The organism is Halorientalis brevis (genome assembly GCF_042678165.1).
In the GTDB taxonomy this organism is placed as follows: Archaea; Halobacteriota; Halobacteria; order Halobacteriales; family Haloarculaceae; genus Halorientalis; species Halorientalis brevis.
Genome location: NZ_JBHUDJ010000014.1, coordinates 569,641 through 621,952, shown reverse-complemented (window position 1 = coordinate 621,952; position 52,312 = coordinate 569,641). Strand labels below are relative to the sequence as shown.

Sequence of the window (52,312 nt, the reverse complement as noted above, 5' to 3'; positions counted from 1 at the left end):
GCTGGACGGAAGTGATTTTTAGGGCCGGTCTCGTAGCCCTCGGCGTGCAAATCGTCGGGTACGACACCGGTGCTGGCGACGACGAGGGCGATCCCGCGCTCTTGCTCTCGACTGACGAGGGCCTCGACCGCCAGGTCCTCACGCCGGGAACTGAACTCGCCTCCACCCTGGACGAGCGTCACTGTGCCGGCTCGATCCAGGACGGCCGCCACGAGGCCTGTGCCAACGACGGGGCGCCCTACTGCGACGAACACACCAGCCGGTGGGCCTGTGCCCGGTGCGTCGGCACCTGTGATCTCCCGCTGCCGTCCTGTCGGGAGGAACACGCCGTCTACCTGGCGGCCTTCGCTCCGGCGACGTTCAAGGTGGGCGTCACGCGCTCCTGGCGACTCGAAACCCGCCTGCGCGAGCAGGGGGCCGACAGAGCGGCCCACGTTCACACCGTCAAAGACGGCCGGGTCGCCCGACAACTCGAGGCCGAGATCGCCATGGACCTCGTCGACCGGGTCCGGGTGCCGACGAAGATCGACGGGCTCCACCGCCAGGTCGACGCAGAGGCCTGGCAGGGCCTGCTGGCCGACTTCGACGTCATCGACCGGTTCGACTTCGAGTACGGACTGCGCCTCTCGGACCGCCCGGTCGAGGAGACGCTGTTGACCGGCACGGTCCGAGGCACGCAGGGTCGCGTGCTCGTGCTCGACAATGGCGGCAGCACCTACGCCGTGGACATGCGCGACCTCGTGGGCTACGAATGCACCGAGGGGAGCACTGATCGCGACCTCCAGTCCAGCCTCGGCGCGTTCGGCTAGCCGGCCGAACGTGGCAATTCTCACACAAGACACATATACGACGATTTCGTCGGTCAGGTCGTGCAACGAGAATGGCCGCTCGTCGGCGGGTTCGTCGCCGTCGTTCTGATCGCCCTGCTGGTCGCGAGCGTCGTTCCCGGCGTCATCGCCGAGCCGGAGACCGACGACCGCGACGCCCTCCAGCTCCAGGACATGGCGGTTTCCCACGGCGCGGTCAGCGGTGAGACGGTGCCGCTGTCGGTCGAAGCGCGCGTCCAGCATAGCGGCGGTCCGTCCGAGAACGTGACGGTGTTTTTCAGAGCCGTGGGCCGTCAGTCGGGACTGGTCGAGACGACTCGAACCGTCGACGTCGGTCGGCTCGCGGACGACCGCGAAGTCCCCGTCACCGCGAATCTCACCGTCGACCGCACCGGTGGCTATCGAATCGACACCGTCGTCTACCGGGACGGTGAGCGGCGCTCCTCGGGGTCGACGTCCGTCGAGGGCGTCGGCAATCTGGTCCCGCGCTACGCCGAAACGAACGTCGCGTTCCACGAGTTCGCCGGCGGCTCGAACGCCCTGCCGGTCATCGAGTACGCCATCGACTCGACGACCGACAGTGAGACGACGCTGAACGTCTCGACGTATCTCACCAACGGCGGTGATTCGCCGTCCGGTGACATGCGACTCGTCCTGAAAGCCCGGCAAGCCGACTCGAACATCCTCGCCGCGGAGAAAGTCGTCCGTGCCGGTCAGATCCCGGCGGGCTCGACGGCCACCCCCCACGCCACGCTGACTGTCCCCGCGAACTACAACTACTACCTCGACGCCGTCCTCTGGAAGGGCGACGTCATCGTCGCGACGGCGCGGTCGGCGGCCAATCTCGATCCCTCCGAGACGATCGCCGTCAATCAGACCCGGCGGGAAGTCGGGCTGGCAGTCGGGGACTTCCAGCGCAACACCGGCGGACCCGATAGCTCCCCTGACGAGTACGGCGAGACGCCGACACCCGAAAGCTCCGGCAGCGGACCTGGATTCGGTCCCGGTCTGGCGCTCGTCGGCCTCCTGGGCGGACTGTTCCTCCTCGCCCGACGAGGTGATGATCGATGACCGACGCTGACTCCGAACCCATGGCAAACTCCGATCCAGATTCGACCGACGACGACCAGTCTCAGTTCCCCGACCCCGGCGACGGTGGTCTCGTGGGCGAAGACGCGACTCGCTACCTCTACTGGGGCGCGTTCGCCACGTTGCTCCTCCTCGCGTTGACCGCGACGGTTCGGTTCTACCTCTCGGCGTCGAACGCGATCGGCATCTGGGTCGCTCCCGATTTCGTCCCCGTCTTCCAGGCCGCGTTCAACCTCGCCGTCGTCCTCGGCTGTGCGGTCGGGCTCTCTGTGCTCGTCCGTCGGATGGCGACGTGACCAGCAGACACGACAACCCTTTTCAGATGGCATCGCCAACCCGTTCCCATGGCAGACGACGACTCTCCAGACGCCGACACCGAGGCCGAAGCAGACAGCGGCAGCGAGGAATCGGAATCCGAGGGGAAGTCCTTCCGCGAGCGCGTCGAGGAAATCCGTCAGCAGCGCGCCGAAGAAGGCGAGGGCGACGACGCCGAGCGCTCCCGCGAGGAGCGCCTCGAAGAGATGATGGGCGGTGGCGGTGGCCCCGGCGGCATGGGCGGCGGCAACCCCTTCGCACAGATGATGGGCGGCATGATGGGTGGCGGTGGCGGCCCCGGCGGCATGGGTCCGGGCGGCCCCGGCGGCATGAGTCCGGGCGGTCCCGGTGGCGAAGGCCGCGGCCGCGAGGAGTCCAGCGGTAGCAGCGAAGAGATGGTCCGCGAAGTGCGCAAACTCCGCGACGAGGTCCACGACGTCCGACGGACCCTCGAACGGATCGCCGAAGCGCTCGAAAACTAACTGTTCTCCGGAGGCGTTCGCCTTCGTTACGCGAGTACCGTTATCCCCTGTAGTCACCCGTTTTCCTGGCCTGGCGCACGCTAAACTCGGCTACGTACGGCTGGCGAAGTCGGCCGGTCAGTGTGGCTTCAGTACTGAATTTCCGTGCAGCGTTCGGAGTCGTATCTGTCGCGACTCGTGTTCGCGGCGTGGGGCAGTCCCGCGACCAGGAGGACGAACGCGAGTGCGACGCTGAACCCGATTTGACGCATGGAGGGCGTTGCCATTGGCTATCTATGGTGTCGAATCAGCTACAAACAACTGTTAGGTAGCTGTCACTCACAACAGCATGTCGTACACGTCGTCGAGAACGTCGACGGCGTGTTCGACGCTGATCTGCTCGCGGCGGTCCAGGCAGTTCTCCCGGAGGGTCTCGCGTTCGGCGATCGTGCGTTCGATGACGTCGGCGAAGGCGTCGGCGTCTCCGGGCGGTGCCCGGTAGCCCGTGACGCCGGTGTCGACCGTGTCCGAGAGCGCTCCGGCGTCGACGGCGGCGATCGGCGTGCCGCAGGCGTTGGCCTCCAGCGCGACCAGTCCCTGGGTTTCGACTGGGCTCGGGAACGCGAAGGCGTCGAGCGACGAGTAGAACGCGGGCATGTCCTCGCGGTCGAGGAAGCCGAGGAACCGAACGTCGGCGTCCGAGTCGGCCGCCAACTCCTCCAGGTGGTCCCGCGCCGGGCCGTCCCCGCCGAAGACGACCGTGACGTCCATCCCGTCGGTCGCCTCGACGATGAGATCGAGTTGCTTCTCGTAGCCGTGGCGGCCGGTGTAGCCGACGAGTGGCTTGCCCGTGTTCAGGTCGTTCTCCCGCCGGAACTGCTCGGTGTCGACCGGAGCGAACGTGTCTGTGTCGACGCCGTTCGGGACGACTTCGATCGGCGTCCGGACCCCCATCTCGCGGAGGTGGTGGCGAGCGGGTTCGCTCGGGACGACGACCATCTCCGCGCGGTTCATGTACCACCGTTCGTACGCCTTCGCTGCCTTCTCGACCGGCGGCCGGAGCCATCCCTCGGCGATGTAGTCGGCGTACTCGGCGGTCGGCGTGTGATACGACGCGACCAGCGGGACGTTGTGCGTGCGGGCGTAGTGGAGGCCAGCCAGTCCCATGACGAACGGCGTGTGCGTGTGGACGAGGTCCGGGTCTGCACCGTTGATCTCCTCGGGAATCGACGGCAGCGCGGCGTGGTACCCGTCGTAGAACGGAAAGGAGACGGAGCGGACGGGAAACTCGTTGGGAGCCGGGTCGTAGTCGTCGGCGCCGGGATAGACGACCGGCATCGAGCCACCGCGGTCCTCCCACCGACCGCGCCAGGTCTTGACGGTGTACGTGACGCCGTTGACCGTCGGCAGATACGTGTCGGTGAAGACGGCAACGGTGGGCATCGTTGTCCCCCTGTTTTCGGACCGGGGCTTAATGCGTTGCGTTGTCATCACTGAGTTCCCGATAGATGTTCGCCAGTCGGTTGCCGACCCGCTCGAGCCCGTGTTCCTCAGCGGTCGCCCGTGCGTTTTTCCCGAGTCGCTCCCGCAGGTCGGGGTTCGCGGCCAGTTCTTCGAGGGCGTCCCGGAACTCGTCTCTCGTCTCGCACTTCAGGCAGTCCTCGCCGTGCGTGTAGAACTCCTCGAACACCGGAATGTCACGCAGGACGACCGCCTTCTCGCAGGCCATCGCTTCCAGGACGGCGATGCCCTGGTTTTCGGCTTTCGTCGGGAACAAGTACACGTCGCCCGCGCCGAACGCGCCCCGAATGTCGTCGACCCAGCCGGTGAACGTCACGTTCTCGGGCGGGTTCTGCGTCCACTTGCGAACGGTCTTCGAGGCGTGTGGCCCCGAGTCGTACGGACCGAACCAGGCGAACTCGTAGTCGGTCTCCTGGGCGAGCCGGCAGAACGTCGTCAGCCCCTTGCGCTCGAAGACGTTCCCGACGGCGAACACGACCATTCCCTCCAGGTCGAACCGCTCGCGGTACTCCTCGCGGAGGTCCTCGTAGCCCTCCAGTGATTCGAGGTCGACGCCGTTGCTGATGGGGCGAATCGGCGCGTCCACGGGGTAGGATTCGATCGTGCGTTTCGTGTACTCGCTGGGGCAGAGGACGAGGTCTGCCTGGGAGTAGAACCACCGGAGATAGTGCCCGAGCGGGCCGGCCAGATAGTTCGATCCCCGGAAACTCTCCGCGAAGTCCTCCTTGGTGACGTGGGAGTGGAGCACCAGCGGGACGTCGTTGCGGCGCGCGTACTGGGCAACTGCGACCGTGCCGGGACCGATCATGTTGCAGTGGGCGACGTCGAAGTCGGCCACCGGGCAGTCGCCGGCGAGCGCGGCACTGAGGCCGTCGCCGGGGCTCCCGCCGGCCCAGGGCGAGGTGAGCACCTCGATGTCGGTTTCGGCGAGTGCGGCACGTTGCTGGTCGACCGACGTGCCGATGCCGCTCCGGTCGAGTTGCGATTCGAGTTCGAGGTAGTTGAGCGCGCGCACAGGCGGGGCGAGACCCCCTCGGGGGAAAATCCTACCGGAACGCCCGAGCGCAACCTATACTGGCCTGCGCCTCGGAGCCAGATACACCCTGCCATGCCCAGCGAGGAGACCATCGCGGCCGAGCGGATCGAGCGCCTCCAGGAGCGTGCACGCGAGGCCACCATCGACGACAAACTCGACCGCTCCCGCGAGTACGTGCGCCGCGCCCGCCGGGTCGCAGAGCGCAACCGACTCTCGCTCCCCCGCGAGTTCAAGCGCTTCACCTGTGACCGCTGTGACGCGTACCTCGTCCCGGGAACGAACGCTCGGGTCCGCACGCAGGACGGCCACGTCGTGATCACCTGTGACTGTGGGGCACACACTCGGTATCCGTACTGACTGGCCGCACCTCGCGACTTGCTGCCGTGCCTCCCAAACCAGTTGGGACAGCCTTTAACGGCCCCGCCACATCACGTCTCTACAAGATGACCGATCAGAACCGCCGCCAGCGGATTCACGAACTCGACGTGACCGTCTGGGTGGGCAAGAACGGTATCGACGCAGTCGTCGACGAACTCTCCGACCAGCTCGCCGAACGGAACCTCGTGAAGGTGAAGTTCCTCCGCGCGTCCCGGGGCGGGACCACGACCGAGGAACTGGCCGAAGACCTCGCCGAGGCCGTCAACGCGGACCTCGTCAGGACCCGGGGGCACACGGCGGTGCTAGAGCGGTAATGGTCCCGCTCCAGACCGGGTCGACAGTAGTCGCCGAACTCCTCACCCGAGCTGGAGTCCCCGGCGAGTTCGCCGGCGCCATCGGGTCGGCGATCACGTTCGTCGTCTCCTTTTTCGCCCTGTACTTCGTCGGCCGGCTCACCGTCAGTCCGCTGATCAGTCGCGTCCTGAACGGCCGCGGACTCGACGCCCACGCGCGGAAACCGCTCGTCAAGATCACGCGCATCCTCATCGTCTTTGTCGCAGTGTCTGTCGCTTTCGCACTCGCCGGGTACGGCGACTTCTTGCAGTCGCTCGCGACCGTCGCGGCGGCGGCCACGCTGGCCATCGGCTTCGCCATGCAGGACGTCATCGCCAACTTCGTCGCCGGCGTGTTCATCTTCACGGACAGGCCGTTCCGCATCGGCGACTGGATCGAGTGGGACGACCAGTCCGGCGTCGTCGAGGACATCAGCCTCCGGGTCACCCGCGTGCGCACGTTCGACAACGAACTCCTGACCGTGCCGAACTCCGTGCTCACCGATGGCGTCATCAAGAACCCCGTCGCCAAGGAGCAACTCCGTCTCAAGTTCGTCTTCGGCATCGGCTACGACGACGACATCGACAGAGCCACCGAGATCATCGTCGAGGAAGCCGAGGCCCACGACGAGATCATGGAGGACCCCGCGCCGTCCGTGCGCCTGGTCGAACTCGGCGACTCCTCGGTCGGCCTGCAGTCCCGTATCTGGATCGACAACCCGTCGCGCGGTGACTTCGTCAAGACCCGCGGCGAGTACGTCCAGGCGGTCAAGGAGCGCTTCGACGCCGAAGACATCAACATGCCGTATCCCAACCGGACCATCGGCGGCGGCCTCGAACTCTCGAACGTGGACGCGCTCGCAGAGCCGGCGGCCGACGACTGATCTCTTTCACGTCCTCGGTCACTGCCCGACCTGGGCGTCACCCTGAGCAAACCCTGTTCCCACGACATTGAGAGCGCGTCAGAACTTCTCCTGCCGGCGTTTAACGGTTCTAAGCCGGATTCAACCGCACGGGTGTACTGCCTCCCGCTCGGCGCTCGGCAAACGGACGGCCGAAAAATCTGCTCAATGCGTGTGCCCACTGACCGCTATGAATTCTATCAGAGGTGAATACTGGTGTGAGCTGGTTGCTGAATACAGAGCGCGTATCCTGCAGAGAACCAATACTATAGCGTCCGTTCACCCTTCAAATTCTTCGTCCTGAGACTCGTATATCAACGTCAATCTACCGGACGTTGGCCTTCGCGCAGCATCGCGGATCGTCTCGAACTGCGCCAACATCTCCGTCGAATCGTTCGACCCCTCGCGTCGCGTCCGGGATTCCTCTCGGAGCGAATCGTACAGACGGTTCATCAGGCGCTTGACGGCGTACGCGTCCGTTTTCGAATCGATATCGAAGACGGCCGTATACTCATCCATGCTCAGAATAGGATCGCCAACTGAATAACGGTTGTCCGAAAACTCGCGGCGGCGTCCGCGAGAGTCCCTGGCCCCGTTGATATCACCCCCGGCTCGCAGTTATCGCTATTCGTCTTCGTCGTCGAAATCCTTCGCCAGTTCGACGATCTCTACTTCCCAGTCGTGTGTCGATCCTCGCGTTCGAAACTCCCAGGCACCGCGGACGTCCACGTCAGCCTTGATGGCCTTCTCGACTGCCTCGGCGAGTACAGCTTCGAACTCGGCAGCACTGGAGATCGAAACGTCATGAAATTGATCGCGTGTCATGGTGAATGGGCCACGATCCTCAACCCGAAGATATGGGGGCTAAGCCACGACCACATCAACACCACCAGGGTCACACTTCGCGCAGGGCATTCGGTCCAGTAATTTAGAGGGGTGCCACGACCATATGTCTGCCGTTCTGCATGGTACACCATGCTGCCTAGTCGGGGATGGTACACCAGGCCAGCCATATTTACCCGTCTCGGACCCGACTTTCTAGCAAGGAATGGCCGTCATCGCGCATCTTCGGATCCCAGCCAGCTCGTTCGAGCTCGGTCGGATCCTCGAATTGGAAGTCGGTGGGACGATCGAGCTCGAAAACATGGTCCCGCTGGGTGAGAAAGCCGTCCCGTTTTTCTCGGTGAGCGACGAGGTCCGCGAATCGTTCGAGGAAAACGTCGAGAATCATCCGTCGGTCGACCGCATTATCGAGATGACGCGACACGACGGCGAGCGACTGTATTCACTGGACTGGAACGTGGCCCGCGACGTCTTCTTTCAGGGCATCATCGAACTCGAAGGACAGCTTCTGAGCGCCACCGGAACGACCGACACGTGGGAATTCGAGATTCGGTTTCCAACCCACGAGACGCTCAGTGGATTTCAAGAATACTGCTCGAACGCCCACGTCCCCCTCGAAGTCGGACGCGTGTACAATCCCGTTCGGCCGGGGACTGGTATGTGGTACGGGGTGACAAAAGCCCAGCGTGAAACGCTCATACGCGCTGTCCACGGTGGCTACTACTCGATCCCGCGACGGATGTCAACGCAGGATCTGGCCGATGATCTTGACATCTCGGATCAGGCCGTGACAGAGCGACTACGCCGTGCGATCGAGACACTCACTGAAAACACGCTCATCATGATGGAAGAGGAACTCACGGAGGAGTTCGAGCCAACCCAGGAATCCTGATCGTCTCAACAGCCCGCCTCGAAAGGGGCGTGCAGATCACCGCCACGGGTGCGATTGATTAGCGACATTGTCTACCATGCACCGAAGGGAACCGGGTGGGGAACCTCTGTACGCATGTGAGAGCTAGAATGGGGTTTGATCAAGTTGCAGATGCACTCCGGGACCAAGCGCGGCGGCATATACTTGTGTTATTACTGGATCACAATCCCGTGAAACTATCAGCAGTCGTCGCGAAGAACGATCCTCGAGAGGACGAGAAACTAGAGGTTCAGCTCATCCACACCCATCTTCCAAGACTCGACGACATGGACTACATTGGGTGGAACAGGGACCACGGAACGATCGTAAAGGGGTCAAACTGGGAAGAAATCGAACCGGTGGTTCGATTACTCCGCAACAATAGGGAACAGATCCCTCCCGACACGTTCTAACGCTCTCAAAAGAGATCGCGCGTACTCTGCGGACTACACGCTCTGTCTCTCGCACGCCTTTCTTGCCAGATGAGGTGGATATTGGCGACCAGCGTTCGCAATCACCAGCCTGTACTGTGCACCGGCGTCCGCGCGACCGCAGGGAGCGCGGTCCACCGGACGTGAGGCCGCAGGCCGAGCGTCCGGGACGCTTTTGTACTACATTTTTGCAAATAGGGTATCGCAGCGAGTGTTACCGAGCGAGGATACCCCTATTGCAGTAAAATTTCAGATGAATGCGGACCCCGGGTTTGCCCGGCGTTCGGACGTGGGTAAGCCCGCGCACCTCCTCCACCCCGCGACCCTACGAGCGACGGGTGTCCAGGGATCCGTTGCTCGCTTCCGCGCCTGGCGGGTTGTCCCCGGCTAACCGCGATGGGCCGCCCCTGCAGGCGAACCATCGGGGACCGCCGCCCCCGCAGGACGAGGCTTCGAAGTTGGCTTGCGGGGCCCACGCCCGTCTGACCGGACGCCCCCGAGCTTCGGTCCCCGCTAAAGACCATAACGCGGGTTGTGAGCAGGGCCTAACTGCCCGACCTAGTCCATCCGATCATACTTCGGAGCCACTTAAGGGCCTTTCGGAACCGGGAGCGCCCCGTCCCTCACTTACAGGACCCCGAGAGCGCGACTGAACCAGGCCGCACTGGCCGGTACGGCTGCCGCAACGGCCGTGACCACCCAGCGATGGTTCGACGTGATCGCGACTGTATCGACGCGCACCGTCAGTGCCCAGGCGAGAGCGATGATCGCGATGAACGTCCCGAGCGCCAGTGCGACGCCGGCAGCGAGTTCGGGATCGGTCCGTCCCTCGCGGCCTGCGGCGAAGACGATGATCGTGATGAGTGCGAACAGTCCCGCCAGGAGCGGATTGATCGCCCCGGACGCGTAATACGCGCTCACGCCCGTGGTCGAATCGGTTAGCACGTACGGCGCACCCAACGCGATCAGGAACCCGACTGAAGCGACGACGCCGACGAGCGGCGCGACCCGAAGATCGTCCATACCTCGGTCTGTGGCCCCACCGGACTTAATCGCGGCGTTCTCGCCGACCAGCAGCCGAAACGGCCACAATCCTCCACGCAGAATGACCGGTATGGTCGGACTCGGCGACACGAAAAAGAAGATTCAGAAGATAGTCGACTCGGCGGAGAAAACGTACGCGAAACTGAACGAACTACGCGAACAGGTCGAGGACCTCCGAGCGAAGGTCGACAAGACTAGCGAGTCGGTCGACCGCATGGACCACGAACTCGACGAACAGCGCGCCCTGCTCGAAGCACTCGCAGCCGAGGAAGGGATCGACGTCGACCAGGTCCTCGCGGACGCCGCGATCGAAGAGGCCGACGCGGACGAGTCGGCGACCGAAGCGAGCGACGCCGCCGGTGGCACTGCGGCCGAACCCGAGGACTAACCTCTCGAGCGCGAACGGAGCGGCCGTTCGGCTCCTTTCAGCCCTTCAGCCGTCGGTGCTCCACCTTGAGACACTTGTCCTGGACGACGCGACGACCGGCAGCCTCGGCCCGCGCGGCCGCCTCGTCGTCGCTGATCCCGAGCTGGGTCCAGATGGCCTCGACGTCGTCCCGTTGCAGCGACTCGTCGACGATGCCGGCGACTTCCTCGCTCGGCCGAAAGACGTCGACCAGCTCGATCTCCTCGTCCACTGCGGCCAGCGAGTCGTACGCGGTCCGTCCAAGAATCTCGTCGGCGAAAGGATTCACCGGCACGATCTCGTAGCCGTGGTCCTGCATGTAGCGAGGGATCTCGTGTGCGTCCTTTCCCGGCGTTGACGAACACCCGACGACGGCGATCGGGTCCAGATCGAGTATCGCGCTGAGCTCGGCGTCGTTGTCGACGGGCATGGCTACTCGGAGTCGTCCCCGGGAGAAAAGACTACTGCCGGACTCAGGGGCCGACGGCGCTCGTGTCGACGCCGGGCAGTTGCAGTGAGACGTTCCGATCCTCGTCGGTCCGCACGACGCCGTCGTACAACTGCTTGAGCGTGTTCATCGTCTCTTCGTCGTGTGCCGTGGACTCGATGACGTGAATGCCGATGGCGTCAGCGTTCTCGATGCGGCTCGTGAACACGTGCATGAACCGGAAGACGGTCTGGAGGTTCGAGTACAGCAACAGCGTCGAGAGCGAATCCAGCATCACGCGATTCTTCGTGACGTTGCGGTCGCGGTAGAACTCCTCGACGAACTCGGAGAACTTGATCCCGATTCCCGTCATGTCCACCGGTGACGACGCGTATTTCACGACCTCGGAGTCCCGGACGGACTGCCCCTGGTGTTTCGTCACGCAGTCGACGATTCCGAGGTTCGCCGCCTCTGGATCGCTCAGAATCGACCGAAAGTCCTCCTGAATCCGTTTCGAGTTGTCTCTGGTCGTGACGATGAGTGACCCCTCTCCCGCTTTCGATCCCCGTTCGAGTGCTCGCATCGCCAGCTCGCGCTTGCCAGTCAGCGGCGGGCCAGCGACGAGGAGGTTAGTGCCGGGGTCTACCGTCGCGTCTCCGAAATCCGAACCCAATTCGTACATGGAAAGTCCTCACTGAAGGAATCCGACCCCGCGGATACCGTCCCCTCTCGCGGTCGAATTATCTCTACACTCATGTGCCTCAGCCACACATATATGCTTTCGTGTCGACCCTGCCCGTGACCGCCCCCGTTTCGGCCGCCTGCCGGGCGATTCCGGACTCCCTGCTCACGCCAGCGCTGCGGCCCGGCCCACGATGAACGCCAGTGCTGCGAGGAACATCCCGTACTTGAGGTGCGACTGGCCAGCCGTCGGATCGGAAAACCCCTCGTAGCCGGCGTACAGCATGACCGCGTCGGCCGGGAGAACTACCACGAGGTACGACAGCCCGAACGTCCCGGTTAGATACGGCACTGGACTCGCGACCGCCGCGACGGCTACCATGCCCGCGGCCAACTGGAGGGCTCGCCGTTCGCCGATCGCGATCGGGAGTGTGTTCAGCCCTTCCTCCCGGTCGCCCTCCACGTCCTCGACGTCCTTGATGATCTCCCGGGCGAGCGTCGACAGCGCAGCGAGCACGAACAGCACGATCGTCGGCTCGACGTTGTCCACTGCAGCTCCACCGAACAGGAACGTGCTCCCGCCCAGATACGCGACCAGTGCGTTCCCGACGCCGGGTAATCCTTTGAACAACTCCGTGTAGGTGATCAACGCGAGGAGATTGACCACGGCGATCGCGATCGCCAACGGTGGGAGCAACGCGAGTGCGAGTACGACCGCCGTCAGAAACAGGCCGATGCTAAACCACAGGCACGCTCGCGGTGAGACGGCGCCGCGTGGGATCGGCCGTTCAGGATTGTTGATGCGGTCGATCTCGCGGTCGAAGTAATCGTTGATGGCGTTCCCAGCCCCCGTCGCGAGGATCGTCGCCCCGACTGCGGCGACCACCGCACCGACCGGAAACCCCTGGTCTGCGGCGACGAACGAGCCGATGAACGTCAGCACGCCAGCCGCAATCGAGTTCACTGGACGGGTTAGCTCGACCAGCCCGCGACCACGCTCGACCGTCCCCATGCGTGGATACTGCCAGGTGCGTGTGATAAAGTACCCGATACGATTCACTGGCCGGGTTGGCCACCGCCACGACAGGTACCAGCATAGTTGGTGAGAACCGAGGCGTTTAACACTGCACACCGAATAGCCCGCACCGAGGGCGCTTAGCTCAGTCTGGACAGAGTACTTGGCTTCGGACCAAGCTGTCGCGGGTTCAAATCCTGCAGCGCCCATGTTTCTGCCACGAGCCGAACGGCGAGTGGCGAAACTGGGACAAAGGATTTGAATCAGGGAGCGGCTTCGCCGCGACCGTGGTTCACAATCCTGCAGCGCCCATGGTTGTTCTACCCGCACGAAGGCGGCGTATTGTATCCTCTTTCCAGAGTCCCGCCCGTTTAGCGGCTGAACGAACCCACGATCTTGGTCTCGATGCTCTACAGTGAGGACAACGGCTTAGTACATCCAATACATTGTGATACACATGCCTATCAGTGCGGATCACTTCGAGAACATCGATACCGAGGGCGATGAGCCGACACCAGGGACGAACGCGCACGAAATTCTCTCGTTTCTCGAACAGCACCCTGACCAGGCATTCACACAGAGCGAGATCGCTGACGAGACAGATGTCACCCGTGGCTCGGTCGGTCCAACCCTCGTCCGACTCCGGGAGTCTGGACGGGTTGACCACCGAGGCAAGTACTGGCGGATCAGCGATCACGCCCGGAGTCTCGACCATGCGGCTGATCACGCCGATGCTGTCGCTGCCAGCTACGAGGAGGAGTCGTTCGACTACGACGAGTGGCAGGCCCACGCGGTTGATCCACGGGAAGACCGTGAGTAGGAGCGCCTTCCAGAAGGGCGATGTCTTCTGGGCACCAGACCCGTTCAGACAGGGCTCGAATCCACGATTGTGGCTTGTGCTAGCCGCTGATTCGCTTCCGTATCAGGGGCAGGAATACATCTGTGCTGCACTGACGACGAGTGACTTGCCGGCCAATTATGCAGTCGGCTCTGAATGGATCACCGGCCGCAACCCACAGAAGACCTCGTATTGCTCACCGTGGGTAGTGGCGACGATCAAAGACCGTGCAGTCGTCAACGCGCAGGGCGAAATCACCACTGGATTCACTGACAGAATGATCACTGAATGTACGGAATATCTCGATCCGTGACTGCCGTCTGACCATCCTCATTACTGGTCTGAAACCTCCGAATTCCGCAGCTTCACGGCTGCAAGGTCGATTCGTTCGATGGTCGAACAAGAGCCTGCAGCACCCATTTCGTCCGGAACGATTCGAATCCACAGCTGCTTCTGCAGGCTCGGCGTAGAAACCACGACCTGGGCCAAACAGGTATCTGCGAAGACCGTACGACGAGGGTCCGGCTGCTGGACCCGCGTGCTCCCACCGATAACGGTGAATCGTCGACCGCGGTTCGGAATCGGACTGCCGACGCCGATTCTAGTACTGTTGGCTGTGCTGTTGTTGCTGGCCGCGCTGGCCCTGACTCTGATCGACGAACTGGCCGGTCTGTGGGTCACGGGCCTGCTGCTCGGCCTTTTCGTGCATCTGCTGGCGGAACTGCTGGGTGTGGCGTTCGTCCGCAGCGCCCTGGTCAGCGCCGCGTCCCTGTTTACCCGGCCAACCGCCGTGCATCTGCCCCTGATGCTGTTGGCCCTGCCCCTGCTGGCCCTGGAACTGGGGCTGCTGAGACTGCTGGCGGTGCTGTTGTGTCTGGACGTACTGTTGGCCTCGCTGCTGAGACTGCTGCGGTTGCTGATACTGTTGCTGGGGCTGCTGCTGGCCCTGATGCTGCTGATACTGTTGCTGGGGCTGCTGTTGCTGTCGTTGTTGGTGCTGTTGCTGGACCTGTCCACGCTGCTGTCCCTGCTGACCGTACTGTTGCTGTCGGCCGTGCTGTTGTTGCTGGCCGCGCTGGCCCTGGCTCTGATCGACGAACTGGCCGGTCTGTGGATCACGGGCCTGCTGCTCGGCCTTTTCGTGCATCTGCTGGCGGAACTGCTGGGAGTGGCGTTCGTCCGCAGCGCCCTGGTCAGCGCCGCGACCCTGTTTACTCGGCCAACCGCTGTGCATCTGCCCCTGATGCTGTTGGCCCTGCTGTTGTCCGTACTGCTGGGACTGCTGGCCGTGCTGTGCGTGCTCTTGACCCCGGTTTTGATCGTGATGTGGCATGGGAATCGCGAAACTGTGTCGTCGGGATGGTTTGCGAACGACGCGTCCGACGGCGGTCGTTGTCACTTGAGTCGGAAGCCGGCATGGCCTGCTGTTGCAAGGCTGTGACCGCCTGTTCGCGTCGCTTGAGACAATTTGCAAGCCGTTCGTGGGTTGGATTTCGTCGGCCTCCCGGTTCAGACGGTGGCTTCGTGCTCGATCGTTCGGTCGCCGCGGTCCGCCAATCGCTCCTGCCCGAACAGCGCGTCGGACGAGCCGATCTGGCGTGGTCAGCGGAGCCAGGAGAGCGGCGGAACGCGGGACGGCTGCCGTGATTCTACGTCCGCGGGCTGATCGCTCGTGAACGGTCCTGCCAGCGAGTCGCGGGCGAGGGACGGGAGTTCACAGGCGAGCGCGCCGACTTTGCAGAGGAACGGTTCGGGATCGTCCAGATCGAGATAGTCGAACTGCGGCTCCGAGACGACCGATCCCTCGATCGCGGAGTCGGGTCCGAAACAGCCGCTCGGCCAGGGGACTCCGGCAGATGTTCCCGTGGCAGAGCACGAGAACCTGGGACGAGCCAGACAGCTGCGCCAGCGCGTGTTCCGGGTCCTGGACGGTCGGCGTGCGTCCCATTCCGAGCGCGACTCGATGCAGGGCGACGCTCATCCGTTTCCGTCCCAGTCCGGCGTATCGATGGACGTCCGGGAGACTCTCGGTCAGCCGCTCGACGTTGGTGTTCATGGCTCCACTGTCGAACTAGTGCCTGTCACCGCCCGATCGCTGGGCGCTTGGCGCGTGGTACAGCCGAGTGATAGCTGAAGGTCACTGAGGTTCACCGTGGCGGTGGCTCACGGAGGATCAGCATTGTTAGCCGGTAAATTTTCGGATGAAAGCCCGTCTTAGCCGAAATAAGCGAGTGATGTCCTCCGAAACTGCGTCCGTCTGAATCCCGCTTTGCTACCGGCTCCGTTCTGGCCGGGCGGGGACGTGACGAGGTGTCGAGAGGTGGCCCCGTGGGACTTGTCTCTCGAGGCCGTATCACACGGCATGGGACGCGAACCGACCCATCAGGACGGGGTACCGATCACGGTGATCTGCGGGCCGCTGGGTGCGGGGAAGACGACGCTCGTGAACCGGCTCCTCGACGCGCCTGCGGGGCGGACCCTCGCAGTCGTCGTCAACGACATGGGCCAGGTGAACGTGGACGCGGAACGCATCGCAAACGAGGGCGGGGACGTCGTGGACCTCTCGAACGGATGCGTCTGCTGCCGGCTCCAGGACGACCTCCGCGAGCAAGTCCAGTCGCTGGCTGAGACCAGGGAACTCGACGCCATCGTCGTGGAGGCCTCCGGCATCAGCGAGCCGGTCCCCATCGCACAGACGCTCACCGGGGCCACCACAGACGAGCCGCCGGCCGGGGTCGCCCTGGACACGACGGTGTCGGTGATCGACGCCTACGGGTTCTGGAAGGCCTTCGACGAGGACGAACACCTCCCGGCGAGCGCGCCAGATCCCGCGCGGCCGCTCACCGACGTCCTCGTGGACGCGATCGAGTTCTGTGACGTCCTCCTGTTGAACAAGTGCGACATGGTTCCCGACGAGGTTCGTGACGACCTCGAAAGCGTCATTCGGACGCTTCAGCCGCGGGCGACGATCCACCGGACGACGTACTGCGACGTCGAGACGGATGCCGTCGTCGACACAGGGCTGTTCGACTACGAGGTCGGCCGTCGACAACAGGGGTGGAAGCGAGCGCTCGCGGGCGAGCACGACCACGAGAGCGCGGCCGAAACCCACGGCGTCGAGTCCATCGTCTACGAGCGGGCGCGCCCGTTCCACCCCGAGCGGCTGGACGCGTGGCTGGACGACTGGGACGGCGCCATCGTTCGGGCCAAGGGATTCGCGTGGGTCACGAGTCGCCCCGACGAAGTCATCGGTGTGAGTCAGGCGGGCCCGTCTGTCCAGGCCGGCCCGATCGGCGAGTGGGGCGACGACGATCCCGCGACGCGACTCGTGTTCATCGGCACGGACCTCGACGAAGAGCGAATCCGGTCGGAACTCGACGCGTGTCTGGTCAGCGGTGCGGACGACGAGTGGACTCGCGACCCGTTCCCGAGAGAAGCGGACTGAGTCGCGTGGGCCGACCGCTCGCTCAGTCGATGCCGACCTGTTCGCGCAGATCCGCCCAGGACTCGTGGAAGCCGTAGGTGCCCGCAGACCCGGAACTAACTGATCGTTGATACACGTCGTCGTACTGGAGCAACTGCGTCCACCCGTCGTGGAACGTGTACGAACAGTACTGGCACATGCCCGTACGTACCGCGGGAGCGGCGATAACAGTTCGGCCACCTCGCCCGGGTCGACATCTTCATATGCCTGACCTATCGAGACGTGTGCAATGCACGGACGCCACTGTGCCCGGCGGGGTCGCCAGCGAAGCGAGGGGCCGCTCACTGGCCGCTGTGAACACTGCGAGTGGTACGCGATCGAGCGCTCGCACGCCGCGATGGTCAAGTCCTACCAGGACCATCTTCGCGAGGAACACCCGGACGCCTGGGTCCGCGCCTGAAAGAAAGCGACGCCGGGGCCCGCCGAGTAGGGCCGGCTTACGGTTCGAGGAGCACCTTCACGACGCCTTCTTCGCGGTTGTCGAACCGCTCGTACATCTCGGGGGCTTCCTCGATGTCGACGCGGTGAGTCACGACGAAACTCGGGTCGGCGCGTCCCTGGACGATGAGGTCCCGCAGGTAGCGGTTGTAGTCTTTGACGTTACACTGCCCGGTGCCGAGTTTTAGCCCCTTCTCGAACAGTTTCCCGAAGTCGATGCCGAGCCGACCCTGCGCAGCCATCTCGTCCGGTGCGCCCGGGTCCGACGGGACGTACAGCCCGGGGATGCCGAGTTCGCCGGTCGGGCGAACCGTCTTGATGAGGTCGTTGAGGACGATCGCGGGATTCTCGCGGGCCGGGTCGTACGCGTCGTCTGTCGGCTTCGTGTCGGGGTCGATCGCCTGATAGCCGACCGCGTCGACGCCCTTGTCGACGCCGCCGCCGTGCTGGTCTTTGATCTGTTCGACTGGATCGGCTTCCTCGAAGTTTATCGGCGTCGCGTTGCAGTGGTCTTCGGCCATCTCGAGTCGGCTCTCGACGCGATCGACGACGTATATCTCCGACGCGCCCTTGATGTCGGCGCTGTAGGCTGCCATCAGGCCGACCGGCCCGGCGCCGTAGATCGCGATCGACTCGCCGGGCTGGAGGTTCGCCAGCTCCGTCCCGTGCCAGCCCGTCGGGAAGATGTCGGCGAGCAGTGCAAAGGAGTCCTCGTGTTCATCGCCCGGCGGGAGTTTCAGCGCGTTGAAGTCCGCGTACGGGATACGGAGCTTCTCGGCCTGGCCGCCCTTGTACGGCCCCATCGCGACGTAGCCGTACGCACCGCCCGCAAAGCCCGGATTGACGTTCGTACAGAACCCGGTGTATCCCTCTTCACAGTTCTGGCAGAACCCACACGCGACGTTGAACGGGGCGACGACGCGGTCGCCCTCCTCCAAGGTGCTGACTCCCTCACCGACCTCGCTGACGGTTCCCATGTTCTCGTGACCGAAGACGATCCCGGGCTCGGCTGCCGTCCGCCCCTCGTACATGTGCAGGTCCGAGCCACAGATCGCCGTCGTCGTGATGTCGATGACGACGTCGTTCGGGTGTTGGATCTCCGGTTCGTCTACTTCTTCGACCGCAACGTCTTTCTCGCCCTGATAGACGACTGCTTCCATTGACATATGGTATCAACCCATCTAGTCCCCTCCACGCTCGGCGGCATGTTCTTAACTGATTAATTGTTACATATAACTCGGCGAGCAGGTCGGCCGGGGCGCCGAACTGCAAGGATTCCGACCTGAGACATCCTTTTGCCTGCCAATGCAGTGAGTGTGGGTAGATGGCCCACGCCACACCGTCCCGTCTCCTGCGCGTCGACCTCGGGGCACGGACCTGCGAGAGTGAACGCGTCCCTGCGGAGTGGCGACGGCGCTTCGTCGGCGGCAAGGGACTCGGCGCGCGCTACCTCTACGAGGCGGTGAACGCGGGCACCGATCCGCTAGGGCCGACCAACGCGTTGCTGTTCATGCGCGGACCGCTGACGGGGTATCTACCGGGCGAGCAGCGGTTCGCGGCGATCACGAAGTCCCCACTGACCGGCACCTTCCTCGACTCGTACGCTGGTGGCTCGTTTCCCGGGGCACTGGCGGGCGCACTCGGCGACCACGTCGGCGTCCTGGTGACCGGCGACGCGTCGGACCCGGTGACGCTCGTCGTCGAAGACGGCCGCGCTCGCATCGAGACGGCGGGTGCGCTGTGGGGGAGCGACACCAGTGAGACCTGTGTCGCGTTCCCCGACGCGGCGGTGGCGTGTATCGGACCAGCGGGCGAACACCGGGTTCGATACGCGACCATCGCCACTGACGGCGGCGACCACCACGCGGGTCGCGGCGGAGCCGGCGCCGTGATGGGGAGCAAGAAACTGAAGGCCGTCGTCGCGCGCGGTGAGCCGCCGACGGGCCATTCGGACCGTCGCCGCGCCGCAGCCGAGCGGTTCGCCGCCGACGCCGTCGGCCGCTGGCAGGCCGCGAGCGAGACCCTCGAATCGGCCGAGTTCGCCGACGCGATCGGCGCACTCGCGACGCGTGGCTGGCAGGACGATCACTTCGAGGGAACGGCGGACATCGGCATCGAAGCCGTTCGCGAGGCGGCGACTGGCCGGGAACGCGACGACGAGCAGGTTCCCGGCGGCTTCCGGATCGAAACGGACGAGGGCGAGAGCGTGCCCCGCGGCGCGACCCAGATGACCCTCGGCGCCACGCTCGGCGTGGACGAGTTCGACGCCGTCGTGACCCTCGGCGACACCTGTGACCGACTCGGCGTCGACGTCATCAGCGCGGGGAACGCCGTGGCGTGGGCGATCCTCGCCAGCGAGGACGGACTGCTCGACCGCGACCTCTCGTTCGGTGACGCGGCGGCCGCCCGCGACCTCCTCGACGAGATCGCGACGCGCCGGACCGCCCTCGGCGACGCGCTCGCCCGCGGCGTCGACGAAGCCGCCGCCGAACTCGGGGCCACCGACAGGATTCCCACAGTGAAGGGGATGGAGGTCCCGTCGTACGATCCGCGGCGAGCGGCCAGCATGGCGCTCGCGTACGCGACGAGCGACCGCGGCGCCTGTCACCGGCGCAGTCGACCGATCGAACGCGAACCGCTCGACTCCGAGGCGTGGTCTCCCGACCGGGCCGCACAGGCCGTGATCGCCGAACAGAACACGCGGTCGGTGCTCTGGAGTCTGGTCGCCGACGACTTCCTGGGTGCCGTCCTCGACGATCTGGGCGAGGCGTGGCTCCGGGCGGTCGGCGCGCCGGTCCCCGATGACCTGTCGCTCGTCGGCGAGCGCGTCTGGAACCTCACGCGGCTGTTCAACGTTCGCGAGGGGTTCGCCCGAGCGGACGACGAACTCCCGCCGCGCTTCACTGAACCGGCCGGTACCGAGTCGAGCGACGGCCCCGTGGTCGACCCTGACGCCTTCGAGCGAATGCTCGACGCGTACTACGACGCCCGTGGCTGGGACGCAGCTGGGTTGCCGACGGCCGACACGCTGGCCCGCCTCGATCTCCTCGACGTCGTCGACGACGAGACGCCCATCGGCACTACCGCGACCGAGTCGTCGTGACCCGGCGATCGAACTCAGGCCTTCCACAGCCGCCAGAGAGCCATGTACAGCGTCCACAGGTCGCAGTCGAAGCGGTCCGCCAGGTCGCGACAGCAGTCGAGATACGTGACGTACTCCGCCGCCGTCGGGGGATCGGGATACGGGTCCGAGAGGGCACCTGCGTCCCGGAGAACCGTCCACTCGCGCTCGCCGACGACGACGTACGCCTCGGGATCGATGAACATGAGAAACCCGGTGGCGATGGGTACGTCGACCCCGGACAGATCGGTCAACCGCTCGACCTTCGCCTCCGGATCGACCGTCGAGACGGCGTCTGCGATGGCCTGGTGGATGGTCTCGTAGTCGTTCTCACCGAACTCCGCCTCGACGGCCTGTCGCTTGGCGTGGGAGAACTCGCCCAGGAACCGGCGGTAGTACCACATGACGACCCACTCGGCGTCCCGGAAGCCGAAGTCGCCCGCGGCGAACATCGACGGGAAGATGTCGATGGCTTCCTGTTCGACCGAGAAGAGCGGCTCTTCCCGACGGTACTCTTCGGCGTTGGTCTCGACGACCGAGCGGGTCAGGTCCATCCCGCGTAGCCTGTCGTCCCCCATCGCCCTGTGTTTTGCGTCGACCGCGAGGCGTCGTTGTCCGCGAGACGGATGTCCGCGCCGGAACTTCTCCCTGTGTGGTAAAAACACTCATGCAGGTGCAGCGGCTTTTGTTGCATACGTATCGCGGAATCAGTCCGCCCTCTGGGATCAACACATGTCTGAACAAGAACAAGAGCCAGTCAAGACGATCTGTCCGTACTGTGGCGTCGGCTGTGGCATCCAGGTCAAGCCCGGTGACGAGCCCGGTGACATGCGATTCATGCCGTGGGGCGATGCCCCGGTCAACGAGGGTCGCATCTGTATCAAGGGCGGTGCGGCCACGGAAGTCGTCGATCACGAGGACAGACTCACGGAACCGCTCATCAAGGAAAACGGAGAGTTCCGCGAGGCGTCGTGGGAGGAAGCCCTCTCGCGAATCGTCGACGAACTCGAACGGATTCGCGAGGAACACGGCCCGGACGCGATGGGCTTTTACGGTTCCTCGAAGGTGATGAACGAGGAGAACTACCTCCTCCAGAAGCTCGCCCGTCGCTACGGCACGAACAACGTCGACAACTGCACCCGGATGTGTCACGCTTCGACCGTGTGGGCGCTCCGCCGGAGTCTCGGTGCCGGGGCGATGACCAACAGCATGGAGGACCTGGGTGCGAAAGCCGACGTGTTCTGGATACAGGGAGCCAATCCCGCCGAACAGCACCCGATCGCCAACAGCCAGTACTTCCGACAGGCGGTCATCGACGGTGCGACCGTCATCCAGGTCGACCCCCACGCCAACAAGACCACGAAGTCGTTCGACATCGAGGGGACCGACCGCCACATGCACCTCCAGCTAGAGCCCGGGACCGACATCCCGCTGCTCAACGTCGTCCTCAAGACGATCCTGGAGAACGACTGGGTCGACGAGGAGTTCGTCCGACAGCGCACGAAAGGGTTCGGAGACCTCGAAGAGACGCTCGACGATTTCGACAAGGAAGCAGCCGCGGAAACCTGTCGCGTCCCCCTAGAAGACATCGAGGAAGCCGCCGAGAAGTACGCCACGGCCGAGAACGCGGCCATCTTCACCGGAATGGGGATGAGCCAGCACAGTTGCGGCGTCGACAACGTCCAGAACGAGATCAACCTCGCACTCGTCACCGGGAACCTCGGCCGACCGGGGACGGGCGTCAACCCGCTCCGCGGTCAGAACAACGTCCAGGGGACCTGCGACGTGGGCGCGATGCCGAACGTCCTGCCGGGCTACCAGAACGTCGACGACGACGCGGCCCGCAGCGCCGTCGAGGAGGTGTGGGGATTCGACGTCCCGCCCGAACCCGGACTGACGAACGTCGAGATCTCGATGGAAGCCGGCGAGTCCGTCCACGGGCTGTACGTCATGGGCGAGAACCCCGTGATGAGCGAGCCCGACGCGAACGAGGTCGCCGAGCGCCTGGAGCGACTGGAGTTCATGGTCGTCCAGGACATCTTCATGACCGAGACGGCCACGTTCGCCGACGTGATCTTGCCGGCGACCACCTGGGCCGAACGGGGCGGCACCGTCACCAACACCGACCGCCGCGTCCAGCGGATGCGCCCCGTCGAGAAAGTTCACGAGAACACCCGCCACGACCTCGACATCCTCGCGGAGGTCGGGACTCGACTCTTCGGGGAGGACGGCGGCTTCGACTTCTCGGACCCCGAAGACGTCTTCGAGGAACTCCGGCAGGTCTGTCCCAGCTACCACGGGATGACCTACGACCTGCTGGGCGAGGAGGGCATCCACTGGCCCTGCTACGAGCCCGGCGACGAGGGCGATCCGTTCCTCTACGAGGACGAGTTCACCACGTCAGACGGCCTGGGGTACGTCGAGGGCGTGCGCCACCAGCCGCCCGCCGAAGTGCCCGACGAGGAGTACCCGCTCATCCTGACGACGGCGCGGCTCATCGAGCACTACAACACGGGGACGATGAGCCGGCGCTCGCCGACGCTCAACCGCCAGACGCCCGAGAACTTCGTCGACATCCACCCGAACGACGCAGAGCGCTACGGCATCGAGGACGAGGACGACGTGATCATCAAGTCCCGCCGCGGCGAGATCACTGTCGTCGCGAACGTCACCGAGGACATCAAGGAGGGCGTCATCTGGACCACGCCTCACTTCGCCGCCGCCTCGGCCAACCGTCTCACCAACGACGTCCTCGACGAACGCGCGAAGATCCCGGAGTACAAAGCCGCAGCCGCGGAGATCGAGGTCAGCGTCGAATCGGCTGACTCGGCCGCCGCCGACGACGACTGACTCACTTCCCGATCACCGCACACCTTCCGTCGCTTCCGGACGATTTCTCCGGTCGCACTGACCAGTCTCAGCTGTGGGAATACAGCCGACACGACCCGTAACTAACGGAACTATAATAATCTTTCATAGTATTTATTGGCGCGTTCATGGAATCGTCTGACTTGGGCAACTTCGCCCAGGATACCAATGCCAGAAGTACACTTCGAGGTGGACGTCGACAGTCCGCCGGACGAGCAACCGGGGGCCAAGCCGTTCAATCGCTGGCATCCCGAGATCGAACCGGTCGACACCGCGGAACCCGGCGACACGGTACGACTCGAATGCCTCGATTGGACTGGCGGCCAGATTCGAGACAACGACAACGCGAACGAAGTCCGCGACGTGGACCTGAACCAGGTCCACTACCTGAGCGGGCCGATCGAGGTGTCGGGGGCCAAGCCAGGCGACCTGCTGAAGGTGACGCTGCTCGACATCGGTGCGCTGAACGACCGCTGGGAGTACGGCTTCACGGGAATCTTCTCCCAGCAGAACGGCGGTGGGTTCCTGACCGACCACTTCCCCGACGCGGCCAAGGCGATCTGGGACATCGACGGGACGTACGTCTCTTCGCGACACATCCCGGACGTCTACTACGAGGGGAAGATCCACCCCGGCCTGATCGGGACCGCCCCGTCCCAGGAACTCTTAGAAGAGTGGAACGAGCGCGAACAGAAACTGATGGACAAACACGAGGAGGACCCCTCCTCGATTCCAGACCACCCGACCGGCGAGTCCCAGCCGCCCGTCGCGAACCCACCGACGGCGGACGGTGCGCTCCCCGGCGAAGCGACGGGCGACGCCGCAGACAACATCGCCGAAGAGGGCGCACGGACCGTCCCACCGCGGGAACACGGCGGCAACTGCGACATCAAGGACCTCTCGCTCGGGTCGACGATCTACTTCCCGGTGTTCGTCGAGGGCGCGAAGTTCGGCATCGGCGACCTCCACGCCTCGCAGGGCGACGGGGAGATCACGTTCTGCGGCGCCATCGAGATGGCCGGCTACGTCGATCTGAAGTTCGAACTCGTCAAGGACGGCATGGACGAGTACGGCGTCGACCACCCGATCTTCGAGCCCGGCCACCGCGGACCGAACTTCAGCGAGTACGTCGTGTTCGAGGGCTACTCCGTCGACGAGGAGGGCGAACAGCACTACATCGACTCGCACGTGGCCTACCGCCGCGCCTGTCTCCAGGCCATCGACTACCTGGAGAAGTTCGGCTACACCCGCGAGCAGGCGTACATGATTCTGGGGACTGTGCCGGTCGAAGGTCGTCAGAGCGGCGTCGTCGACATCCCGAACGCCTGCTCCACGCTCGCGCTTCCGAAAGAGGTCTTCAATTTCGACGTCAGCCCGGACGGCTTAGAGGAGTCCGCCGACCGAGGACAGATCCCGATCACGGACGACCCGCTCTGAGCAGCGTCGGTCCCGCCGACTCGTCGCACTCGCCTCGGACTCACTCGCTCGGTTGGTCTGTCGCCCTCGCCTCGTCGGCGTCGAGCACTTCGCCGACGACGGCCGCCAGTGGGGGCACCGCTCCCGCGTCGGGCTGGTCTCCCGACGCGAGCGCGTGATAGTCGGCTGTCCCCTGCAGCGCGAGCCGGATCACGTCGTCGGTGGTGAACACCTGCTCCTCACAGTGGTCGTTGACCGCGTCGCGGACGGCCCGCAGGGACTCGCGCGTGTCCATCGACATCGTCAGTGAGACCTGGAACCGGTGTGGGATGTCGTCGTGGAAGCGAGACGCCGCGGCCGCGACGTCGGAGTTGTCGCCCGGCATCGCCAGCACTGTCCACGAACGGTGAGGTAAAGCTTCGGGACGCCCCCTTGGCTGGCGAGTGTGACCGTTTTGGCACCGGCCGTCGTATGACCGGTATGGAACTGGTCGACGCGCTCGCGGCCGACGGTCTCGTCTGCGTGGTCGGCGCAGGCGGCAAGAAAACCACGCTCTGGCGACTCGCCGCCCGTCACGACCGGGCAGTCGTCACCGCGACGGTTCGTATCCCGATCTTCGATCGACACGTGGCGAGGGTCGAAGTAACGAAAGATCCCGTCGACGCGGTCGGCGAAGCCGACGCCTGGCCGCTCGGGCTCGTCCCCGAACGCGAGGACGACCGGTATCTCGGCTACGACACCGAGACGGTCGCGGCGCTCGCCGAGACCGACGTCCCGGACGCGGTGCTCGTCAAGGCCGACGGCGCGCGGATGCGCGAGTTCAAAGCGCCCGACGACGCCGAGCCCCAGGTGCCCGCCGGCACGGACACCGTCCTGCCCGTCGCCAGCGCGCACGTCGTGGGGAAGCCGCTGACTGCCGAGCACGTACACCGGGTAGAGCGCGTGGCCGCGATCACCGACCTCTCGCCGGGCGAGGAAATCCGTCCCGAACACGTGGCCGCCGTCGTGACCAGTCCCGAAGGCGGACTGAAGGACGTGCCCCCCGGGGCGACGGTCGTCCCGGTCATCAACAAGGTCGACGACGCGACCGACGAAGCCGCTGCCCGGCGCATCGCCGCGGCGATTCTCGACGCCGGCACGGTCGATCGAGTCGCACTCACGCGCATGATCGCGGACGACCCGCTCGTGGCCGTGCTCGAACGCTGAGCTACTCGTCGCCGAACGCCGATCGTGCGGTTTCCAGTTTCTCGCGCGTGTTGACGTTCCGGAACGTGTCCTCTGTCGCGTGCTCGCGAATCTCCGCCGCGTCCACGACGACGTAGTCGAGCCTGAACAGCGGGACGACGATCTTGTGTTCGTCGTCGGCGAGCGCTTTTGCACACGCCTGAGCCATCGGCTCCGTCCGATACACCGCCTGGGTGGTCTGGAACCACTCGTCTTCGACCTGTGGGACGGCGGCATCGTGGCCGGCCGCTCGCTCGAACAGGTAGTCGAGAAACGAGGCGTCGACGAAGGGCATGTCACAGGCCACGACCGCGGCGTACTCCCCGTCTGCTTCGCGGAGGCCAGTCATGATGCCTGCCATCGGCCCCTGGTCAGGCTCGGGGTCTTCCGCGTACTGAACCGGGATTTCGACGCCGGCGAGCGCGGCCTCGAGCCGGGCGCGCTGCTCGGCGCGACAGTTGACCACGAGGTCGTCGACGACGCCTTCGAGGCGGTCGGCGACGCGCCGAATCATCGGCTCGCCCGCCAGATCGGCGGTCGCTTTGTCCTCGTCGCCGAACCGCGTCGAGTACCCGCCGGCGAGGATCACGCCGCTTCGCATCACCGGGCACTTCGGACTGGATGACACTAAACGTTTCACCGCTGGAGCGATACGATTCGGACCGAGCGCCCTGGTGGAAATATTTATTCCCGCCCCATGGTGAGGGGTGTGTATGATACCTGATATTGAATGGAGGTCGTCGTGACCGTGAGTGGAGCGGCCACCGTCGCGACGAAGGTCGTCAGCGACGATCAGGTTCGGCTGACCTTGATCGACGATCGACACCCGGACAAGCCGACCTGGTCACACTGGTTCGTCCCGAAACACCTGACCGTCGAACAGGACCAACTGACGGTCGCCCGGAGCCGCGGTGGCCGTCTGTGGCCCGACGACCTCGACGATCAGTCCCCGAGCAACGTCGAGGGGATGGCCGCCGTCCTGACCTGGCGTGACACCACGTACAGCGGCCGGGTCTCTACTGCGAACGCGTCGGTCGCCGTCATCTACCGGGACTAGGGACCGGCAACCGTCCCGAAACTACTCGTAAGAGGCGCGGCGTCGTGAGTTGGTGGTACGGAATGGCGGAGAACCACCCGCTCCTGACGCTCGAAACAGTGCTCTTGATCGCCGTGGGGGGATTTCTGGGTGCGAACTCCCGCCACCTCATCGCCGTCTCGACGCCCGGCCTCTGGGGCACCTTCGTCGCGAACGCGCTGGGGAGCTTTCTGCTCGGCTTCGTCCTCTACGAGGCCATGTACACGGGACTGTTAGCCGACGAGACGCGGCTCGTCCTCGCGACCGGCTTCCTCTCGTCGTTTACTACTTACAGCACGTTCGCGCTCGAAACCGTCCAATCGACGCCGTTGCTCGGTCTCCTGAACGTGACTGGCAACTACGCCTTCGGCTTCACCGGCGTCGTTCTCGGGGGTCGCGTCGCCGCACGCCTCGAACAGGAGTGATCCCATGGTTCCCGACCTCTGGCTCGTCGGCCTCGGCGGCGTCGTCGGTGCGTTGCTGCGACATTTCACCGCGGAACTCGTCGCTCGCGAGACGTTCCCCGTCGGCACGCTGACGGTGAACGTGGTCGGCAGTTTCGTCCTCGGCCTCGTCACCGTCCTCGATCCCGGGAACGCCGTCCTCCTGTTCGTCGGCACCGGCGCCTGTGGGTCCTACACGACGTTCTCCTCGTTTTCGTTCGACACGGTTCGGCTGTGGGAGACCGACGAGCACGCCTCGGCCGTCGCGTTCGCCGCGCTGAACCTCGTCGGCTCGATCGCGGCGATCGGCGGTGCGTGGCTCCTCGGTTCGCTGCTCCCGGTGTGACGAGACAGAGACGCGACCCGTACCGCCGACGGGTAGTTGCATCGTACAGTCACTTACGGTTATATATTCCACGAATATAAACGAAAATTACCTACTTTTGCCCGGAAAACGATGTGTACTATGTTACCACAGAACACGACGAAGCATGAGTCTGTACACAGTCCTCGGAATGGGGTTAGTATTCGTCGGCATGGTGTTGGTGGTCAACGGCGTGTGGCTGCTGGGGATCGGCTCGGACCGTGACGTCGCGGTCCTGAACTACTTCGTGGGCGGTCTCACGCTGCTGATTGCCCTCTGGTGGGCGTTCGGCGGGTCGGCTTCGGAGGGAACGCCGTTCAACGCCGCTGGAACGCTGTTGTTCTCGTTCACGTATCTCTGGGTCGGAACGAACGCGTGGCGCGGTGAAGACGATCAACGGGCGTTCGGCTGGTACTGTATCATGGTGACGATCCTCGCCATCCCGACGGGCTGGTTCGTCTGGCAACTCGGCGACGTCGGTCTCGCCAGTTTGTGGTGGATCTGGGCGATCCTCTGGGCGACGTTCTGGCTCCTGCTCGGCCTCCAGAAATCCGAGTACACCAGACCCATCGGCTGGTACACGCTCGTCGTCGGCATCGCGACCGGCGGCGCTGGCTACGTGATGGCTGCTGGCCTCTGGCCGTGGGCGTGAGTGCGCTCCCTGCCGTGTCTGCTGGCCGTTCCCCTGCAAGAACTGACAGCAAACCGTCAGTCAGCGACCCTATACGTGGCTGGTGAAACTTCGCGATACGACTTTGTGGCCGTGCATGGACTCCACTGAAGAGGTGTGTTAGCATGACGCAGTCCACGGGGGAGTGGCCCTCCACAGTACTCGCTGCAGAAACCGAACGATTTCAGGAGCGTGACGTTCGCGAGATGAACGTCACCGCGGGAACGGCCCTCGCAGACGCGATCAGAACGACCCTCGGTCCCAGGGGAATGGACAAGATGCTGGTCGGCGACGACGGGAAAGTCGTGGTGACCAACGACGGTGCCAGCATCCTCGACCGCATGGACATCGAACACCCCGCCGCCCGGGAGATCGTCCAGGTCGCCCAGAGCCAGCACGATCGAATCGGCGACGGCACGACGACGGCCGTCATCGTCGCGGGCGAACTCCTCACGGAGGCGGCGCGGCTCACGGAGCAGGGTCTCCATCCGACGACGATCGATGCGGGATACACGCGTGCCGTCGACCTCGCGCTCTCGGCGCTCGACGAGTGCACGGTTCCGGTCGATCCGGCGGACACTGAACTGCTCGAAGCTATCGCCCGGACGGCAATCACCGGCAAGTGGAGCGACCGGGAAGCGACGGCGATCGTCGAACTCGTCGTCGAGGCAGCCCAGGCGGTCGAACGAAACGGGACCGTCGAGCGCCGACGGATCACCAGAACGACGATCCCCGGCGGGTCCCCGACCGACTCAGAACTCGTCGCGGGACTCGCCATCGACGTGGACGCCTCCTCGACGACGCTCGCCTCACTGGACGTCGATCTCCCGCGGCGCATCGAGGACGCGGGCGTCGCGCTGATCGACGACCAGCTCACCGTCGAGAAGGCGGACGCGATCACGCGCGTCTCCGTCGAGAATCCCACACAGCTCGGTCAGTTCGCCGACTACGAAGCCGACGTTTACGAAGGCCAGGCGAGCGGTATCGCCGACGTGGGTGCCGACATCGTCTTCTGCCAGAAGTCGATCGACGACGACGTGCGGGCGCGGCTGGCCAGACACGGCGTCATCGCGGTCGAACGGACGCGACAGGACGAGATGCACAAACTCGCCCGAGCGACGGGTGCCGGTCTCGTCAAACGCGTCGACGAACTGACGTCCGACCACGTCGGGCGCGCGGGCGTCGTCGAGCGCCGCACGCTCGCCGACACCGAACTGGTCGTCGTCGGCGAGTGTCCCGACACCGAACAGCGGTCGCTGATCCTGCGCGGCGGGACGGCCCACGTGATAGACGAGACGAAGCGACTGATCGAGAACTGCCTCGACGACGTGACGCTCGCGATCGAACGGGGCGCGGTGGTTCCCGGCGGCGGTGCCACGGAAGTCGCCGTGGCGGCGAGGCTCCGGGAGGCAGCCGACGGGATCGCCGGCCGCGAGCAACTCGCCGTGACCGCCTTCGCCGACGCGCTGGAGTCGATTCCGCGGACGCTCGCCGAGAGTGCGGGACTCGACCCGATCGACGCGCTGGTGGCCCTTCGAAACCGCCACGCCGACGACGAGTGGCGGACTGGGCTCGACGTCGACGGCGGCGAACTTGCCGACGTGGTCGAGCGCGGCGTCGTCGAACCGGCGACGATCAAGCGCCACGCGATCACTAGCGCCGCAGAAGCGACGACGGTCCTCGTCGGCATCGACGACATGCTCGTGGCGACCGGTGAAGGCGACGGCGAGCACGATCACGGTCACGATCACGACCACGGACGCGGCGGCGTCGAAGCCACTGGCGGCTACCCGTGGGCCGTCGGTCACTGACGGTCGCCCGCGACGGGCTGACGGTGCGAAAAACGGGACTCGAACCCGCGATCAGGACGGTTTCGCGAGGTCGCCGCGGTCGTCGGTCGGAGCGGTCTCCTCGGCCAGGCCGTCGGGGTCGATGTCGAACTCGAAGACCTCCTTCGGGACCGACACGGTGACGCAGGTGTTTGGCAGGTCGACGATGCCGGCGATGCGGCTCTCGACCGGCGCGCAACTCAGGATCTGGTAGGCCTGCTCGCGGGTGTAGCCGAAGTTCGACATGTAGTCGATGGCGTCGAGACAGGCCCGGCGCATCCCGACGTTGGCGTTCTTGTAGTGCTGGGTGCCTTCCTCGTCGACGGAGTAGCCCTCGAAGACGACGTACTCGGAGAACTGCGGCTCCATGTTGCCCGGCGTGAACAGCGCGTAGTCGGTCCCCATCTTCTCCATGCCGTTCTTGACGAGGTCGACCTGCATGTCGATCCAGCCGGCCATCTCGATGGCGCCGCAGAACGTGATCTCCCCGTCGCCCTGCGAGAAGTGCAGGTCGCCGGTGATCATGTTCGCGCCCTCGACGAACACCGGGAGGTACACGCGCGACCCGCGACTCAGGTTCTTGATGTCGCAGTTGCCGGCGTTCTCCCGCGGCGGGATGGTCCGGGCGGCCTCGTCGGCGACCTCCTCGACCTCGTCGTCGTCCATGTCGCCCAGCAGGATGTCCTCGGGTTCCGGCGGGAGCGCCAGCGGCGGCTCGTCGTCGTGGGTCTCGTGGTTGATGGCCGTCTCGTCCTCCGGCCCGCGTTCGATGAGCGCTCGCTCGCGTTCGTTCCACTTCTCCAGGAGGTCATGTGACGGTGCGGTCCCGACGATACCGGGATGTGAGAGCCCGGCGAATCGAACGTCGGGGATGTGGCGGGAACTCGCGTACACGCCGTCGAGGTCCCAGATCGACTTGCGGGCCTCCGGGAAGTGATCGGTGAGGAACCCGCCCCCGTTGTCGAGTTCGAAGATGCCGTTGAAGCCCCACTCGTTGTCCGGGAACGGTCCGAGGTCGAGGATGTCGACGACGAGCATGTCGCCGGGTTCGGCGCCTTCGACGCGGATGGGACCGCTGAGGTGGTGGTTCGGCGCGAGGTCCATGTCGCGGATGTCGTTCGCGCTGTCGTCGTTGACCACCTGGTTTCCGGTCCAGTCGAGACACTCCACGCGGAATTTCTCGCCCGGTTCGACGCTCGCCGCCGCCGGCACGTCCGGATGCCACCGGTTGACGATCGGGTCTGGCTGCTCTTCGATCGAACTGTCGACGTCTACTTCGAAGACTGTCTCTGGCATGCGCAGCGATACCATACCACACGTGAAGTGGTATAGCTGTTTGACGCACTCCCGTGGAATTCCTGCGTCTCGCGTGCCCGTTCCAGTCGGTACGACACGAGAGTGGTCACGATTGCATGCGGAGTCAGGGACCCGACAGTACGTTTAACAGGCTCATCGTGGAAGTGAGGTCGGTTATCAGCATGGCTGATCCACTCTTGCCGACCATCGACGATCGCATCGACCTCTACCTGGCGCTCTGGAACGCTTTGGGCGAGGAGGCGTTCACCGTTGACAGTCTCCGGCGCGGTGACGTGGATGACCGGGACGTGCCGTGGGCGAGCCTGGCTGAGAGGGATCTCCGTGATCGCCTCGAAACGCTCGTCGCCCTCGGCTTGCTCGACTGGCAGGGAGACGACCGGTACCGGGTTCGCCTGACGCCGGCCGACTCACTCGATACGTGGCTCGAACACACGGCGACACGGACCAGCGCGCTGTACGACGCCGTCGAGGCGGCTGCCGCAGATCGTGACGACGAGGAAGCCGTCGCGGACGAGCGTGACGTCGTCCAGTTCCAGGGCGAGACATTCCTCCGAACGACCGTTTCCCCCGAGCTCACGTTCGAGGACGTGGCCGGAGACCTCACCGAACTGCTCGGACAGGCGTCCGACCACGATGCCGCCGCCCTCTGCGCACCGGCAGACGAGGCCGATCACGTCCAGCGGATCGCCGACCGATTGTGTGACGACGAGGCGATGGCGGACCGGCAGGGCCCGGACTGCTTCGAGAAGGTCACGACGCAGGTTCTGGGCAACGACCCCGACGAGCTAGAGTATCGGATGTATCTCGCTCGGTGTGACACGTAGCCGACAGCACAGGTCACTGCGCGTCGGTTTCGATCAACGCTTATCGCCGACGACGGCGAACACGAAGACTTGGACCCATGCCCGACCGACTCTCGATCGTCGAACCGGGGGAATCGGCAGACCAGGACGTGAACGCCCTCCTCCGGGAGGCCACGGAGGACTGGTACGAGGACGCGGCTTTCTTCGGCGCGATGGCCCACCAGCCGGCGATCTTCAAGCGGCTGGTCGAAACGCTCGGCTCGTTTCCCCAGTCCGACGCCGTCAGTTCGTCACTGCTGGAACTCGTCCGTCTCAGGGTCGCGACGTGTCACGAGTGTGCCTACTGCGGGACCGTCCGGACGACTGACGTTCGCGACGAAGTCGCACCGAAGGAGGCGGCCGTCCTCGGCGACGAGATAGACCAGGCGGCACTCACTCGGCGCGAGGCGCTCGCCGTCGAACTCGCGGACGCGATGTCGAGGGACCCACACCGGATCACGGACGAGTTCTTCGCGGACCTTCACGATGAGTTCGCGACGGACGAACTGGTTGAACTCCTCCTGTTCTGTAGCCTCGAAGTCGGACTCGACCGGTTCACGATCGCACTCGAACTCGACACGACCGAGGACAGCCCGTACCCGACCGGACTGGAGTATCCGCTCACGGACCCGCAGTCACGAGAGCAGTAACGACCGCGCCCAGTTGGTGGCGGTCCTGTACCGCCCGGTGAGCCGATTCGGTCGGGGACGGCAGTGGAGTCCCGTTGCCTTGCCGAAAACGGAGACGGGTGTTCTTCGACCGCAAGGACGACTCGGACGAATTACACGCAGTACACGAACGGGTAGATGAGTGCGACGCGGTCGCCGTCGTCGAGGTGCGTGTCCAGTCCGTCGAGCAACTCGTTGAACTGGCCGTTGACGCAGACGCGAGCGTAGGCACGCGTCTGCTCGCCTTCGGGATTCTTGTACCAGCTTCCGGGGACCTCCTCCTCGACTTTCGCCCAGCCGCGAGTCGTCGCCTCGGCCTCCGTCTCGGCGATGAGCATGTCAGCGACGTCGTACTCCTCGAAAAACGCGGTCAGGAACGCGCGAAGGGTGTCTCCTTCGAAGGTAAAATCGAACCGTGGCTGCCCGACCGCCGTGCGGACGTGGCCGGTGCACTTCACGGTCACCGTCGTCCGCGTTTCCCCGACGTCGTCTTCGCGGTGTGCCGCGTCGCTGTCACCCGTTGTGGTCTGCATGCCTGAATCTAGGGTCTTCACACGCTGAAACGCTTGCCCCGAACATGTTCATCGGAAGTGTGCCTGCCGATCCGCAGGTTGCCGAACGTGTTCGGCCCAGTCCTTTCGACCGCCCGCGACCAACGAACGGCAGAGATGACCGTCTCCCACGACGCGGTCGAGCCGGTGACTGAATCGGTCCACGACAACTCCTGGTCGGCGAACCTGGAGAAACCGCCCCACGCCGCGGATCAGTCGTTGGTGCTGGCACAGGCCAGGGAGGCGATCGAACACACTGCCCCGGGCAATCACGTGAACCTCGTCACCCACGGCGACCACGGTCACCCGGAAAAGAACCTGTACCCGGACCTGGACGAGGCGTTCGGTGACGACGTCGAGTACGAGTACGTCGAACAGTGTGGCTGCGGCGGCCACGTCACGCGCGTTCACGTGAAGTGAGATGCGAGGGAGCTTCGACACGGACGACCGACCGCTCGTCCTCATCTGGGAGGTGACGCAGGCCTGTGACCTGGCCTGTGAGCACTGTCGAGCGGACGCCAGACCCGGCAGACACCCGGACGAACTGACCACGGCGGAGGGCAAATCGGTTCTCGACGCGGCCGCCCGGTTCGACGAGAACCAACTGGTCGTTCTCTCCGGCGGCGATCCCTGCAAGCGCCCGGACCTGACTGACCTCGTGGCGTACGGAGACGACCTCGGCTTGCGCACGTCGCTGACGCCGAGCGGAACCAGTTCACTGACCGGCGACGCAATCGCGGCCCTCTCCGACGCGGGGCTCCGACGGATGGCGCTGAGCATCGACGGTGGCGACGCGGAGAGCCACGACGCGTTCCGCGGCGAAGCCGGCAGTTTCGAGGAGACGATGCGCGCCGCGGAGAACGCCCGAGCCGCGAACCTCCCGCTCCAGGTCAACACGACGGTCTGTGCCCAGACGGTCGCCCAACTGCCCGCCATCCGGGAAGTCGTCCGGGAAATCGGTGCGGTCCTCTGGAGCGTGTTCTTCCTCGTCCCGGTCGGTCGCGGCCAGCTGCTCGATCCTATCGGTCCGGACCGGGCCGACAGGGTGATGGAGTGGTTGGCCGAGGTCGCCGACGAGGAACCGTTCGGCGTCAAGACGACGGAAGCGCCGCAGTTCCGGCGCGTGAAACTGCAGCGACGCGATGCGGGGCCAGACGCCGGTCTCGAGCGCCGAAGTGGCGTCGTCGCCGGCGATGGCTTCGCGTTCGTGAGTCACACGGGCGAGATCTACCCGTCGGGCTTCCTCCCGAAGTCAGCGGGGACGGTCCGTGAGGACGACCTGGTGTCGGTGTACCGGGAGTCGTCGCTGTTCACCGCGCTTCGCGATCGAGACCGCCTGTCGGGGAAGTGCGGACAGTGTGAGTTCCGGCGGGTCTGTGGCGGCAGTCGGTCACGCGCGTTCGCTCACACTGGCGATCCGCTGGCGAGTGACCCGCTCTGTCCCTACGAACCCGATGGGTACCGCCCTGTCTCGGGTGATTAGTCGGCCAGCACCGAGCGATGACTCTCTTCTGGGCGGCGGCGAGGTGGTGACTGACCGTCGACGGTGACGCACCGACTCCCCTGAATTTGATGCGAGCAATCGTTTTGGGGTCGATTACGATTCCCGACGTGTTACGCCTGCTCCGTGATGAGTTCCTCGTCGAGTTCGGCGACGAACTCCTTGATGATCGTCTCCTCTGCACGGTGGAGCGTTTCGCTGACGGTCGATTTCGCCATGTCGAGCTCGTCGGCGAGCGCCGTGAGCGAACACTCGCGAGGCGTGTCGTAGTACCCCTCCGTGACGGCCGCGAGGATCAGTTCGCGCTGCCGGTCGGTCAGCAACTGCTCGGTCGCGTCGACGGTCCGACGGACGAACTCCACTTCGAAACTCATCCCGAACTGTTCGAGCTGGTTGCCGAAGGTGGACAGCCGGTCCTGTGACGCCGTCACCTCGACGGTCGCACACCCGTCGACGATGTCGATCGGCGGTTCCAGCGGGACGCCCGACTCCTGGACCGAAAACAGCAGGAGCGGTTCGCTCGTCTCGAACTGGATCAACGCCCGGTCGGGCGATCGGCCCAGGATTTCGAGCGAGAGGATCGCTTCGCGGGCTTCGATCGCTCTGACGACGTGTGCGAGGTCCGGGCCGGTGAGTTCGACCAGGCCGACACCCGTCTCCTGCGTCGGGAGTGCTGCGAGGACGCGGAACTCGACCTCCGGGTAGGCAGTGGAGACGTCACCGATCCACGCCGCCGAGGGGATTCTGACGGAGAGTTTTGCGCGTGGCATCGTTCGTTACGCGTACATCGTCTGGCCTACTTCCAATATACAACCCCGAACATGTTCGCCTTTCGGTCCGAACCCGTTCGGGGAAAGGACGAGGGAGCAGCGACTCGTGGACTCGTGCATGACGGTAGCGACCGATTACGAGACTGTCGCGGTCGAGTCGGCAGTCGTCACAGTCATTTGGCCCCCTCGGTAAACGTCCGTATATGTCGGGTAGCGAAGACGCAGACGACGACCGCGAGACCCCAGCGACCCCACGGGCAGCGATCGATCACATCGAGACGCGAGCGACGGCACTCAGAGACGAAGAACTCACGCGAGCACTCACGCGAATCGAGGAACGCGGGGAACTGACGCCGAAGAAACGCGTCGTGCTCGCTGCGTTGGCCGACCGACTCACGTCGCGACTCATCGACCCGCCGAAAGCCGGACTGCGTGCCGCTGCGGACCACGACGAGGACACGACGGTCACCGTCGCGCTCGATCTCTTCAGCGAGTGACGATTCTATTCTGAGCTCCGTGGCGCGAGGACGAGCAGCGCTTCGCAGTCTTCGACTCCCCGCGGTGAGACCTCCCGGCGCCCGTCGAACCTGATGAGGTCGCCGGCGGCCAGTTCGTGTGTCTCCTCGTCGAGGTCGAGTTCCATCCTCCCCGACAGCAGGTAGCAAACGATCTGCCGGTCGGGGTGTCGGTGGGGATCGACGCGCTCGCCTGCGTCCAGCGCCAGGCGAACGACTTTCGGCTCCTCGCCGGGGAACGGATTGGCGTGTGGCGTCGCCGTCAACGCCGACAGCGTTGCAACGTCGGCCATCACTGCTTGGGGAACTCGGCGACGAACTTCTCGACGCCCTCGCGCCTGGACGTGTAGTTGTCGGCGTCGAACGCCTCGACTTCCGCCTGCATCTCGTAGAACAGCGGCTTCGGCTCGTGGTCGTTGATCAACCGCAGCGTCTCACCGCTGTCCATCGCCGCGAACGCGTCCATGATCTTCGGATGACGCTCCTTGGGCGGGAGGTCGCGCACGTCGATTTCTGGCATACGCGTGTCCGTTCGCCCCGCCGGTACCTCCCGATTACCCCGAACACGTTCGGCAGTTCCGCCCGTCGACCATTCAGGGCTCGAAATCGCCGTTTTCCAGTCCTTTTCGGACTGGTTCGTGTTCCGCGTCCGTCGGCGGTGGTGCGGTGACGAGGACGGCTTCCAGGCGCTTGCCGTCGGCGCGCACGCCCCGATCGCGTCCGGCGGGGACGCTCACCACGGCACCCGGCTCGACGGCGTGCTCCTCGTCGCCGTCCCGGACGATGCCCCGTCCCGCCTGGACGACGACGGTCACGTCGCTGTCGGGGGCGTGGACGGTGATGAACTGGTCCGGCTCGAAGTAGCCGCAGACGACCTTCGAGCGGTCGCTCGTGAAGACGCCGCGGGCGCTGAACCTGTCGTCTCGATACGCTCGCTCGGCCTCGACGCTCGTCTTGGGCATGCGCCCGACTTCGCGCGTCGGTCGCCTCCGAGTTTTCCCGAACACGTTCGCCCACGAGACTTTTCGGCTGGGGGTCGACCGCTCGTCCGTGACGTCGAGCGCGACCGTCTCGCGGTGGACGCGGGGATTCGTCGCGGCCAGTGCCGGCTGGCTCGTGGTGTGGCAGACCGCCGCACTGGCGAGACTGCCCCGCCGCGTCACGGTCACGCTCGCTCTCTACGGGTTCGTTCTGCACGTGGTGTTCGGAAAGGCGTACTCTCTGATTCCTTCCTATTTCGACCGGGAACTGGCGTTTTCACGCGCGCCGACAGTGCACCTCCCCCTCGCGATCACGGGCGCGTTGGCGCTGGCAGTCGCCTCCCTGACCGACGTTCCGCCGATCGTGGGCACCGTCGGGGCGCTTCTCTGGGTGGCAGGGATCGCCGTCCTTCTCGGGACGCTCCTGTGGACGGTCCGGGGCAACCTCACCGGTGGCGAGACCGGGACGGGGGACCACGACGCCGGTCGTCGACCCGTCGATCGCGCGGCGAACGCCGCCGTGCCGATCGCGCTCCTGTCTCTCGCGCTGGGTGCGTACGCCACACTCGCCGCTCGCGTTCCGCTTCCGATGCTCTTGGACGGCTACGCTCCCCGTGCGTCTCATCTGTTCGCCGCCGGGACCGCCGCGCTGCTCGTGTTCGCGGTCGGATTCCGGCTGTTCCCCCGCTTTCTCGTGGCGTCACCACCCAGACCGCTCGTGTCCCTCGTCCTGCTGACGGGTGCACTCGGCCCGGCGCTGCTGGCGACCGGGGTGCCGGCTGGGCCGGTGTTGCAGGCGGGGGCTGTGGTCCAGACCGTCGCACTCGTCGGCTTCGCGGCGACGTACTGCCTGCTGTTCGCCGCGAGCGATCGTGATCGACTCCCCTTTTACGGCGTCCTCGCGGGTGCACTGGCGGGGCTGGCGGTCGCCGCGCTCGGCCTCCTTTTGGCCTTCGAGGGCAGACAGTCTGCCTGGATCGTCGCGCACTATCGGCTCGCCCTTTTGGGCTTTCTCGGGCTGACGATCGTCGGCGTCGCCTTCCAGTTCTACCCGCCGAACGTTGCACAGTTTCCGGGCGGGGGCGACCGGTTGGCGATCGCAGCGCTGGCCGGACTCGCCGGGGGGTTGCTCGTCGAGGTCGGCGGGCTGCTCGCCGAGTTCGCTCAGGGAGTCGTGGTCGGCCGCGCCCTCGCGTTCGCGGGTGCTGTTGGGTACGCGTATCAGGTGCTCGGACTGTTCGTCCAGCGAACGCGGCGGTGACTGCCCAAATCAAAGACGACAGCAGGGTCGGTGATTGGTGCACTATCGCTCTTGGGACGTCAGTCGTCGACCGATCCGGCTCGCTCGACTCCGTCGGAGTCTCGCGTCAAAACGCAGATACGTGGCTACTCCGAACTGTTCACCCGTGATCGACTCCCAACGATGACGATGGAGACAGTGACGGGCGTCGTGCTGGCCGGCGGCGACAGCGATCGGTTCGGTGACGAGAACAAGGCACTCGCCACCTACGACGGCGAGACCCTGATCGAACGCGTGGTGGCGTCGGTCACCGCCGTGACAGACCAGCCACCGCTGGTCGCGGTTCGGGACCGCGATCAGCGGACGACCCTCCAGCGACCGCTGTCCACCGGCCACGTCGAGTTCGTCACCGATGCGGACGGGTTTCAGGGACCGATCGCTGGGTTCGCCGCGGCTGCGTCGGACGCGTCCAGGCCCTGGTTGTTCGCCTGTGGCTGTGACATGCCGCTGCTCTCGGCCACTGCGATCTCGTGGCTCGGCGCGTTTCGGGAACCGGACGTCGACGCTGTCGTCGTCCAGACGGACGGTGGTCGCGAACCGCTCCACGCCTTCTATCGCCGATCGACCGTGCGACGGGCGCTGTCCTCCCTGCCGACTCGGGCCGGCCTGCAGGCACTGCTCGGCGAACTGGAGGCCGTCCGAACGGTGCGTGCCTCGCAAGCGCCGGAAGCGGTTGCGATAACCGACTCGCTGACGAACGTGAACACGAGACGAGAGCTGTCGACCATCTCTGACTGATCTTCCCGAAAGAAAAATTGCCCACTGTGCGAGTGGCGGTCCGGTGGAGCGAACAGTCAGGCGAGCGAGTGCAGCGGAACGTGCTCACTGCTCGTTGCTGTTGGGCTCGGTGTCGCCAGTGAACTGGTCGCGAAGTTCCTGCATGCGCTCCTGGACCTGTTCGACCTGCTCGGCCGCCACGTCGGTGCCGGCCTGCTCCTGGAGTTTCTCGATCTGTGCCTCGCTCTGTTCGATGAATTCGAGCGTCTGTGCTTCGAGGTCCTCGTGTGCTTCCAGCATCGCGTCGAGTTGCTCGTCGACCGAGTCGAGGTAGGACTCGGAGGCCTGTTCGACGTTCTCCAGCGAGCCTTCCGTGAACTCGACGGCGCGCTCGCTGGCCTCTTCGCTCGCGTCCCTGGCCGCGTCGAACTGCTGATCGATGGCCTCGCGGACCTGATCGAGGTTGCCGCTGGCGTCAGGAACCATCTCCTCGATGGCGTCGAGGGTGTTGTGGAGTGCGTCACGGGTCATCTCCGTCCCGCGGTCGCGGGCCTCGCTTCCGCTCTCGACGCCGCGGACGAGCGCCTCGTTGAGTCGCTGCTGGAATTCGAGCCCCTGCTTCATCGCTTCCTGGCTCTGCTCGATCGTCTTCCGCTGCAGTTCGAAGGCTCGGCTAACCGGATTCGAGTCTGAGTCGTCTGTCATCGTTTTATTCATCACGACGAGAACACATCAAACCACCTCTCAGCACAAATACGGCCCGGGCTCCTCAGTGGTCGGCTGCGTCGACCATCTCGTAACTCACGTTCTGGTCTCGCAGTTTCTCGGTGTGGGCGGCGAGCTGGTTCGTGACCGCGATGAGAAGGACGTCCAGCCCCCGCGTCGCGGCCTCCTGGACGGCCGTCGGCGTCCCGAATCGAACGTCGGGGTCCAGGTCGGCGGCCTGGGCCGCAGCGTATGCCTCGACGCCCGCGGTCGCGACCAGGTCGTGATCCGCCGCGTAGTCGGCGACGGTCGACGGGTCGACTGCGCTGCTTCCGCCGTCGTCGACCCGCGGCAGCGAGATGATGGTCACGTCGCCGAGGTCGTACTCTAACACGCCCTCGAAGTCCGTGACGCCGACGTCCTCGCCTGCCGCGGCGGACGTCACGGCGACGGCAGTCGCACCGCCGGTGCTGCCCGGCGTCGCCTGGAGCGTCCCGTCGACCATCGACAGCGACACTGCCTGGCCGCTCTCGACGTCGCCCGTCGCCAGCGCCGTCTCGATGTCGACCTGACCGATCACCTCCGTCGAAACGTGCTGGACGTACTCCTGGAGCCGATCCGTCTGTGAGATGAGCCAGTCGACGCCCTCCTTGGTGACTTCGTAGCGTCCTCGTCCGTGCTTCTGAACGAAACCTTGCTTGACCAGGTCCTGCAGGTAGTCGCTGACGGCCTGGGAGGTGATGCCGATCGCGTCGGCGACCTCCTGCTGACTGACCGCCGGCTGGCGCTCTGCGATCTGGACGAGTATCTGGTACCGCGTCGCGTCTCGCTTGTTCCGGAGCACGTTGGAATCGGCTGCCCCGCCCTCGTCCTCTGCCATTGTTCCCGATCAGACTCGACAACTCAAGTATTTTTGCCCTAGTCCGTCGTGACTTTCCCCGACACCCCGACAACTCCGACTTTTCACAAACTCGATTGCCCTAATACAAGCAAAATTGTTTTATGCCCGAGCGAAGTTGTGTTGTCGTAATGGCTCCTGTAGCGCTTCCACACGATGCGAAGGCGGGACCGACGAAGCCGGAGGTGCGAGCCGTCCTGCTCTCGAAACTCGGTCTCGACGCGACGGATCACTTCGCGGAGGTCGGATCCTGTACCGGTGCGGTCACGATCGAGGCGGCCAGGCGGGCCGGCCGCGTGACGGCGCTGGAACGGAAGTCCGAGCGACTCGACGCGACGCGGAAGAACCTCGCGGCGAACGACGTGACCGCCGACGTGACCCTCCGCGAAGCGGAGGCTCCCGAGGGGTTGCCCGACGACGCGGACGCGCTCTTCCTCGGCGGCAGTCGCAACTACGAGGCCGTGCTCGATCACGCCGTCGAGGCCGACGTGGACCGCGTGGTCATGAACGTCTCACGCCTGGAGGTCGCCGGCGCGGCGACAGAGGCGTTCCGTGAGCGCGACCTGCTCGACGAGGTCGTCCAGTTCCAGGTGAGCCACGGCTACGAACTCGCCGGCGCGACGAGCTTCGACTCGGACAACCCGGTGTACATGCTCGTCGGCGGCACGGACAGCAACGCCGACGTGGCGGCCGATGGAGGTTCGCGATGACGCTCTACGGTGTCGGTCTCGGGCCGGGTGACGCGGGGCTGGTAACGGTGCGCGGGAAGCGGGTTCTCGAACAGGTGGACGTGGTGTACTCCCCTGGTCGGCTCTCGCGGTCGGTCGCGACCGAACACGTCTCCGAGGAACGGATCGGCGACCTCGACTTCCCGATGACGCGGGACGAGGAAAAACTGCGCCGCGCGTGGAAGGACGCCGCGGCCGAGATCGCGCCCCAGGCACGCGACGGGGACGCAGCCTTCGTCACGCTGGGTGACCCGAACGTCTACTCGACGTTCGGCCATCTCCGGCGGACGCTCGACGCCTTCCATCCCGACGTGGCCCTCGAAATCGTTCCGGGCGTCAGTGCCGTGACTGCGTTCGCGACGGCGCTCGGCGTCGAGATTCCGGCCGGTTCGGGACTCGCACTCCGCGAGGCCGACGACGGCACAGCTCCCACGGGGCCCGATCGGATGGTCCTGTTCAAAGTGACTGACGCACCGGCGACTCACGAGGGTCTGGTCGAAGCCGGTTACGACGTGGTGTACGGCCGTCGGCTGTTCATGGAACAGGGCAAGACGCTCGTGACCGAAGATCCCAGCGAGATCGACGAACGAGACTACTACACGCTGGCCTACGCCGAGCAGGCCGACCTGGAGACGGACCTCGCGACCGCGAAATTCGACGCGACGGCGCAAGCCGACGGCACCGGCGCTGGCGACGAATCTCCGGAGGTGCGATCCGATGACTGAGCCACAAGACGCGATCGACGCGGAAGGTGACGAACGGACCACCGAGCGCGATCCTCGCGTCCACGAGCACAACGCTGGAGACCAGCAGGAGGGGATTCCCTTCGTCGGTGCCGGACCGGGCGATCCGAAACTGCTCACCGTCGCCGGCAAGGAACTCGTCGAAGACGCGGACCTCGTCGTCCACGCGGGGTCGCTGGTCAACAGCGAACTGCTCGACGAGTACTGCGCCGACGCTGAGACGGTGTCCAGCATCGGCAAGGACTTAGAGGAGCTGATTCCGCTCATGCGCGACGCCTACGAGGACGGCGACGACGTCGTGCGCCTCCACAGCGGCGATCCGGCGATCTACGGGGCCGCCCTCGAACAGATGGACGCGCTGGAACACGAAGGGGTTCCGACCTACTTCGTCCCCGGCGTCACCGCCGCGTTCGCGGCCAGCGCGACGCTCCGAACGCAACTCACGCTCAACGAGGTCTCGAACCACGTCGCGTTCACGCGCCCGCAGGGGAAGACGCTCGACGAGGACGAAGACCACATCAGTGAGTTCGTCGAGATGGGCGACGTGACGACCTGCGTGTACCTCGGCACCCACGCCGTCGGAGAGACGATGGACCGACTGCTCGACGCCGGGCACGACCCCGACACGCCAGTGGCGGTCGTCTACCACGCGTCGTGGCCGGACGAGGACGTCATCGAGGGGACAATCGGCACGATCGGCGAGAAAGTCGCGGACGCGGGCTACCGTGCCTCGGCGCTGGTGCTCATCGGCGAGGCAGTCACCGGTACGGGCTACGAGCGGTCGTATCTCTACGATGGCTGGGCGAATCGCGGCTCCGGGGAGGCTGACGACTGACATGAGTACGGACACCGACGCGGAGACGGACGCGGACGGGAACGAATCGAGCGGCGGCCACTGTTCCACGCCCGACAGCGACGGGGAGGTCGCCGAAGAGATCGCCATCATTTCCTTCGAGCGAAAGATGGACACGGCGGAGGAAATCGTCGCTGACATCGGCGACCGTTACGAGTCCATCGACGTCATCGAGTACCACGGCGACGTGTTCGCCGAGCACTGGGGCGAGTACGACTGTTTCGTCGGGCTAATGGCGTCGGGAATCGCGATGCGCAAGACGGCGCCGCTGCTGGACGACAAGTGGGACGACCCGGCGATCGTCGTCGTCGACGAGGAACTCACCTGGGCGATCCCCATCACCGGTGGCCACCACGGTGCGAACCAGGTCGCACAGGACCTCGCGTCGATGGGCGCTGTTCCGGCCATGACGACGGCGTCGGAAGCGGCGGGCAAGCAGGGCGTCGAGGAACGAGCGAAGGCGCTGGACGCCCACGTTGTCAACGGCGACTCGACGGTCGCGACGAACCTCGCCGTGCTGGACGACGAACTCGGCCCCGTCGAGCGACTGGACGGCCCGCGGGCCGTACTCGTCGGCGACGACGTGACCGTGTTGAAGCGCAACAGCGACGACGGCGTCGTCCTCGGAACCGGAAGCGTCTCCGGCGCGAAGAAAGACCAGTTCGTCTCGGCCTGGGAATCTGCCCTCGAAGGTACCGAGTACGAGATGGACGACGTCGAGTTCGTCGCGACCGGCACGCGCAAGGAAGACGAGGAGGGATTGCTCGCTGCCGCCAGCGAACTCGGTCTCGGTGTGATCGCCTTCCAGAAGGAGACTCTAGAAGAGTTCGAAGGGCCGTCGCCGTCTCGATCCCGGGAACTCATCGGCTGGCCGGGCATCGCGGAGGCGAGTGCGATCGCTGCCGGCCGATCCCACGAACTCCTGATCGAGAAGACACAGTACGACGACGCTGTGACGGTCGCCGTCGGGCGCTGATGCACGGAACACCGTCGCCGGTCTCTGGACGGTAATGCAACCGAGATTGTTTTAATACAAACCAAATTGTTTTATTGGTTCGTGCGTACCACTGCGTATGGACCGTCTCATCGGTCAGTCGGATCGAGAACTCGAACGACGCCGGTATCGTCAGCGAAGTAGTGGAGGGAGCGATGTGCGCTGCCGAGGGTGACGGCGAGGCCGGAACGCTCTACGTCGTGGGAATCGGGCCGGGGTTGCCACACGCGATGACCCAGCGAGCGAAAGACGTCGTCGCGACGGCGGACTGCGTGATCGCCTCGAACCTCTACCAGGAGTTCCTCCGGCGCGACGGCACGCTCCCGCCCGAGGACGCGGCCGTCGAAACCGCGGCGACGGACGGCGGAGCGGCCACGGCCGGCGACGACGGGACCGTCCTCGAACGGCCCGACGGAACCCGACAGGCGCTCGTCCGCTCGACGATGGGGCGGCAGGTCGAACTCGCACGGGAGGCGTTCGAGCGCGTGCGAGCAGGCGAGGACGTGGCGCACGTCTCCGGCGGTGACCCGAACGTCTACGGGAAGTCGGACCTGCTGTTCACGATGGCCAAGGCGGACGGCGCGACGGACGTGCCGATCGAGATCGTGCCCGGTGTGACCGCAGCGCTGGGTGGCGCGGCCAACCTCGGCGCACCGCTCTCGAACGACTTCTGTACGGTTTCGCTCTCTGACAAGTGGCGCGGCTGGGACGAAATCGAAGAGAAGCTTCGCGCCGCTGCGATCTCGGGATTCGTGATCGTCCTCTACAACTGCTGGCGCGACTACGAGCGCGCGATCGAGGTCGTCCGCGAGGAGCGCGCCGACGACGTCCCGGTCGCCATTGTCAACGACGCCGGTCGCGGTGACGCCGGCCGCAACGTCGATGGCGAGACGCACACCATCACGACGCTCGCCGAGGTGACCGACCACGACGAGAAGGTCGGCGGGATGGGGTCGTCCATCCTGATCGGCAACCACGAGACGGAGGTATGGGCGAACGACCACCGCGAGTTTCTCGTCACCCCGCGCGGCGGGCGTGACGTCGACGATTTCTGAACCATGAGTACTGACGAGACCACCAACGAAGCGAGTACAGACACCGAAAGCAAATGTGGCGGGAGCGAGGCGACCCCTGACACCGATTCCGAATCGAAGTGCGGCGGATCGACCAGCGAGTCCAGCGGCTCGAAATGTGGCGGGTCGACCGACGACAGCGACGAGGAGGAAGTCGGCGCGACGGTCGACGACTTCGACGCAGACCCCGGCCAACTCGTGGCCGTCGGTCTCGGCCCTGGCCAGCCCGAAGGCATGACCGACCGCGCGAAGACGGCGCTGGCGAACGCCGAACACATCGTCGGCTACACGACGTACGTCGAGTTGCTCCCCGACGAGATCACCGACTCGGCCGAGGACATCTACGACACGCCGATGTGCGGCGAGGTGTCCCGAACCGAGGAAGCGATCGACCGCGCGCTCGCCGGCAACGACGTCGCCATCATTGGTAGCGGCGACCCGAACGTCTACGCGCTGGCGGGCCTCGCCCTGGAGATCATCGAGTCGAAGGGCGCGACCGCGACGATGCTCGACTTCGAGGTGGTGCCGGGCGTCCCCGCAGCCCAGTCCTGTGCCGCCAGAGTCGGCGCGCCCCTGGTGAACGACACCGTCTCGATCTCGCTGTCGGACCACCTGACGGACATGCCGACTATCGAGTCGCGGCTTCACGCGGCCGCCAAGGAAGGGTTCACGATCGCGATCTACAACCCCTGGAGCCGGAAGCGCCGGGACAACTACGAGAAGTGCTGTGAAATCCTGCTGGAACACCGCGACCCGGACACGCCGGTCGGCGTCGTCCACGCGGCGGGCCGCGAGGACGAGGAAGTCGAGATCGTCGAGCTCCGGGACCTTCCGGAACTCGGCGAGACGGACCTCGTCGACATGACGACGACGCTGTTGATCGGGAACGAGGAGACCTACGTCTGGGACGACAGGATGGTCACGCCGCGTGGCTACGAGACCAAGTACGACTACTGAGCCATGTACGAGGTCACCATCGACAGGGACGCCTGCGACGGCGTCTTCGCGTGTCTCGTCCGTGACGGACGGTTCGTCGAGGCCGACGACGGCACTGCCACTATCGACGAGGACGCCGACGCTGTGACCGAACGGCGGACGGAGGCCGACGAAGTCACTGTTTCCTTCGAAGGTGACGATATGGTCGACGACGCCCGTCAGGCAGCGGCGGCCTGTCCGCTCGACGCGATCACCGTGGAGGAGTCGTGATGTCGGTCGAAACTGGCATCCCGAGAGACCTGCTGTCGAGCCATTCGGAGACGGCGTACTTCTGGGGTCGCGTCGTCGGCGACGGTGACCTGGGCGAGGACTGCGTCACCGTTCGCACGACCGACGAGACTGCCGCGAGACGCCTGGCGGCCATCGCGGGTGCCGAACAGGTCGACAAGCGCATTCGCGAACGCGAGTACGCTCACGACACCGCGCTCACGCGTACTGAGGAACAGTACACCGTTCAGGTGTTCGGCGACCTGTCTGCGCGGGCCGCGGCGGCGTTCGGCCTTCCGCGGGACGGACAGCCGGGCGGCTACCGACTCGACGCGTTCACCGACCACCGCCGCCAGTTGCTTCGCGGCCTGCTGGAAGGCTGCGGCACGATCTGTTTCAAGCAATCGTCGGGGACTGTCGGACTCTCGTTCGTCGCCGACGACCGCGCGCTCCTCGACGTCGTTCAGCGACTCCTGGAGGCGACGCCGATCGACGCACCGACCGAAGAGATCGCCGAGACCTCGTCCGGCGGGTACTGGTTCGGCGTGGCCGACGAGGCGGTGCCGACGGTGGGCGACTGGCTCTACGACGGGAGCGAAGAGACCGGCCTGTTCGCGCCCTCGCGCCGCCGAAAACTGCGACAGAGCCTCCAGCAGGCCGAATCGTACGACGTCGATCCATGAGTCGTAGCACCCCAGGACCCGAGAGCACGGTCCCGTTCGACGACGAAGCCGTCCTGCTGGTCGGGCACGGCTCACGCCGGGAGAAATCGAACGACCAGGTCCGCGACCTCGCGGCCGCTCTCGAAGAGCGACTCGGCGTTCCCGTCGACGCCGGCTTCCTCGAACTTGCAGCGCCGACGATCCCGGACGCCATCGCTGGACTCGCCGGGACCGTCTCGGAGGTGACGGTCGTGCCGCTCTCGCTGTTCGCGGCGAGCCACGTCAAAAACGACGTGCCCCTGGCAGTCAAGCGCGCCCGATCCGAACACGAGGACCTGACGGTCAACAACGGAGCCCACCTGGGCATCCATCCGGCGCTGATCGATCTGCTTGACGACCGCGCGGCGAGCGTCGAAGCCGACCTCGGCGTCGACCGCGACGCCGACGACGTCGTCGTGGTCCTCTGTGCCCGCGGCTCGAGCGACCCCGATGCCAACGGCGACGTCCACAAACTCGCCCGGCTACTCGACGAAGGACGAGCGTTCGAACGCGTCGAACCGTCCTTTATCGGCGTGACGGAACCCCTCCTGGACGAGACGCTACACACCGTCGCCAAGCGCCGGCCCGACGCCGTCGTCGTCCTGCCGTACATGCTCGGCGACGGCGTCCTGACGCAGCGAATCCGCGACGGCGCGGCGACGTTCGACGACGAGTACCCCTACGTCGACGCTGGTGCCGGTGATCCCCTCGGGACCGACCCCCGACTGCTCGACGTGCTGGGCGACCGCTGGCAGGAAGCCCGGACCGGCAGCGTCGAGATGTCGTGTGACACCTGCAAGTACAAGGTCGAACTCGACGGCTACGAGGAAGACGTCGGCGGGGCGCGTGCGATGCTCCGGGCGCTGACCCACCAGGAGACACACGCAGACCGGGAGAACGTCGACGACGACCCGCACGTCCACGACGCCCCCGAGAAACACGTCGCCGTCTGTACGAACCAGACCTGCGCGGCTGAGGGCGCGCCAGCCGTCATGGAGTCTCTCAGACAGGCAGTCCGGGACTCCGACGAGTGCGACGCTCGCGTCACGCGCTCGTCGTGTCTCGGCCGCTGCGGCGAGGGGCCGATGGTCGCCGTCTATCCCGACGGCGTCTGGTACGGCGGCGTCGACGCCGAGGACACCGACCGCATCGTCTCGTCCCACCTCGACCGGGACCGCATCGTCAGCGACCTCGTCGATCAGACGCTGTAATACGGATAAATACATCGCATACATGAGCTGTGACGAAATCGAAGCCCTTCGACTGGGCATGATGAACGCACTCGGAATCGGAGACGAACAGACGCGCGAACACGCGGAAAAAGAGCTCGAAGGAAGCCTGGAGGGACCGATCGAAGCGCTGGCCCACGCCCAGACGCTCCCGGAGATCGAGCGCCATCTCGACGCGGCGCTCATCGACCTGGAGGCGGAAGTCGCCTCGATGGACCCGGACGACCCGGCGTACGATTACACCCGCGGACGACTCGTGGCCGTCCGCGACGCCGAGCGGGCCGTCCATCGCCTGACCTCGCAATCCGAGAGCGTCCTGACGGGACTCGGCGAAGCGCACCACCACCTCCACGAAGCCTTCCCGGTCGATGAGTAGTCTCGGCCACCAGTGCGTCGATCTCGGTGAGATCGAACCGGCGGGATCGCGGCATCTCGGCCGACGGTCAGCAGTGCTCCTGACCGACGAGCAGATCGTCGTCGGCACCGCTACCGGTGACGTCGTGTCGTTCGATCGGACTCTCGACGAACAGTGGCGGGCTGACTCCGACGAACCGAGCGGCAGCCTCGTTACAATTAGTGCTCTCGAAGGCAATATCGTCGCCGGCGAGCGCGGACCTGCCGGCGCGGTTCGATGTTACGATGCAGCGACGGGCGAACGCCGCTGGCGGTACGAGACGGCCACCGACCTCGGTGCGGCCCAGACCGAGACGCGGTTTCTGTTGCCGTTCGTCGCAGACGTCGTCACCGACGGTGACTCCTGGTACGTCGCTGCCCGCCGGTACGAGCGAACCGACGGCGACCGTCAGTTCCGCAGCGTCGTCTACCGGTTCGATGCGGACGGGAGCGTCGCGTGGCGGTACGAGACGGACGCTTCGCCGATCAGTCTCGACGTGAGCGGTGATCGGTTGGCGATCGCCTACAATCGGTGTCCGGGGACCCACCAGTGCGGACTGGTCGTCCTCGACGCGACGACGGGGGCGGAACGTCTCACCTGGGACCCCGGGACAGACGGGCAGCGCCGCGTCGGTGACGTGTCGCTCGTCGGCGACGACGTCGTCGTGGCGAGCCACGGTGACTACCACGGCTATCGACTCGACGCTCGCGGCGGCGAGCGCTCGCGAATCCCGCTCGCGACCCCCGAGTCCGTCGACGGCGAGACGGTCTACGCGTATCCGAACCACGTCCACGCGACCGACGCCGGTGCCGTCTTCGTCACCGGCAACACCTATCCCGCCGAGGGACGCGAAACCGAGGTGCGCCACCCGAACGAACACACTGCCGTCGGCGTCGCGCCGGACGGCTCCCAGAACTGGCGCGAGTCCGTCGGTGGGTTCGCGACCGGGATCGGAACGAACGGGGACCGGCTGGTGGTTCCCGGCGCCCAGCACTTCCGCGATCGCGACGCTGACGCGCACGGCTTCTGCGTGCTCGATCTCGCTGACGGACTCGTCCGAGCAGTCGACACTGACGGCGTCGTTTCGGCGGCGACGCTGCGCGACGGGCTCGCCGCTGCGATCGAAGAGCCGGTGGCCTATCACGACGAGGAGCGACGGCGCGGCCGCTATCGACTGCACGTCGAGTCCCTCGGCTAATCGCTCGTTTTTGGCGACCGGACTGGTGCGTTAAGTCGCGACTGCCGTCGAGCGGTTCGACTCAGCGTCTGTCGCCGACTGCCACGTCGAGTCGCTCCGCCGAGAGGGCGCTCAGCGGAATGCGGTCGCCGTCGGTCGCGTCGGTGATGATGTCGGTGACTCCGGCGCGGTCTCCGTCGCTCGCGTCGACGACGACCACGTGCGCGCCCTGTTCGGCGAGGGCACTCGCAGCGGCTCGCGTCTTCGCCGTGGGGCTCCCCTCGGCGACGTTCGCCTTGCCGTCCGTGACGAGGACGACGACGCAGCTGTGGGGATTCGCGCGGTCGATGACCTCGCTGGCGGTTCGCAACCCGTCGGGAAGCGGCGTCCGGTCACCGGTCGGGAGGTCCTTGAGGTGACGCGCGGCGAGCGTCACGCTGTCCGTCGGCGGGAGCACCACGTCGGCACTGTCGCCGGCGACCGCGACGAACCCGACCTCGTCGCGCTGCTGGTAGGCGTCCTTGAGGAGTTCGAGAACTGTTCCCTTGGCGGTCCGCATCGCCGGCCGCATGGACGCGCTGGCGTCGACCACGAACAACACGAGCGCACCGGCGTCGCTGGCACGGACCGATTGGCGGAGATCACGCGTCTCGACCCTGTCGCTGCCGCGTCGAGCGGCGGTTCTCACCGACGCAGCGGCGTCGATGGACGACGTGCCGTCAGCAACTGTCGTTCGTACTCGGGGACCGTCGTTGTCCGGGTTCGGTCTCGACTGCGCTCGCGCTCCGTCAGTGCCGTCCTCTGCTGCCCCGGTCACGTCGATGTCCGGTGCCGCGCTCTCTCCGATACCGACGCGCTCCTGGCCCGGGACCAGCGGCGTCGCGGGGTCGGCGTCGTCGGCTGAATCGCCGGTCTCTCGACCGTCGTCGCGCTGTTCGCTGTCGGCCTCCGCGCCGTCACTCTCGTCGCCGGTCGCCCCGGTAGAGGCGGACTGCTCTCGGTGCTCGTCCGTCCGCTCGCCAGATTCATCGGTCGGTCGGTCGGCGTCGCCGTGGCCCTCGTCTGGCTCGCCGGCTGCGTGCCCCTCCCCTCCGCGGTCGCCTTCCGGTTCGTCTTGGCCGTCAGGTTCGCTGCTCTCCGTCTCGTCGTCTCCGTTATCGTCCCCGTCAGGGCGGTTCCCCGACTCATCCTCGGTGTTCCCGTCCTCGTCGTCGTCGAAGTGATCCGCGATGGTCTCGGACGGATCGGGGGCGTCCTCGAACGGACGCGACTGGAAGCGGTGGGGCAACGCCAACTCCGCGGCTCGGCGGACGTCGGATTCGATGACTTTCGTTCGTTCGTCGAGAGCGGCCAGCGTCCGGGCGGTTCTCGCCGTGGCGATGTCACCGCGGTGGCCGTCGATCCCCGCGTCACGGCACAGGTGCGCGATATCTTCCGTGAACTCATCGGGGAGTGCGACGGCGTCGAGTCGGTCTCGCGCCGTCCGGAGCCGTTGCGCGGCGTCGCCGTCGACCGAACGCTTCTCCCCGGGCCCGTCGAGCGCCTGTTCGATGATCGCCACCCGGTCGTCGACGTCGTCGCACCCCGTGACGGTCGTCTGAAGCGCGAAGCGGTCTTTGAGCTGTGGACGCAGGTCGCCCTCCTCCGGGTTCATCGTTCCCACGAGCGTGAACTCGGCCGGGTGGCTGACGCTCATCCCGTCCCGTTCGACGCGGTTGATCCCGCTTGCCGCCGCGTCCAGAAGCACGTCGACGAGATGGTCGTCCAGCAGGTTCACCTCGTCGACGTACAGGATGCCGCGGTTCGCGCGAGCCAGCAATCCCGGCTGAAATTCACTCTTTCCGTCGAGGGCATCGCCGACCGAGAGGGTGCCGACCACCCGGTCTCTCGTCGCCCCGAGCGGGAGCGTGACCAGGGGAACCGGCCGTTCGGTCACTGGCGGGTCCTCGCGGCCGCGGCACTCTTCGCACTGGCTGTCGGCGTCCTTGGGATGACAGCCGTACGGACAGTCAGCGACGGCACGCTGGTCGGGGAGGAGGTCCCTCAGTGCTCGGACGGCCGTCGA

At 65.6% G+C, this 52,312-nt stretch carries 65 protein-coding genes, 1 tRNA gene and 1 other RNA gene (1 of these 67 cut by a window edge); 42 read left to right on the top strand and 25 right to left on the bottom strand.

What is annotated here, in order from left to right:
* The first annotated feature begins 44 nt into the window (after positions 1-44).
* Genes ACFR9U_RS19700 through ACFR9U_RS19685 form a run of 4 tightly spaced genes read left to right on the top strand, consistent with a single transcriptional unit; the run spans position 45 to position 2,713 of the window.
* Positions 45-809, top strand: coding sequence for a DUF2797 domain-containing protein (locus ACFR9U_RS19700; RefSeq protein WP_247378881.1), 765 nt, complete (start codon positions 45-47; stop codon positions 807-809).
* Positions 810-869: 60 nt separating this feature from the next.
* Positions 870-1,898, top strand: coding sequence for a DUF7490 domain-containing protein (locus ACFR9U_RS19695; protein ID WP_247378879.1), 1,029 nt, complete (start codon positions 870-872; stop codon positions 1,896-1,898).
* Positions 1,895-2,212 carry a hypothetical protein gene (locus ACFR9U_RS19690; protein WP_247378876.1) on the top strand — a complete coding sequence of 106 codons (318 nt, stop codon included), beginning with the start codon at positions 1,895-1,897 and terminating at the stop codon, positions 2,210-2,212. The genes ACFR9U_RS19695 and ACFR9U_RS19690 overlap by 4 nt, the downstream gene beginning before the upstream one ends.
* Positions 2,213-2,260: 48 nt before the next feature.
* Positions 2,261-2,713: a hypothetical protein gene (locus ACFR9U_RS19685; protein ID WP_247378873.1), complete on the top strand. Its 453-nt coding sequence runs from the start codon at positions 2,261-2,263 to the stop codon at positions 2,711-2,713.
* 128 nt (positions 2,714-2,841) lie between these two features.
* On the opposite strand, the gene ACFR9U_RS19680 is transcribed toward ACFR9U_RS19685, so the two are convergent.
* Genes ACFR9U_RS19680 through ACFR9U_RS19670 form a run of 3 tightly spaced genes read right to left on the bottom strand, consistent with a single transcriptional unit; the run spans position 2,842 to position 5,228 of the window.
* Complete coding sequence (locus ACFR9U_RS19680) at positions 2,842-2,979, bottom strand: hypothetical protein (protein ID WP_247378870.1); 138 nt, start codon at positions 2,977-2,979, stop codon at positions 2,842-2,844.
* Positions 2,980-3,031: 52 nt separating this feature from the next.
* Positions 3,032-4,135 carry a glycosyltransferase gene (locus ACFR9U_RS19675; protein ID WP_247378868.1) on the bottom strand — a complete coding sequence of 368 codons (1,104 nt, stop codon included), beginning with the start codon at positions 4,133-4,135 and terminating at the stop codon, positions 3,032-3,034.
* A 28-nt stretch (positions 4,136-4,163) separates the two neighbouring features.
* Positions 4,164-5,228 (bottom strand): glycosyltransferase family 4 protein, encoded by a 1,065-nt coding sequence (locus tag ACFR9U_RS19670; protein ID WP_247378866.1) that lies wholly within the window; start codon positions 5,226-5,228, stop codon positions 4,164-4,166.
* A gap of 93 nt (positions 5,229-5,321) precedes the next feature.
* Between ACFR9U_RS19670 and ACFR9U_RS19665 the strand changes: the two genes are divergently transcribed.
* From ACFR9U_RS19665 to ACFR9U_RS19655, 3 genes are all read left to right on the top strand, one after another.
* On the top strand, positions 5,322-5,606 hold the full coding sequence (locus ACFR9U_RS19665) for a ribonuclease P protein component 4 (RefSeq protein WP_247378864.1): 285 nt from the start codon (positions 5,322-5,324) through the stop codon (positions 5,604-5,606).
* A gap of 86 nt (positions 5,607-5,692) precedes the next feature.
* On the top strand, positions 5,693-5,941 hold the full coding sequence (locus ACFR9U_RS19660) for a YhbY family RNA-binding protein (RefSeq protein ID WP_247378862.1): 249 nt from the start codon (positions 5,693-5,695) through the stop codon (positions 5,939-5,941).
* Positions 5,941-6,843: a mechanosensitive ion channel family protein gene (locus ACFR9U_RS19655; RefSeq protein WP_247378860.1), complete on the top strand. Its 903-nt coding sequence runs from the start codon at positions 5,941-5,943 to the stop codon at positions 6,841-6,843. The genes ACFR9U_RS19660 and ACFR9U_RS19655 overlap by 1 nt, the downstream gene beginning before the upstream one ends.
* Positions 6,844-7,140: 297 nt before the next feature.
* On the opposite strand, the gene ACFR9U_RS19650 is transcribed toward ACFR9U_RS19655, so the two are convergent.
* Positions 7,141-7,380, bottom strand: coding sequence for a hypothetical protein (locus tag ACFR9U_RS19650; protein ID WP_247378858.1), 240 nt, complete (start codon positions 7,378-7,380; stop codon positions 7,141-7,143).
* 105 nt (positions 7,381-7,485) lie between these two features.
* Positions 7,486-7,686, bottom strand: a complete 201-nt coding sequence (locus ACFR9U_RS19645; protein WP_247378855.1) for a hypothetical protein — start codon at positions 7,684-7,686, stop codon at positions 7,486-7,488.
* Between the two features lie 223 nt (positions 7,687-7,909).
* Here ACFR9U_RS19645 and ACFR9U_RS19640 point away from each other — a divergent pair, with 223 nt between their 5' ends.
* Both ACFR9U_RS19640 and ACFR9U_RS19635 read left to right on the top strand, forming a co-directional pair.
* Positions 7,910-8,596 carry a helix-turn-helix domain-containing protein gene (locus ACFR9U_RS19640; RefSeq protein ID WP_247378853.1) on the top strand — a complete coding sequence of 229 codons (687 nt, stop codon included), beginning with the start codon at positions 7,910-7,912 and terminating at the stop codon, positions 8,594-8,596.
* 128 nt (positions 8,597-8,724) lie between these two features.
* A complete protein-coding gene (locus ACFR9U_RS19635) occupies positions 8,725-9,027 on the top strand; it encodes a DUF7344 domain-containing protein (RefSeq protein ID WP_379814985.1) in 303 nt (100 codons plus the stop codon).
* A 269-nt stretch (positions 9,028-9,296) separates the two neighbouring features.
* Here ACFR9U_RS19635 and ffs read toward each other — a convergent pair.
* Positions 9,297-9,614, bottom strand: an RNA gene (gene ffs / locus ACFR9U_RS19630) — signal recognition particle sRNA.
* Positions 9,615-9,672: 58 nt separating this feature from the next.
* Positions 9,673-10,068, bottom strand: coding sequence for a DUF7548 family protein (locus ACFR9U_RS19625; protein WP_247378849.1), 396 nt, complete (start codon positions 10,066-10,068; stop codon positions 9,673-9,675).
* Between the two features lie 91 nt (positions 10,069-10,159).
* On the opposite strand from ACFR9U_RS19625, the gene ACFR9U_RS19620 reads away from it, so the two are divergent.
* Positions 10,160-10,477: a DUF5798 family protein gene (locus ACFR9U_RS19620; protein ID WP_247378847.1), complete on the top strand. Its 318-nt coding sequence runs from the start codon at positions 10,160-10,162 to the stop codon at positions 10,475-10,477.
* 37 nt (positions 10,478-10,514) lie between these two features.
* On the opposite strand, the gene ACFR9U_RS19615 is transcribed toward ACFR9U_RS19620, so the two are convergent.
* The 3 genes from ACFR9U_RS19615 to ACFR9U_RS19605 form a co-directional block, all read right to left on the bottom strand.
* Complete coding sequence (locus ACFR9U_RS19615; RefSeq protein ID WP_247378844.1) at positions 10,515-10,925, bottom strand: CoA-binding protein; 411 nt, start codon at positions 10,923-10,925, stop codon at positions 10,515-10,517.
* Between the two features lie 43 nt (positions 10,926-10,968).
* Positions 10,969-11,604 (bottom strand): RAD55 family ATPase, encoded by a 636-nt coding sequence (locus ACFR9U_RS19610; RefSeq protein ID WP_247378841.1) that lies wholly within the window; start codon positions 11,602-11,604, stop codon positions 10,969-10,971.
* A gap of 165 nt (positions 11,605-11,769) precedes the next feature.
* A complete protein-coding gene (locus ACFR9U_RS19605; protein WP_247378839.1) occupies positions 11,770-12,615 on the bottom strand; it encodes a geranylgeranylglycerol-phosphate geranylgeranyltransferase in 846 nt (281 codons plus the stop codon).
* Between the two features lie 137 nt (positions 12,616-12,752).
* On the opposite strand from ACFR9U_RS19605, the gene ACFR9U_RS19600 reads away from it, so the two are divergent.
* From ACFR9U_RS19600 to ACFR9U_RS19590, 3 genes are all read left to right on the top strand, one after another.
* Positions 12,753-12,827: transfer RNA gene (locus ACFR9U_RS19600), tRNA-Arg, on the top strand.
* 248 nt (positions 12,828-13,075) lie between these two features.
* The gene (locus tag ACFR9U_RS19595) at positions 13,076-13,438 is read left to right on the top strand and encodes a winged helix-turn-helix domain-containing protein (protein ID WP_247378837.1); all 363 of its coding nucleotides are present in this window, start codon (positions 13,076-13,078) and stop codon (positions 13,436-13,438) included.
* 409 nt (positions 13,439-13,847) lie between these two features.
* Positions 13,848-14,897, top strand: a complete 1,050-nt coding sequence (locus ACFR9U_RS19590; protein ID WP_247378835.1) for a hypothetical protein — start codon at positions 13,848-13,850, stop codon at positions 14,895-14,897.
* A 273-nt stretch (positions 14,898-15,170) separates the two neighbouring features.
* Here ACFR9U_RS19590 and ACFR9U_RS19585 read toward each other — a convergent pair whose 3' ends face one another.
* A complete protein-coding gene (locus ACFR9U_RS19585; RefSeq protein ID WP_379814981.1) occupies positions 15,171-15,512 on the bottom strand; it encodes an arsenate reductase/protein-tyrosine-phosphatase family protein in 342 nt (113 codons plus the stop codon).
* 306 nt (positions 15,513-15,818) lie between these two features.
* Here ACFR9U_RS19585 and ACFR9U_RS19580 point away from each other — a divergent pair, with 306 nt between their 5' ends.
* Positions 15,819-16,901, top strand: a complete 1,083-nt coding sequence (locus ACFR9U_RS19580; RefSeq protein WP_247378832.1) for a CobW family GTP-binding protein — start codon at positions 15,819-15,821, stop codon at positions 16,899-16,901.
* 22 nt (positions 16,902-16,923) lie between these two features.
* On the opposite strand, the gene ACFR9U_RS19575 is transcribed toward ACFR9U_RS19580, so the two are convergent.
* Complete coding sequence (locus ACFR9U_RS19575; protein WP_247378830.1) at positions 16,924-17,079, bottom strand: hypothetical protein; 156 nt, start codon at positions 17,077-17,079, stop codon at positions 16,924-16,926.
* Between the two features lie 90 nt (positions 17,080-17,169).
* On the opposite strand from ACFR9U_RS19575, the gene ACFR9U_RS19570 reads away from it, so the two are divergent.
* Positions 17,170-17,340 (top strand): hypothetical protein, encoded by a 171-nt coding sequence (locus tag ACFR9U_RS19570; RefSeq protein WP_247378828.1) that lies wholly within the window; start codon positions 17,170-17,172, stop codon positions 17,338-17,340.
* Between the two features lie 37 nt (positions 17,341-17,377).
* Here ACFR9U_RS19570 and ACFR9U_RS19565 read toward each other — a convergent pair whose 3' ends face one another.
* Positions 17,378-18,538, bottom strand: coding sequence for a glutathione-independent formaldehyde dehydrogenase (locus ACFR9U_RS19565; RefSeq protein WP_247379044.1), 1,161 nt, complete (start codon positions 18,536-18,538; stop codon positions 17,378-17,380).
* Positions 18,539-18,702: 164 nt separating this feature from the next.
* On the opposite strand from ACFR9U_RS19565, the gene ACFR9U_RS19560 reads away from it, so the two are divergent.
* A complete protein-coding gene (locus ACFR9U_RS19560) occupies positions 18,703-20,481 on the top strand; it encodes an aldehyde ferredoxin oxidoreductase family protein (RefSeq protein ID WP_247378827.1) in 1,779 nt (592 codons plus the stop codon).
* A gap of 14 nt (positions 20,482-20,495) precedes the next feature.
* Here ACFR9U_RS19560 and ACFR9U_RS19555 read toward each other — a convergent pair whose 3' ends face one another.
* Entirely contained in the window at positions 20,496-21,077 is a 582-nt protein-coding gene (locus tag ACFR9U_RS19555; RefSeq protein ID WP_247378826.1) for a hypothetical protein, read from the bottom strand.
* 154 nt (positions 21,078-21,231) lie between these two features.
* Between ACFR9U_RS19555 and fdhF the strand changes: the two genes are divergently transcribed.
* Together fdhF and fmdA (ACFR9U_RS19545) are read left to right on the top strand one after the other, a co-directional pair.
* On the top strand, positions 21,232-23,349 hold the full coding sequence (fdhF, locus tag ACFR9U_RS19550; protein ID WP_247378825.1) for a formate dehydrogenase subunit alpha: 2,118 nt from the start codon (positions 21,232-21,234) through the stop codon (positions 23,347-23,349).
* 186 nt (positions 23,350-23,535) lie between these two features.
* On the top strand, positions 23,536-24,804 hold the full coding sequence (fmdA, locus tag ACFR9U_RS19545; protein WP_247378824.1) for a formamidase: 1,269 nt from the start codon (positions 23,536-23,538) through the stop codon (positions 24,802-24,804).
* 40 nt (positions 24,805-24,844) lie between these two features.
* Here the strand turns inward: fmdA (ACFR9U_RS19545) and ACFR9U_RS19540 are convergent, their stop codons facing one another.
* On the bottom strand, positions 24,845-25,168 hold the full coding sequence (locus tag ACFR9U_RS19540; RefSeq protein WP_247378823.1) for a hypothetical protein: 324 nt from the start codon (positions 25,166-25,168) through the stop codon (positions 24,845-24,847).
* A gap of 95 nt (positions 25,169-25,263) precedes the next feature.
* Between ACFR9U_RS19540 and yqeC the strand changes: the two genes are divergently transcribed.
* Positions 25,264-25,989, top strand: coding sequence for a selenium cofactor biosynthesis protein YqeC (yqeC, locus tag ACFR9U_RS19535; protein ID WP_247378822.1), 726 nt, complete (start codon positions 25,264-25,266; stop codon positions 25,987-25,989).
* Position 25,990: 1 nt separating this feature from the next.
* Here yqeC and mobA read toward each other — a convergent pair whose 3' ends face one another.
* Positions 25,991-26,608, bottom strand: coding sequence for a molybdenum cofactor guanylyltransferase (gene mobA, locus ACFR9U_RS19530; RefSeq protein ID WP_247378821.1), 618 nt, complete (start codon positions 26,606-26,608; stop codon positions 25,991-25,993).
* Positions 26,609-26,737: 129 nt separating this feature from the next.
* On the opposite strand from mobA, the gene ACFR9U_RS19525 reads away from it, so the two are divergent.
* From ACFR9U_RS19525 to thsA, 5 genes are all read left to right on the top strand, one after another.
* Positions 26,738-27,064 (top strand): hypothetical protein, encoded by a 327-nt coding sequence (locus tag ACFR9U_RS19525; protein WP_247378820.1) that lies wholly within the window; start codon positions 26,738-26,740, stop codon positions 27,062-27,064.
* A 62-nt stretch (positions 27,065-27,126) separates the two neighbouring features.
* Positions 27,127-27,507: a fluoride efflux transporter FluC gene (locus ACFR9U_RS19520; RefSeq protein WP_247378819.1), complete on the top strand. Its 381-nt coding sequence runs from the start codon at positions 27,127-27,129 to the stop codon at positions 27,505-27,507.
* Positions 27,508-27,511: 4 nt separating this feature from the next.
* Positions 27,512-27,871 carry a fluoride efflux transporter CrcB gene (gene crcB / locus ACFR9U_RS19515; protein WP_247378818.1) on the top strand — a complete coding sequence of 120 codons (360 nt, stop codon included), beginning with the start codon at positions 27,512-27,514 and terminating at the stop codon, positions 27,869-27,871.
* Positions 27,872-28,016: 145 nt separating this feature from the next.
* A complete protein-coding gene (locus ACFR9U_RS19510) occupies positions 28,017-28,541 on the top strand; it encodes an AmiS/UreI family transporter (RefSeq protein WP_247378817.1) in 525 nt (174 codons plus the stop codon).
* Positions 28,542-28,684: 143 nt separating this feature from the next.
* On the top strand, positions 28,685-30,370 hold the full coding sequence (gene thsA / locus ACFR9U_RS19505) for a thermosome subunit alpha (protein WP_247378816.1): 1,686 nt from the start codon (positions 28,685-28,687) through the stop codon (positions 30,368-30,370).
* 51 nt (positions 30,371-30,421) lie between these two features.
* Here thsA and fmdA (ACFR9U_RS19500) read toward each other — a convergent pair whose 3' ends face one another.
* Positions 30,422-31,684 (bottom strand): formamidase, encoded by a 1,263-nt coding sequence (gene fmdA / locus ACFR9U_RS19500; protein ID WP_247378815.1) that lies wholly within the window; start codon positions 31,682-31,684, stop codon positions 30,422-30,424.
* A 182-nt stretch (positions 31,685-31,866) separates the two neighbouring features.
* Here fmdA (ACFR9U_RS19500) and ACFR9U_RS19495 point away from each other — a divergent pair, with 182 nt between their 5' ends.
* Both ACFR9U_RS19495 and ACFR9U_RS19490 read left to right on the top strand, forming a co-directional pair.
* Positions 31,867-32,529 carry a hypothetical protein gene (locus ACFR9U_RS19495; protein ID WP_247378814.1) on the top strand — a complete coding sequence of 221 codons (663 nt, stop codon included), beginning with the start codon at positions 31,867-31,869 and terminating at the stop codon, positions 32,527-32,529.
* Positions 32,530-32,606: 77 nt separating this feature from the next.
* The gene (locus ACFR9U_RS19490; protein ID WP_247378813.1) at positions 32,607-33,197 is read left to right on the top strand and encodes a carboxymuconolactone decarboxylase family protein; all 591 of its coding nucleotides are present in this window, start codon (positions 32,607-32,609) and stop codon (positions 33,195-33,197) included.
* Between the two features lie 131 nt (positions 33,198-33,328).
* On the opposite strand, the gene ACFR9U_RS19485 is transcribed toward ACFR9U_RS19490, so the two are convergent.
* Positions 33,329-33,748, bottom strand: coding sequence for a pterin cluster protein (locus ACFR9U_RS19485; RefSeq protein WP_247378812.1), 420 nt, complete (start codon positions 33,746-33,748; stop codon positions 33,329-33,331).
* A 135-nt stretch (positions 33,749-33,883) separates the two neighbouring features.
* Between ACFR9U_RS19485 and ACFR9U_RS19480 the strand changes: the two genes are divergently transcribed.
* Entirely contained in the window at positions 33,884-34,186 is a 303-nt protein-coding gene (locus tag ACFR9U_RS19480; RefSeq protein WP_247379042.1) for a CGCGG family putative rSAM-modified RiPP protein, read from the top strand.
* A 1-nt stretch (position 34,187) separates the two neighbouring features.
* Positions 34,188-35,249, top strand: coding sequence for a radical SAM protein (locus ACFR9U_RS19475; protein ID WP_247378811.1), 1,062 nt, complete (start codon positions 34,188-34,190; stop codon positions 35,247-35,249).
* A gap of 131 nt (positions 35,250-35,380) precedes the next feature.
* Here the strand turns inward: ACFR9U_RS19475 and ACFR9U_RS19470 are convergent, their stop codons facing one another.
* On the bottom strand, positions 35,381-36,037 hold the full coding sequence (locus ACFR9U_RS19470; protein ID WP_247378810.1) for a helix-turn-helix domain-containing protein: 657 nt from the start codon (positions 36,035-36,037) through the stop codon (positions 35,381-35,383).
* Between the two features lie 203 nt (positions 36,038-36,240).
* Here ACFR9U_RS19470 and ACFR9U_RS19465 point away from each other — a divergent pair, with 203 nt between their 5' ends.
* Positions 36,241-36,534: a hypothetical protein gene (locus tag ACFR9U_RS19465; protein ID WP_247378809.1), complete on the top strand. Its 294-nt coding sequence runs from the start codon at positions 36,241-36,243 to the stop codon at positions 36,532-36,534.
* Positions 36,535-36,539: 5 nt separating this feature from the next.
* On the opposite strand, the gene ACFR9U_RS19460 is transcribed toward ACFR9U_RS19465, so the two are convergent.
* From ACFR9U_RS19460 to ACFR9U_RS19450, 3 genes are all read right to left on the bottom strand, one after another.
* Positions 36,540-36,845 carry a cupin domain-containing protein gene (locus tag ACFR9U_RS19460; protein ID WP_247378808.1) on the bottom strand — a complete coding sequence of 102 codons (306 nt, stop codon included), beginning with the start codon at positions 36,843-36,845 and terminating at the stop codon, positions 36,540-36,542.
* Complete coding sequence (locus ACFR9U_RS19455; protein ID WP_247378807.1) at positions 36,845-37,072, bottom strand: DUF2249 domain-containing protein; 228 nt, start codon at positions 37,070-37,072, stop codon at positions 36,845-36,847. The genes ACFR9U_RS19460 and ACFR9U_RS19455 overlap by 1 nt, the downstream gene beginning before the upstream one ends.
* A gap of 73 nt (positions 37,073-37,145) precedes the next feature.
* Complete coding sequence (locus ACFR9U_RS19450; RefSeq protein WP_247378806.1) at positions 37,146-37,514, bottom strand: cupin domain-containing protein; 369 nt, start codon at positions 37,512-37,514, stop codon at positions 37,146-37,148.
* On the opposite strand from ACFR9U_RS19450, the gene ACFR9U_RS19445 reads away from it, so the two are divergent.
* Both ACFR9U_RS19445 and ACFR9U_RS19440 read left to right on the top strand, forming a co-directional pair.
* Positions 37,513-38,793, top strand: coding sequence for a hypothetical protein (locus tag ACFR9U_RS19445; protein ID WP_247378805.1), 1,281 nt, complete (start codon positions 37,513-37,515; stop codon positions 38,791-38,793). The two genes, ACFR9U_RS19450 and ACFR9U_RS19445, sit on opposite strands and share 2 nt — an antisense overlap.
* Positions 38,794-38,955: 162 nt before the next feature.
* Entirely contained in the window at positions 38,956-39,570 is a 615-nt protein-coding gene (locus ACFR9U_RS19440) for a molybdenum cofactor guanylyltransferase (protein WP_247378804.1), read from the top strand.
* An 84-nt stretch (positions 39,571-39,654) separates the two neighbouring features.
* On the opposite strand, the gene ACFR9U_RS19435 is transcribed toward ACFR9U_RS19440, so the two are convergent.
* Together ACFR9U_RS19435 and ACFR9U_RS19430 are read right to left on the bottom strand one after the other, a co-directional pair.
* Positions 39,655-40,254: a hypothetical protein gene (locus ACFR9U_RS19435; protein WP_247378803.1), complete on the bottom strand. Its 600-nt coding sequence runs from the start codon at positions 40,252-40,254 to the stop codon at positions 39,655-39,657.
* A 64-nt stretch (positions 40,255-40,318) separates the two neighbouring features.
* The gene (locus ACFR9U_RS19430) at positions 40,319-41,134 is read right to left on the bottom strand and encodes a DUF7839 domain-containing protein (RefSeq protein ID WP_247378802.1); all 816 of its coding nucleotides are present in this window, start codon (positions 41,132-41,134) and stop codon (positions 40,319-40,321) included.
* 149 nt (positions 41,135-41,283) lie between these two features.
* Here ACFR9U_RS19430 and cbiT point away from each other — a divergent pair, with 149 nt between their 5' ends.
* From cbiT to ACFR9U_RS19375, 11 genes are all read left to right on the top strand, one after another.
* Positions 41,284-41,862 carry a precorrin-6Y C5,15-methyltransferase (decarboxylating) subunit CbiT gene (gene cbiT, locus ACFR9U_RS19425; RefSeq protein WP_247378801.1) on the top strand — a complete coding sequence of 193 codons (579 nt, stop codon included), beginning with the start codon at positions 41,284-41,286 and terminating at the stop codon, positions 41,860-41,862.
* Positions 41,859-42,605 (top strand): cobalt-factor II C(20)-methyltransferase, encoded by a 747-nt coding sequence (locus ACFR9U_RS19420; protein ID WP_247378800.1) that lies wholly within the window; start codon positions 41,859-41,861, stop codon positions 42,603-42,605. Before cbiT ends, ACFR9U_RS19420 begins: the two co-directional genes overlap by 4 nt.
* Positions 42,598-43,458: a cobalt-precorrin-4/precorrin-4 C(11)-methyltransferase gene (locus ACFR9U_RS19415; RefSeq protein WP_247378799.1), complete on the top strand. Its 861-nt coding sequence runs from the start codon at positions 42,598-42,600 to the stop codon at positions 43,456-43,458. The genes ACFR9U_RS19420 and ACFR9U_RS19415 overlap by 8 nt, the downstream gene beginning before the upstream one ends.
* A gap of 1 nt (position 43,459) precedes the next feature.
* A complete protein-coding gene (gene cbiG / locus ACFR9U_RS19410) occupies positions 43,460-44,452 on the top strand; it encodes a cobalt-precorrin 5A hydrolase (protein ID WP_247378798.1) in 993 nt (330 codons plus the stop codon).
* 173 nt (positions 44,453-44,625) lie between these two features.
* Positions 44,626-45,525, top strand: coding sequence for a precorrin-3B C(17)-methyltransferase (locus ACFR9U_RS19405; protein WP_247378797.1), 900 nt, complete (start codon positions 44,626-44,628; stop codon positions 45,523-45,525).
* 3 nt (positions 45,526-45,528) lie between these two features.
* Positions 45,529-46,500, top strand: a complete 972-nt coding sequence (gene cobJ, locus ACFR9U_RS19400) for a precorrin-3B C(17)-methyltransferase (RefSeq protein ID WP_247378796.1) — start codon at positions 45,529-45,531, stop codon at positions 46,498-46,500.
* 3 nt (positions 46,501-46,503) lie between these two features.
* Entirely contained in the window at positions 46,504-46,749 is a 246-nt protein-coding gene (locus ACFR9U_RS19395; protein WP_247378795.1) for a ferredoxin, read from the top strand.
* Complete coding sequence (locus ACFR9U_RS19390; protein ID WP_247378794.1) at positions 46,749-47,429, top strand: cobalamin biosynthesis protein; 681 nt, start codon at positions 46,749-46,751, stop codon at positions 47,427-47,429. The genes ACFR9U_RS19395 and ACFR9U_RS19390 overlap by 1 nt, the downstream gene beginning before the upstream one ends.
* Entirely contained in the window at positions 47,426-48,658 is a 1,233-nt protein-coding gene (locus ACFR9U_RS19385) for a CbiX/SirB N-terminal domain-containing protein (RefSeq protein WP_247378793.1), read from the top strand. Before ACFR9U_RS19390 ends, ACFR9U_RS19385 begins: the two co-directional genes overlap by 4 nt.
* Before the next feature lie 22 nt (positions 48,659-48,680).
* Positions 48,681-49,052 (top strand): DUF3209 family protein, encoded by a 372-nt coding sequence (locus tag ACFR9U_RS19380; protein ID WP_247378792.1) that lies wholly within the window; start codon positions 48,681-48,683, stop codon positions 49,050-49,052.
* Positions 49,045-50,268 carry an outer membrane protein assembly factor BamB family protein gene (locus ACFR9U_RS19375; protein WP_247378791.1) on the top strand — a complete coding sequence of 408 codons (1,224 nt, stop codon included), beginning with the start codon at positions 49,045-49,047 and terminating at the stop codon, positions 50,266-50,268. Before ACFR9U_RS19380 ends, ACFR9U_RS19375 begins: the two co-directional genes overlap by 8 nt.
* A gap of 61 nt (positions 50,269-50,329) precedes the next feature.
* On the opposite strand, the gene ACFR9U_RS19370 is transcribed toward ACFR9U_RS19375, so the two are convergent.
* On the bottom strand, positions 50,330-52,312 hold the 3' portion of the coding sequence (locus ACFR9U_RS19370) for an ATP-binding protein (protein WP_247378790.1). It continues 165 nt past the right edge of the window; 1,983 of the gene's 2,148 nt are visible here — the last part of the coding sequence; the start codon falls outside the window, past its right edge; its stop codon occupies positions 50,330-50,332.

Bases quoted from the DNA above. Each gene is read 5' to 3' on its own strand.
- ACFR9U_RS19690 (WP_247378876.1), top strand. From the start codon at position 1,895: ATGACCGACGCTGACTCCGAACCCATGGCAAACTCCGATCCAGATTCG.
- ACFR9U_RS19685 (WP_247378873.1), top strand. From the start codon at position 2,261: ATGGCAGACGACGACTCTCCAGACGCCGACACCGAGGCCGAAGCAGAC.
- ACFR9U_RS19680 (WP_247378870.1), bottom strand. From the start codon at position 2,979: ATGGCAACGCCCTCCATGCGTCAAATCGGGTTCAGCGTCGCACTCGCG.
- ACFR9U_RS19675 (WP_247378868.1), bottom strand. From the start codon at position 4,135: ATGCCCACCGTTGCCGTCTTCACCGACACGTATCTGCCGACGGTCAAC.
- ACFR9U_RS19665 (WP_247378864.1), top strand. From the start codon at position 5,322: ATGCCCAGCGAGGAGACCATCGCGGCCGAGCGGATCGAGCGCCTCCAG.
- ACFR9U_RS19660 (WP_247378862.1), top strand. From the start codon at position 5,693: ATGACCGATCAGAACCGCCGCCAGCGGATTCACGAACTCGACGTGACC.
- ACFR9U_RS19655 (WP_247378860.1), top strand. From the start codon at position 5,941: ATGGTCCCGCTCCAGACCGGGTCGACAGTAGTCGCCGAACTCCTCACC.
- ACFR9U_RS19650 (WP_247378858.1), bottom strand. From the start codon at position 7,380: ATGGATGAGTATACGGCCGTCTTCGATATCGATTCGAAAACGGACGCG.
- ACFR9U_RS19645 (WP_247378855.1), bottom strand. From the start codon at position 7,686: ATGACACGCGATCAATTTCATGACGTTTCGATCTCCAGTGCTGCCGAG.
- ACFR9U_RS19640 (WP_247378853.1), top strand. From the start codon at position 7,910: ATGGCCGTCATCGCGCATCTTCGGATCCCAGCCAGCTCGTTCGAGCTC.
- ACFR9U_RS19635 (WP_379814985.1), top strand. From the start codon at position 8,725: ATGGGGTTTGATCAAGTTGCAGATGCACTCCGGGACCAAGCGCGGCGG.
- ACFR9U_RS19625 (WP_247378849.1), bottom strand. From the start codon at position 10,068: ATGGACGATCTTCGGGTCGCGCCGCTCGTCGGCGTCGTCGCTTCAGTC.
- ACFR9U_RS19620 (WP_247378847.1), top strand. From the start codon at position 10,160: ATGGTCGGACTCGGCGACACGAAAAAGAAGATTCAGAAGATAGTCGAC.
- ACFR9U_RS19615 (WP_247378844.1), bottom strand. From the start codon at position 10,925: ATGCCCGTCGACAACGACGCCGAGCTCAGCGCGATACTCGATCTGGAC.
- ACFR9U_RS19610 (WP_247378841.1), bottom strand. From the start codon at position 11,604: ATGTACGAATTGGGTTCGGATTTCGGAGACGCGACGGTAGACCCCGGC.
- ACFR9U_RS19605 (WP_247378839.1), bottom strand. From the start codon at position 12,615: ATGGGGACGGTCGAGCGTGGTCGCGGGCTGGTCGAGCTAACCCGTCCA.
- ACFR9U_RS19595 (WP_247378837.1), top strand. From the start codon at position 13,076: ATGCCTATCAGTGCGGATCACTTCGAGAACATCGATACCGAGGGCGAT.
- ACFR9U_RS19590 (WP_247378835.1), top strand. From the start codon at position 13,848: ATGGTCGAACAAGAGCCTGCAGCACCCATTTCGTCCGGAACGATTCGA.
- ACFR9U_RS19585 (WP_379814981.1), bottom strand. From the start codon at position 15,512: ATGAACACCAACGTCGAGCGGCTGACCGAGAGTCTCCCGGACGTCCAT.
- ACFR9U_RS19580 (WP_247378832.1), top strand. From the start codon at position 15,819: ATGGGACGCGAACCGACCCATCAGGACGGGGTACCGATCACGGTGATC.
- ACFR9U_RS19575 (WP_247378830.1), bottom strand. From the start codon at position 17,079: ATGTGCCAGTACTGTTCGTACACGTTCCACGACGGGTGGACGCAGTTG.
- ACFR9U_RS19570 (WP_247378828.1), top strand. From the start codon at position 17,170: ATGCACGGACGCCACTGTGCCCGGCGGGGTCGCCAGCGAAGCGAGGGG.
- ACFR9U_RS19565 (WP_247379044.1), bottom strand. From the start codon at position 18,538: ATGGAAGCAGTCGTCTATCAGGGCGAGAAAGACGTTGCGGTCGAAGAA.
- ACFR9U_RS19560 (WP_247378827.1), top strand. From the start codon at position 18,703: ATGGCCCACGCCACACCGTCCCGTCTCCTGCGCGTCGACCTCGGGGCA.
- ACFR9U_RS19555 (WP_247378826.1), bottom strand. From the start codon at position 21,077: ATGGGGGACGACAGGCTACGCGGGATGGACCTGACCCGCTCGGTCGTC.
- fdhF (WP_247378825.1), top strand. From the start codon at position 21,232: ATGTCTGAACAAGAACAAGAGCCAGTCAAGACGATCTGTCCGTACTGT.
- fmdA (WP_247378824.1), top strand. From the start codon at position 23,536: ATGCCAGAAGTACACTTCGAGGTGGACGTCGACAGTCCGCCGGACGAG.
- ACFR9U_RS19540 (WP_247378823.1), bottom strand. From the start codon at position 25,168: ATGCCGGGCGACAACTCCGACGTCGCGGCCGCGGCGTCTCGCTTCCAC.
- yqeC (WP_247378822.1), top strand. From the start codon at position 25,264: ATGGAACTGGTCGACGCGCTCGCGGCCGACGGTCTCGTCTGCGTGGTC.
- mobA (WP_247378821.1), bottom strand. From the start codon at position 26,608: ATGCGAAGCGGCGTGATCCTCGCCGGCGGGTACTCGACGCGGTTCGGC.
- ACFR9U_RS19525 (WP_247378820.1), top strand. From the start codon at position 26,738: ATGGAGGTCGTCGTGACCGTGAGTGGAGCGGCCACCGTCGCGACGAAG.
- ACFR9U_RS19520 (WP_247378819.1), top strand. From the start codon at position 27,127: ATGGCGGAGAACCACCCGCTCCTGACGCTCGAAACAGTGCTCTTGATC.
- crcB (WP_247378818.1), top strand. From the start codon at position 27,512: ATGGTTCCCGACCTCTGGCTCGTCGGCCTCGGCGGCGTCGTCGGTGCG.
- ACFR9U_RS19510 (WP_247378817.1), top strand. From the start codon at position 28,017: ATGAGTCTGTACACAGTCCTCGGAATGGGGTTAGTATTCGTCGGCATG.
- thsA (WP_247378816.1), top strand. From the start codon at position 28,685: ATGACGCAGTCCACGGGGGAGTGGCCCTCCACAGTACTCGCTGCAGAA.
- fmdA (WP_247378815.1), bottom strand. From the start codon at position 31,684: ATGCCAGAGACAGTCTTCGAAGTAGACGTCGACAGTTCGATCGAAGAG.
- ACFR9U_RS19495 (WP_247378814.1), top strand. From the start codon at position 31,867: ATGGCTGATCCACTCTTGCCGACCATCGACGATCGCATCGACCTCTAC.
- ACFR9U_RS19490 (WP_247378813.1), top strand. From the start codon at position 32,607: ATGCCCGACCGACTCTCGATCGTCGAACCGGGGGAATCGGCAGACCAG.
- ACFR9U_RS19485 (WP_247378812.1), bottom strand. From the start codon at position 33,748: ATGCAGACCACAACGGGTGACAGCGACGCGGCACACCGCGAAGACGAC.
- ACFR9U_RS19480 (WP_247379042.1), top strand. From the start codon at position 33,884: ATGACCGTCTCCCACGACGCGGTCGAGCCGGTGACTGAATCGGTCCAC.
- ACFR9U_RS19475 (WP_247378811.1), top strand. From the start codon at position 34,188: ATGCGAGGGAGCTTCGACACGGACGACCGACCGCTCGTCCTCATCTGG.
- ACFR9U_RS19470 (WP_247378810.1), bottom strand. From the start codon at position 36,037: ATGCCACGCGCAAAACTCTCCGTCAGAATCCCCTCGGCGGCGTGGATC.
- ACFR9U_RS19465 (WP_247378809.1), top strand. From the start codon at position 36,241: ATGTCGGGTAGCGAAGACGCAGACGACGACCGCGAGACCCCAGCGACC.
- ACFR9U_RS19460 (WP_247378808.1), bottom strand. From the start codon at position 36,845: ATGGCCGACGTTGCAACGCTGTCGGCGTTGACGGCGACGCCACACGCC.
- ACFR9U_RS19455 (WP_247378807.1), bottom strand. From the start codon at position 37,072: ATGCCAGAAATCGACGTGCGCGACCTCCCGCCCAAGGAGCGTCATCCG.
- ACFR9U_RS19445 (WP_247378805.1), top strand. From the start codon at position 37,513: ATGCGCCCGACTTCGCGCGTCGGTCGCCTCCGAGTTTTCCCGAACACG.
- ACFR9U_RS19450 (WP_247378806.1), bottom strand. From the start codon at position 37,514: ATGCCCAAGACGAGCGTCGAGGCCGAGCGAGCGTATCGAGACGACAGG.
- ACFR9U_RS19440 (WP_247378804.1), top strand. From the start codon at position 38,956: ATGACGATGGAGACAGTGACGGGCGTCGTGCTGGCCGGCGGCGACAGC.
- ACFR9U_RS19435 (WP_247378803.1), bottom strand. From the start codon at position 40,254: ATGACAGACGACTCAGACTCGAATCCGGTTAGCCGAGCCTTCGAACTG.
- ACFR9U_RS19430 (WP_247378802.1), bottom strand. From the start codon at position 41,134: ATGGCAGAGGACGAGGGCGGGGCAGCCGATTCCAACGTGCTCCGGAAC.
- cbiT (WP_247378801.1), top strand. From the start codon at position 41,284: ATGGCTCCTGTAGCGCTTCCACACGATGCGAAGGCGGGACCGACGAAG.
- ACFR9U_RS19420 (WP_247378800.1), top strand. From the start codon at position 41,859: ATGACGCTCTACGGTGTCGGTCTCGGGCCGGGTGACGCGGGGCTGGTA.
- ACFR9U_RS19415 (WP_247378799.1), top strand. From the start codon at position 42,598: ATGACTGAGCCACAAGACGCGATCGACGCGGAAGGTGACGAACGGACC.
- cbiG (WP_247378798.1), top strand. From the start codon at position 43,460: ATGAGTACGGACACCGACGCGGAGACGGACGCGGACGGGAACGAATCG.
- ACFR9U_RS19405 (WP_247378797.1), top strand. From the start codon at position 44,626: ATGTGCGCTGCCGAGGGTGACGGCGAGGCCGGAACGCTCTACGTCGTG.
- cobJ (WP_247378796.1), top strand. From the start codon at position 45,529: ATGAGTACTGACGAGACCACCAACGAAGCGAGTACAGACACCGAAAGC.
- ACFR9U_RS19395 (WP_247378795.1), top strand. From the start codon at position 46,504: ATGTACGAGGTCACCATCGACAGGGACGCCTGCGACGGCGTCTTCGCG.
- ACFR9U_RS19390 (WP_247378794.1), top strand. From the start codon at position 46,749: ATGTCGGTCGAAACTGGCATCCCGAGAGACCTGCTGTCGAGCCATTCG.
- ACFR9U_RS19385 (WP_247378793.1), top strand. From the start codon at position 47,426: ATGAGTCGTAGCACCCCAGGACCCGAGAGCACGGTCCCGTTCGACGAC.
- ACFR9U_RS19380 (WP_247378792.1), top strand. From the start codon at position 48,681: ATGAGCTGTGACGAAATCGAAGCCCTTCGACTGGGCATGATGAACGCA.
- ACFR9U_RS19375 (WP_247378791.1), top strand. From the start codon at position 49,045: ATGAGTAGTCTCGGCCACCAGTGCGTCGATCTCGGTGAGATCGAACCG.